The organism is Rhodococcus cercidiphylli (assembly GCF_033042225.1).
Taxonomy (GTDB): Bacteria; Actinomycetota; Actinomycetes; order Mycobacteriales; family Mycobacteriaceae; genus Rhodococcoides.
Map to the genome: position 1 here is coordinate 1 of NZ_JAWLKE010000014.1, position 56,409 is coordinate 56,409.

Below are 56,409 nucleotides of genomic sequence, written 5' to 3' on the forward strand. Positions count from 1 at the left end.
CCCAGCTTGGTCTCGGACACAAGGCCCGACTCTTGGGGGATAAAACCTGCCAAGCCACACGTCCAACCTCGTTCACCTAGTCCGTGAAGACCGGGTCGGTGTCCGTCGCTCTGACTCGACAAAAGTTACGCCACCAACCACACCAACGCAAATCGGCAGGTCGACCCATGCTCGCGGGGTATTCGCGCAGCTCGGCCCCGGGGCGCCGGGTCATCGCGCCCACTACACGCTGCAGGGTGCGCGTGTGATGCCAGCCACAGCCCGAACCTTCACTGCGGCAACATCGTTCACCCCCGAGTCGCGTTCCGGCGCACACCGTCCACGTGCTCCGGCACCGCAATGTCCCCCGCGAGATCAGCGGCAGGTTCGGCGTCGCCGAGCGCCTCCCACACCGGAACAACTCCGGCCCATACGTCTCCCCGCTCGATGTCGAGGTCGTCGTCGACCGGTCCACCTGACCGCGACTTCACCGATGCCTCGTACATCGAAAGCGCCAGAACCGCGGTGGCTGCAAGCTCTTTCCGAGTATGTGAACGCAGGTGAATGCTTCTTCCGGGGACCACCTGCTCGACGATCGCGTCCAATGCTCGAATCCGTTCGTCGGCGTCCTCCACTCGGCGAGGTCGTCCGACCACAACGGCGCTTCGATAGTTCATCGAATGATGAAATGCCGATCGAGCCAGGACGAGCCCGTCGACGACAGTCGCAGTGACGCAGATGTCCTGATCCGGAGCGTCGATCATGCTGCGTGACGCCACTGATCCATGCAGATACAGCGTGCCTTCCCTGTCCGGACCGGCGGGATCCACGCCGAACACGGTAGGTACGACGCGAGGCACTTCATCCACGATCACGCCGATGTGGCATATGCGCGCCGAGCGCAGTACGTCGAGCAACGCTGCGCGTTCGAGGCCGGCGCGATGCCTCCCCCGCATCACTACCGTTCGCGCCGTCGGGGAAAGAGGCACGTCGTCGACTGTCATGGTTTCCAGGATGCGGGACGAGTGGCCTTTCGTCATAGTCCAATAGAGCTGCTTTTGTTCAGGCCACTTCGACGCGGATACCGAAAGAGACCACAACCCCATGCTCCCGATCTCCCTGTCGATCACCCTCGATCGCGCCGACGCTCGGACGTTGCCCGTCCAACTGGCGGATCGCATCCGGTCCGCAATCGACGACGGAGACCTGCAGCCCGATTCTCGATTACCCAGCACCCGAGCACTTTCCGTCGATCTGGGCATCGCGCGTGCAGTCGTGGAGAAGGCTTACGAACAGCTTGTCGCAGAAGGTTGGCTCGATGCCCGACGCGGTTCGGGTAACTATGTCCGACACATCCCCCGCGCACCTCGATCGATTGCGATGGCGTCGAGCGCACACACCACACCACGAACACCCCCGCGGATATCGCTCCGTCCGGGAATCCCGTGGACTCCGCCCTCGGCATCCGATGCCTGGAAGCGCGCGTGGCGCGACGTCGGCGGCACACCACCTCCCGGCGACTATCCCGATTCCGCCGGCACGCTCGAACTGAGGACTCGCGTCGCCGATCTACTCCGCCGCGCCCGCGGGCTGCACACCACACCGGCGTCGATCGTGATCACGACGGGCAGCATTCACGGCCTCGACCTGGCCCTGGGTGCGCTTTCCGCTGCCGAATCGGTCGAACACGTTCTGGCACTGGAGAATCCAGGCTACAAATCCGCCGCTGCGCTCGCGACACATCGCGGGTGGTCCTTGCACGACGTCCCCGTCGACCGCGATGGCCTGATCGTCGAACAACTCGACTCGACTCCCCCACGAACACCGGCCGTGTACGTCACGCCGTCGCATCAATATCCGACCGGCGCATTCATGCCCATCGGCCGTCGACGTGCGCTGGCGGACTGGGCTCACAGCAACGATTCCATGATCATCGAGGACGACTACGACTCCGAATTCCGTTACGGCGTAGCACCTTTGCCCACCGTGGTCGAACTCGCACCCGACCGGACCGTGTACCTCGGCACCGTATCCAAGACCCTCGGTGCCGGGATCCGTCTCGGCTGGATGGTGGCACCTCGGTCGATGGTCGACCGCATCTCGGCAACGCGCCGCGTGATCGGCGATCATCCCTCGGTTCCCGTCCAGCATGCGATGACGTCCATCTTGCGCGACGGCGAATGGGACAGAGCCGTCCGAACGGCCCGGCGGCTCTATCGAGCCCGCGACCGCCTGGTCGCGGCCGCGCTGGCCAGGTTCGGCGAACTTCGCGGAGTCGGAGCCGGCCTGCATACCGTGTTGATACTCGACAGTGCCGCAGCGCGCGACGTCGCTACCTCATGCGCCGCGAGGGGCGTGGACGTACCGACGCTCGAACACTCGACCCGCTCCCACACAGCCCGGGGTGGAATCGTCGTCGGATACGGATCCGTCTCCGACGACGAATTGGACTATGCGATAAGCATATTGGTCGAGGCGCTGGAAGCTACGCTGCTCAGCTGACCCGCTCGATACTGCCACCGAGTGCACTCAGGTTCTCGACGAATCGCGGATAGCCGCGATCGATGTGAAACACGTCGTGCACCTCCGTCGTACCGTCGGCCACCAGTCCCGCGAGAACCAAGCCGGCCCCGGCCCGAATATCGGAGGACCACACCGGTGCGCTGGACAGCTGTGGCACACCGCGAACCACGGCGTGGTGGCCGTCGGTGCGCGCGTCGGCCCCGAGCCTGATCATCTCCTCGACGAACCGGAATCGTGCCTCGAAGACGTTTTCGGTGATCATCGACGTACCGTCCGCGACTGTCGCAAGTCCGATTGCCATCGGCTGCAGGTCGGTCGGGAACCCCGGATACGGAAGCGTCGCAAAATTGACCGCTCGCGGTCGCTCGTGTTGCACGACGCGGAAGCCGTCGGGCTCGCTGGTGACCTCGGCGCCTGCGGACCTCAATTTGTCCAGCACCAACGACAGGTGCTTTGGGTTCACACCGCGGACTCGCACGTCCCCACGAGTCATGGCAGCGGCGATTCCCCACGTGGCGGCGACGATGCGATCGCCGATCACCCGATGGGTCGTCGGCTTCAGCGCGCTCACACCACGAATGGTCAAAGTCGAGGTGCCTGCACCTCGGACGTCGGCACCCATCTCGTTCAGCATGTTGCATACGTCGACGATGTCCGGCTCACGCGCGGCGTTGTCGATCACCGTCTCCCCGGTGGCCAGGACTGCGGCCATCAAGATGTTCTCGGTGGCACCGACGGACGGAAACGCCAGTCTGATGTTCGCGCCGCGCAATTCGTCTGCTTCCGCAACGACACATCCGTGTTGGATCTCGCTGCGTGCCCCGAGCAATTGAAGACCGGACTGATGCATGTCGAGGGGACGCGACCCGATCGCGTCTCCGCCCGGCAGTGCGACGACAGCTCTCTTGCACCGCGCAACCAGCGGCCCCAGCACGCACACCGAAGCTCGGAACTGGCGAACCGCCGCGAAATCGGCGTGATACTTCGGCATGGCCGGAGTGGTGATGTGAACGACCGATCCCTCCAACTCGACCTCACAGCCGAGCCCGCGCAACACCTCTGCCATCAGTGGCACGTCCAGGATGTCGGGGCAGTTGGTGATCGTGCTGGTGCCCTCTGCCAGCAGCGCTGCCGCCATCAATTTGAGGACGCTGTTCTTCGCACCACCGACCGCCACCTCACCGACGAGGCGATTTCCACCGTTGACCAAAAAGCGTTCACTCACCTCGACAGCGTAGCCAGCGGGACCGGCCGACACCCGCGCGGTACCGTAGCGCGCATGGCCGTCCACCTCACCCGCATCTATACGAGAACCGGCGACGACGGGACCACCGGGCTGAGTGATTTCTCGAGGGTGTCCAAGAACGACGAACGACTCATTGCCTACGCGGACTGCGACGAGACCAACGCGAGTCTCGGTGTGGTTCTCGCCCTCGGCAACCCGCCCGAATCGGTTCATTCGGTGATCCGCACCATCCAGAGCGATCTCTTCGACGCGGGGGCCGATCTGTCGACTCCGGTCGTCGAGAATCCGCAGTACCCGCCTCTGCGCATCGATCAGAGCTACGTCGACCGGCTCGAAGGCTGGTGCGACGAGTTCAACGAGGATCTCCCCGCACTGACGTCGTTCATTCTGCCGGGCGGAACGCCGCTGGGAGCGTTGCTACACGTGTCGCGAACGGTGGCCCGACGGGCGGAGCGGTCGGCATGGGCTGCGGTGCACGCGAGCCCGGAAACAACGAGTGCATTGCCGGCGAAATACCTCAACCGGCTCTCGGATCTGCTGTTCATTCTGAGCCGATACGCCAACCCCGAGGGCGACGTCCAGTGGGTTCCCGGGTCGAGCCGCGCTTCGAGCGACCCGACTACCGGCGACAGCTGATCAGGCCGCCGGTCGGCGGCGACGCGATCGGCCGGAGGGACGAGATTCGACCCAGGACAGGAAAGCGGTCAACGCACTTCTGTCGAGGGCGATCTCGAAATACTTACCATTGTCGGACAGTTCCAACACGGCGATGTCCGGTGTCATGATGTCGAACTCGGTGTCTCGTGGGGCTCGTCGATCACCCACGTGAATGTCCTGCCTACCCAGCCGATGATCGGGGCCGGGGCGAAGACTGGACAGCTTGAAGAAAACGAGAGTGTTGTCTCCGTACCGAATGATGCCGTGACGCCAACCGGCACCACCGTCCGTCGGCAACACCCGCATGATCGCGGCGGTTCCCCCGCGCCGTAGAACCATCAGACGGTACGCAAAAGCCGCGACGAGCCCTGCGAGCAGCACAACCAGAATGATCAGAACAATCAATCCGTAGTGCATCGCAGGTCTCGTCGCGGCTTCTCGTGAACCTAGGACCGCTCGACAGCGCGGACACGACCCTTGGCCACAGCAATGGCCTCGAGGTCGTCGCCGTTCTCTGCCACTACAGCCCGTGCCGCCTCGACATCGATGTCGTCGGCGAAATCGGCCGATTCTGCCAGCACGGTGACCGTCTTGCCGGTCACCGACAGGAATCCACCGTGGACGGCTGCGATGAGCTTTTCGCCGTCCGTGGTCGTGATCGACACCGTGCCGCCCTCGATCAACTGCCCGAGGACAGGCTCGTGGCCCAGCATGATGCCGATCTCACCTTCGGTGGTCTGAGCGCTGACGATGGTCGCGGTACCGGACCACAGCTTTTGCTCCACAGCGACCAGGGAGACCTCCATGCCGCTCTTCTCGGAAGAAGTCACGTCGGTCTACTTTCCGGCCATCTTCTTCGCGGCTGCCTCGACATCGTCGAGACCACCACAGCTGTTGAAGGCCTGCTCGGGAAGGTGGTCGTACTCACCCTTGGTGACCTTGTCGAATGCCTCGATGGTGTCGGAGAGCGACACGACCGAACCGGCCTCGCCGGTGAACTTCTCGGCAACGATGAAGTTCTGGCCGAGGAACTTCTGGAGGCGGCGTGCACGGCCGACCAGAACCTTGTCCTCTTCCTGAAGCTCGTCCATACCGAGGATGGCGATGATGTCCTGCAGCTCCTTGTACTTCTGCAGGATCCGCTTGACCTCGTTGGCGACGCGGAAGTGCTCCGCACCGACGATGCCGGGCTCGAGGATGCGCGAGGTGGAGCTCAGCGGGTCCACAGCGGGGTAGATACCCATCTGCGAAATCGGACGCGAGAGCTCGGTCGTCGCATCGAGGTGCGCGAACGTCGTGGCCGGAGCCGGGTCGGTGTAGTCGTCGGCGGGAACGTAGATCGCCTGCAGCGAGGTGATCGAGCGTCCACGGGTCGAGGTGATTCGCTCCTGGAGCTCACCCATCTCGTCCGCCAGCGTGGGCTGGTAACCGACGGCCGACGGCATACGACCGAGAAGGGTCGACACCTCCGAACCTGCCTGCGTGAAGCGGAAGATGTTGTCGATGAACAGAAGAACGTCCTGTCCCTGAACATCGCGGAAGTACTCCGCCATGGTCAGTGCCGACAACGCCACGCGCATACGCGTGCCGGGCGGCTCGTCCATCTGGCCGAAGACGAGGGCGGTGTCCTGGAGGACGCCCATCTCTTCCATCTCGAGGTGAAGGTCGGTGCCTTCACGGGTGCGCTCTCCGACTCCTGCGAACACCGAGGTGCCCGAGAACTCGCGTGCGATACGGGTGATCATTTCCTGGATCAGAACGGTCTTGCCGACACCGGCACCACCGAACAGACCGATCTTTCCGCCCTTGACGTACGGGGTCAGGAGGTCGATGACCTTGATGCCGGTCTCGAGGATCTCGGTCTTGCCCTCGAGCTGATCGAAGGCTGGTGGCTTGCGGTGGATGCCCCACTGCTCGCCGTCGCGGCCGAGTCCGGGGGTGTCCAGGCAGTCGCCGAGGGCGTTGAACACGTGGCCCTTGACGACGTCACCGACGGGAACCGAGATCGGCTTGCCCGAGTCGATGACTGCAGTGCCGCGGACGAGTCCGTCGGTGGGCTGCATCGAGATGGTGCGAACCAAGTTGTCACCGAGGTGCTGTGCAACCTCGAGCGTCAGGGTCTTGGCCACGGTCGGCAGAGTGATCTCTGCGTTGAGGGCGTTGAACAGTGCGGGAATCGAGCCGCGCGGGAACTCGACGTCCACAACGGGGCCGATGACCCGAACGACACGGCCGGACTGAGTGTCCGCTCCGCTCGCGTTCTCTTGGGCTACTGCTGCGGTCATTGCTTAGTCACTTCCTGCGCTGTCGGCCAACGCGTTGGCGCCACCGACGATTTCGCTGATTTCCTGGGTGATCTGGGCCTGCCGAGCCTGGTTGGCCTGACGGCTCAAGGTCTCGACCAATTCGTTCGCGTTGTCCGTCGCTGCCTTCATGGCGGTACGACGCGCCGCGGACTCCGACGCTGCTGCATCGAGCAACGACGCATAGATCCTGGTGCTGATGTACTTGGGCAGCAGCGCCGAGAGCAGAGTTCCCGCTTCCGGCTCGAACTCGTACTGTGCCTGCACATCTGCGGTCGGTGAGTCGCTCAGCGCATCCGCACCCATCTCGAATTCCTCGTCTGTGTACGAGATTTCGAGCGGTGCCATACGGCGAACTTCGGGCTTCTGCGTGAGCATCGACACGAAGCGGGTGTAGACGATGTGCAACTCGTCCACGCCCTCGACGGTGCCTTCACCGTTGGGAGCCTCGACCTTGGTGCCCGAGCCGGCCATGAACAGTTCGACCAGGTGCCTACTGGCCTTGGCCGCGTCGGCGTATCCGGGCTCCTGAGAGAAGCCCGTCCAGGCACCCTTCACGTCCCGCTCACGGAATGTGTAGTAGCCCAGGCCTTTTGCGCCGAGGACATAGATGACCGGATCCTTGCCCTCGGAGCGGAGCAGCTGGAACAGCTCCTCCGTCTCCTTGAGCACGTTGGAGTTGTAGCCGCCGCACATACCGCGGTCGCTGGTCACGACCAGAACCGCGGCACGCTTGGGCTCGGGTCGCTCGTTGAGCAACGGGTGATCGAGCGAGCTCGATGCACTCGCCAACGCGGAGAGCACCTTGGTGATCTCTTCCGCATACGGCTTCGATGCGGCAACGCGGGCCTGAGCCTTGGTGATTCGCGATGTCGCGATCAACTCTTGTGCCTTGGTGATCTTCTTGGTCGAGTTGACCGACTTGATGCGGGAGCGAAGCTCGAGAATGCTTGCCATCTAGCTGTTCACGCTCCCTTCTGTGCTCGTCTTGGCATCTGTCATCGCAGGCCTACTTGCTGACTGTCTTGCGAGTGACGTTGACCTGCTCCTGGCTGACCTCGTCGGCGTTCAGTTTGTCTGCCTCGGCCTCGTTGACGACGCGGTTGCCGTCCGAGTCGACGAATCCGGCCTTGAACTTCTCGGTCGCCTCGGTCAGTGCCTTCTGGTTGTCCTCGTCGAGAGCCTTGCCACCGGCAATGCTGTCGTAGACGCCGCTGGCGTTGCGGTGCAGGTCCTCGAGCAGCTCGGTCTCGAAGCGACGCACGTCGCCGACGGGAACCGAGTCGTACGTTCCCTGCCCTGCGAGCCAGATCGAGACGATCTGATCTTCGACGGCGACCGGGGCGTACTGATCCTGCTTGAGCAGCTCGACCAGACGTGCGCCGCGCTCGAGCTGAGCCTTGGAGGCCGCGTCGAGGTCGGACGCGAACGCAGAGAAGGCTTCCAGCTCGCGGAACTGAGCGAGCTCGAGGCGAAGAGATCCGGAGACCTTCTTCATGCCCTTGGTCTGTGCCGCGCCGCCGACTCGGGACACCGAGATACCGACGTTGATCGCGGGACGGACGCCCTTGTTGAACAGGTCCGACTCCAGGAAGACCTGGCCGTCGGTGATGGAGATGACGTTGGTCGGGATGTACGCCGAGACGTCGTTGGCCTTGGTCTCGATGATCGGCAAAGCCGTCAACGATCCGCCACCGAGCTCGTCGGACAGCTTCGCCGAACGCTCCAGCAGACGGGAGTGCAAGTAGAAGACGTCACCGGGGTATGCCTCGCGGCCCGGCGGACGACGCAGCAGCAGCGAGATGGCGCGGTACGCCTCGGCCTGCTTGGTCAGGTCGTCGAACACGATGAGGACGTGCTTGCCCTGGTACATCCAGTGCTGGCCGATGGCCGAGCCGGTGTACGGGGCGAGCCACTTGAAGCCGGCCGAATCGGACGCGGGAGCCGCGACGATGGTCGTGTATTCGAGTGCGCCCTGCTCTTCGAGTGCAGCCTTGACGCCTGCGATCGTCGAGCCCTTCTGGCCGATGGCGACGTAGATGCAGCGAACCTGCTTCTTCTCGTCGCCGCTCTCCCAGTTGGCCTTCTGGTTCAGGATCGCGTCGATGCAGACCGCGGTCTTGCCGGTCTTGCGGTCGCCGATGATGAGCTGACGCTGGCCGCGGCCGATCGGGGTCATGGCGTCGATCGCCTTGATACCGGTCTGCAGCGGCTCCTCGACGGGCTGACGCTCGAGCACCGAGGCAGCCTGCAGTTCGAGGGCGCGGGTCTCGGAGGACTCGATGTCGCCGAGGCCGTCGATGGGCTTGCCCAGGGGGTCCACGACGCGGCCGAGGTAGCCGTCGCCCACGGGGACCGACAGCACGTCTCCGGTGCGCTTGACTTCCTGGCCTTCTTCGATGTGCTCGTAGTCACCGAGGATGACGGCACCGATTTCGGTGGCATCCAGGTTCAGCGCGACACCGAGGACTCCGCCGGGGAATTCCAGGAGTTCGTTGGACATCGCCGACGGCAATCCGGACACGTGAGCGATTCCGTCGCTCGTGTCCGTAACCGTGCCGACCTCCTCGCGGGAAGACTCCGGTGAGTAGCTCGCGGTGAAGTTATCGATCGCGCTACGGATCTCGTCGGAGGAGATCGTCAGCTCCGCCATAGTGTTTCCTGCTCTTCCTTCAAATGATCGCGGGGTGAAATGTCTCGAAAGTCGAGACGCTTCTTCTCGTTACTGTGTCCGTGTCGGACTATTTGAGCGTCTTTCGCAATGCAGCGAGGCGGCCTGCCCCGCTACCGTCGATGACCTCGTCGCCGATACGAACGACAAGTCCGCTGAGCAGTTCGGTATCGACCTCTACATGCACCGTGACCTGCTTGCCGTACGTGCGGGTCAAGGTGGCCGTCAGCTTCTCGAGCTGACTGTCGCTCAGTGGTGCTGCGCTGCGGACGTGGGCAACCGCGCGGTCGCGCTGCTCGGCGGCCAGATCGGCCAGTCCGTTCAGTACGTCGGCGGGAGCAGCCTTTCGCGGACGCGTCACAGCCTGAACTGCAAGCGCCTCGGTGACCGCGGTGACCTTGCCGTAGAGCAGGCGACCGAGCAGTTCACGCTTGGCCTGTGCGGGCTTCGAGCGATCCGAGAGGGCCTGCTCGAGCTGCGGGTTTCCTGCCACGATCCGCCCGAGGCGGAACAGCTCGTCCTCGACCGTGTCCAACTGATCCTGATCGGCCGCGGCGCGAAGCAGAGCTTCACGTCCCAGCTCGACCAGCGAGTTCAGCAGGTCGCGAGCGGTGGACCAGCTTTCGCCGGCAGCGGCCTTGACGATCGTCGCCGTTGCACTCGACACCTGGCCGGAGAAGACCTCTCCGGCCAGATCGCTTCGCCGAACGCCCTCGACCGACGAGTCGGCGAGAGCGGTACGCAACGTGCGCTGCGCGTCGAGGGTCTCGACGACGGCGAACAACTCGGCACCGGTCTGAGCAGCGACGGCTGTTGCCTCGCCTGCCGACGCGGACCCCAGAGCTTCGTGGGCAACCGACCGCGTGCGGGCGAGTGCCTCACGAGAAGTTGCGTACATGGTTCGACTCACTTTCCGGATGCGGAGTCCGCGGTGACGGAATCCAACTCGTTGAGGAAGCGATCGATCGAACTGGAACGCTTCGCGTCGTCGGACAACTGCTCTCCGATGACCTTCTCAGCGAGTTCGACGGCCGTGCGTCCCAGATCTCCCCGAAGTTCGGTGACGATCTGCTGACGCTGAGCAACGAGCTGATTGTGACCTGCGGCCACGATCCGGTCGCTTTCTTCCTGCGCCTTTTCCTTCATCTCGGCGAGAATCGCCTGCCCCTGGGTACGCGCTTCCTCACGGATCTGCGCGGCCTCGGAACGGGCGTCGGCCAGCTGAGCGTGGTACTGCTCGAGAGCAGCCTTGGCCTCTGCCTGTGCCTCTTCGGCCTTCTTGATTCCGCCTTCGATGAGCTCGGAACGCTCAGCGAGAACCTTGGTGAAGCGCGGCACCACGTACTTCCAGAAGAGGAAGCCGATTGCCGCGACACAGACGATCGACCAAACGATGTCGTAGGTTGCGGGCAGAAGAGGGTTGTACTCCTCCCCCTCCGCCGCCAGCAACGTAATCGCGTTTGTCATCGCGCTCTCAGAGAATGAAGCCGGCGACGAGGCCGATCAGGGCGAGGGACTCGGTGAATGCGATGCCGAGGAACATGGTGGTGCGGAGCTGACCGGCCAGCTCGGGCTGACGAGCGGTTGCTTCCATGTTCTTGGCGACGACGAGGCCGAGGCCGATGCCGCCGCCGATGGCTGCGAGGCCGTAGCCGATGGCGCCGTATCCGCTTGCGGTGATTTCCTGCGCCTGGGCCAGAACTTCAAGGCTCATTGGGTTTTCCGTTCCCTTTCTTCGGTCCACATCCGGGTGTCGGAGGTGGCGGTGTAGCTGGTTCGGTCAGTTGGTCGGTCAGTGCGAGTCGGCGTGCAGCGACAGATCGATGTAGATCGCCGTGAGCAGCGCGAAAATGTAGGCCTGGAGGAAGATCACCAGCATCTCGAACATCGTGAACAGGAAGCCCATGATGAGCGAGGGTGCTGCGAAGATCTTCAGCCCGGCCGACGCCTCGAAGAGGAAGAACTGGGTCGCGCTGAAGAACAGCACGAGCATGATGTGGCCGGCCAGCATGTTGGCGAGCAGACGCACCGTCAGTGTGAACGGACGGAGTACGAAGTTCGAGACGAACTCCAGCGGGATCAGCAGCACGTGCATCGCCGGCGGAATGCCCGGGATGACGATGGTGCCCTTGACGAACTTCCCGACACCGAACTTCTTGACACCTGCGTAGATGAACGCGACGTACGCGACCGCAGCGAGCACGATCGGTAGACCGATGCGGGCATTCGACGAGATGTTCAGAAACGGAATGACAGCGCTCGCGTTCACCGCGAACACCGTGAAGAAGATGGTCATGATGACGGGCAGGAATCGACGACCCTGTTCTTTACCGAGCACATCTTCTGCGACGTGGATCCGAACGAAATCGAGAGCGATCTCGCCGACGTTCTGAAGACCACGCGGAACGATCTTCGGGCTGCGGAGGGCAACCACCATGAAGATGATCAGAATCGCCGACATCAGGATGCGGATGAGCATCAGCCTGTCGAGCTCGAACGGGGTCCCCTCGAACAGCACCGCGGGAGGAAAGAAATCGGATAGTGACGGCGGACTGTATTCCGCAGCCAGGGTGGTGACGCTCAGCGGTCTCTCCCGTGTTCGGGCCGCAGCCGGGTAACGACTGCGGTTCGATCGGACAATGACGATCTATCAAGTCGACGAAAATCGGCTCGCAATCGTCAGAGGCTGAGGCCCGGTCTTCATCGGCCAAGCGTCTGTCGGGTGTCGGCGACTCACGTCGACTCGGCAACTCTCAGGGCGGAACCTTACGTTGCCGAAGTCGATGACTCCGGGCCTACTGTAAGGAAGCTCACGCTGACTGCTACCTGCGGGGGTCCAGTCCAGGGAAAAAGTCTCTTTCGTCCCAGTCTTGCCCACCGCTTGATGCAAACTTTATCAACAGAACTACGACGTTGTGTAGGCGGCCCTCAGCTTAACCGATTACGACAGGCTGTCGTACTACCGATCGTCGGTCTTGTCCTCGGTGGGAACGCTGTCCACGTAGGCGACTTTCGTCTTGACGACCCCGAAGACCTCCGCACCGAGCACGACCACGAGCGCTCCCAGAATCGTCAGCCCCAAGGAATACCGGTTGTAGAAGTCGGCGTCCTTGAGTGCGACCAACACGATCAGCGCGATCACCATCTTCACCAACCAACCGCCGAGAAGCAGTGCTCCGACTGCCGAGGCCGGAAAACGCGTGGTGAGCGCCACCGACAACGCCGTCGTGATGACGAAGCCTCCGCCGATGGCAACACCGATGAGGGATCCCCACAGACCAGGTGTTCCGGCCGCCGCGACGGCGATTCCGACGCTCACCACCGTGAGCACCACCAGTCCGATGAGTCCGTATCGAACCGCGGCGCGAAGCGGGGCGAATTGGTCGGGCATGGACTGCGGAGTGAAGGTCACAGTTGTCGAGGGTACCCAGCACGCGTCCGCGAACAGCCGACGGGATCAGCCGCCCCGTCGAACGCTTCGCGGTTCCGAGCCCTGCGATCGGTCCACCCGCAGCGTCGGCACAGCAGTGACGACCAGCGCGAACACCAGACCTGCGGCAACCAGAAGCACCACTATTCGGCGGTCCAGCAGAGACGACCCGACCGCCCCGAAGGCGAGGACACCGACCCACAGGTAGATCACCAGCACCACCCGGCGATGCGAATGTCCGATCTGCAGCAACCGATGATGCAGGTGCATCTTGTCGGGGCTGAAAGGACTCCGTCCGGCCCGGGTCCGGCGAATGACAGCCAGCAGCAGGTCGAGGATCGGAATGAGCATCACGGCTCCGACCAGCAGAAGCGGCGACAGCAGACCCAGCAGATCGCGTGGGCCGTACGCCGTCAACGGGATCCGCCCGGAGGCACTGGTCGAGATGGTGGCAAGCGTCAGACCGATGAGCATCGATCCCGAATCGCCCATGAAGATGCGAGCGGGCTGAAAGTTGTGCGGCAGAAACCCCAGGCACGCGCCTGCCAATGCCGCCGCGATCAGCGCCGGTGGGTAGACACCGACGTCGCCGCCCTGCTCCTGCAGCAACCCCACCGAGAAGATGCAGATCGCCACCGAGGAGATGAGCCCCAGACCGGCCGCCAGCCCGTCGAGTCCGTCGACGAAGTTCATCGCATTGACGATCACGACGGTGATCAGAACGGTCACCAGTCCGGCTTGCAGTTGGTCGAGCACCAGGGTGCTGCCGGGTTGACCGGGCTCGCCTCCCCACGGCTGGTACAGCACGACCCAGCTCACGCCCATGATGACGAGGACCCCGGCCGCCGTCACCTGGCCGACGAACTTGGTCAGGGCATCCAGACCCCATCGGTCGTCGATGACGCCGACCAGCACGATCACGAAGCCGGCAACCAGTGCGGCCGGAATGTCGCGGTTGTAGGCGACGTCGAATCCGCGAGCCAGTGCAGGCAGCTGTGACGCGAAGAGCAACGCAGCCAGCATCCCCACGTAGATGCCCACTCCCCCGAGCCTCGGGGTGGCCTGCACGTGGACGTCACGATCACGAGGAACCGCGACGGCACCGAACTTGACGGCCGCCACACGAACACCGCCGGTGGCGAAGAACGTGACCACCGCTGCGGTGAGGAACACCAGGAGCAGTTCGCGAATCGGTACGCCTGCACCCAGATTCGACTGAGCGAGCACGTCGACACTTTCGTTAAGGATGCCTCCCCGAGTGACGCTCATGCGCGGAGGCGTGCGGGATGGACAGCCATGTCAGGACGCTCCCGGGACCAGGCTTTCGGCGGTGACACCGAGAACCTCGGCAATCTTCTCGGTGGGAATGGCACCGACCCGCAGAATTCGTGCTCGATCGCTTGTCAGATCGATGATGGTCGACGCCACCGCGTGGTCGGCCGGTCCCCCGTCCAGGTACACCGCGGCCGAGCCGCCGAGCTGATCTCGTGCCTCCATCACGGTGGTGGCGGGTGGACTGCCGGAGATGTTGGCGCTGGACACTGCGAGCGGGCCGACCTCACGCAGCAGCTCGAGCGCGACAGGGTGCAGCGGCATCCGCAACATGACGGTGCCCTGGGCGTCGCCCAGATCCCAGGCCAAGGACGGAGCCTGCTGCACGACGATGCTCAGCGCACCGGGCCAGAAGGCACGAATCAAATCTCGGGTGCGTGGCCGGACACTCTGAACCAAGCCGTCGATGGTGTTCCAGGAGCCGACGAGCACGGGAACCGGCATATCGCGGCCCCTGCCCTTGGCGCGCAGCAGATCCGTGACAGCGCTGCCGTCGAATGCATCGGCTGCGATTCCGTACAGGGTGTCGGTAGGCATGACGACCAGTCGGCCGGATTTGAGGGCACCGCGGGCAGCGGTCAATCCAGCAGTGCGCGCGTCGGCTTCACGGCAGTCGTAGACGGTACTCACGGCACCTATCCTTCCACTTTCGATAACGAAGTGATGTCAGGTGTCGCCCGCCTGCCGTTCCCGTCGTCAGGCCTGGGCCGGGTGCGCCCGTGCGGCGACGACGAACCGGGGCCTACCCGACAGATCCGGATGTGCGGTGACCTCGGTGAACACTCGTCGCCGAGACAGCAGCGCCACCACCTCGCCGCCATTGGAGTCGTCGTGTTCGATAGCGACGCCGCCGCCGATCCGAAGCCAGCGGGCGATGTTGCCGATCATCGGTTCGATGACGGACAGTCCGTCCGAACCGCCGAACAGCGCCATGTGCGGATCGTGATCGATCACTTCGGGATCGAGGTCTGCCCCCTCCGGGATATAGGGCGGGTTTGCGACGATCATGTCGACAGCGCCGTCGAGTTCGGTCAACAGATCTCGTGCCGTGACGTCGCCGTGGTGCAGCGTGATCGGGGTATCGCCGTGGCCGCTGCACAGGTCGGCATTGCGCCGGGCCCATGCCAACGCCGACGGGTCGAGCTCGACGGCGTGGACGACGGCATCGGGCCGGGCGTTGGCGATCGCCAGTGCCAGTGCCCCCGAGCCCGTGCACAGATCGAGAATCACCGGCGGATGGTGGTCGACGTTTTCGAGGAACGCGAGTGCCCAGGCCAACAACAGTTCGGTTTCCGGCCGGGGTACGAACACGCCCGGCCCTACTTCGACGTCGATGTTGCCCAGCGAGGTCGTTCCCGTGATGTATTGCAGTGGAATACGTTTCGCGCGCTGCTCGACGGTTCGGAAGTACGCCTCGACGACCTCGGGTTCGACGAGAGGAACCAGACCGAGACGGCCGCGGTCCACGCCGACGAGGTGTGCGGCGAGCAGTTCCGCATCGACCCGTGGGCTCGGCACACCGGCAGCGTCGAGCATCGACGTTGCTTCGAGGATGGCCAGGCGTAACGGCTTGCGGCTCATTCGAACAGCCTGCCACGAGGCACCGACAACCCGGTCACACGCGTCCCAGCAACTCCGACTTCTTGGCGTGGAACTCGTCGTCGGTGAGGAAGCCCTTCGCGTGCAGACCCGCGAGAGCCTCGATCGCAGCCGTGATGTCGGAGATGTCCACACCTGACGGGTTGCCCTGAGGCGAATGGTTCGAGGACTGCGAAGACTGGTGCGACGAGGACGGTTGCGCGTAGGTCTGCGGAGCGGGTTGCGGCGTCGACTGGTTCTGCGAGTTCGTCCCGCCCGACTGCTGATCGACTCGAGGCAGGCTGCCAGCAGTGAACGTGCCGTACTGGCTGGTGAACTCCAGCGAGCCCGGTCCACCGCCCTGCTGTTGCTGGACTCCGCCGATGGAGTGATCGAGAGTGTCGTACACGGCCAGTTCGCCGCCGACCAACACCGCGAGGCGTCGAGATCCCGGGAACACTGCGTACTGCGAGCCGTTCTGGCCACCGCTCGAGCTCGGCGCACCGAGGTCCGACGGCCACCACGAGCCGCCGCCGAACGAGTTGCCACCGAACGAGCTGCTGCCGGTCTCCCTGGGCGGGTACACCTGATGCTGCGACAGCACCGCCGACAGGTCTCGGCAGAGACCGTCGACCCGGCTCTTGAGTCCGTGGTCGAACATGTTGCCCACCATGGTCATTCCGCCCCGCATCCACTGCCCACTGCCGCCGAGCTCGGGGATGTTGAACTGAGCCATGCTGCCGCGGCCGTTGTTGACGGCGTCGAGCATCGTGCGGACGGCATCGGTCGAGATGCCGTAGCGCGAGGACAGCTCGGACACGGCGTTCTCGCCTGCGGGGGTCAGGGCCTGGTTCATGTCTGGTGTGCCTCTCGGGCGCTGTTGCGGGGTCGAACCTGGCCGCCAGGGTATCGCACCTATCGGTGCAGCAGCCCGGCGAAATCTGTAAAGCTATGTGCCGCAGCTACTCTGCTTGCATGCGCGCGTCGCGGTCCGCCTTGGCCAGCGCGTCGAGCAACGCATCCATCTCGCCGTCCAGAAGTGAGTCGAGGTTGTGTGCCTTGAAGCCGATCCGGTGGTCCGTGATGCGGTTCTCGGGGAAGTTGTAGGTTCTGATCCGCTCCGAGCGGTCGACGGTGCGCACCTGGCTGGCCCTGCCTGCCGATGCCTCTTCGTCGGCCGCTTCTTCTGCTGCTGCCTGCAGGCGAGCTGCAAGCACCTGCATCGCGCGCGCCTTGTTCTGCAGCTGAGACCGCTCGTTCTGACAGGTCACCACGATGCCGGTCGGCAGGTGCGTGATTCGGACTGCGGAGTCGGTGGTGTTGACGCCCTGGCCACCTTTGCCGGACGAGCGGTAGACGTCGATGCGCAGATCGGTTTCGTCGATCTGAACCTCTTCCACCTCGTCGGGTTCGGGGTACACCAGGATGCCGGCCGCGGACGTGTGCACGCGCCCCTGCGATTCGGTCACCGGTACCCGTTGCACGCGGTGGACGCCGCCCTCGAACTTCAGCCGGGCCCAGACGCCGTCGAGGGGATCCCTGGTCTTGATCGACAGCGTCGCGTCCTTGTATCCGCCCAGGTCCGAGACGTTCGCGTCGAGCACCTCGACCCGCCACCCGCGGCGTTCGGCGTAGCGCACGTACATCCGCGCGAGATCGGCCGCGAAGAGCGCCGATTCCTCGCCGCCCTCCCCCGACTTGACCTCCATCACGATGTCGTCGCCGTCGTGCGGGTCGCGTGGTGCGAGCAGGTCGGTGAGGGTCTGCTCGAGGTGCAACACGGTCGCCTCTAGCTCGGGAATCTCGGACGCGAACGAGGAATCGTCGGCGGCGAGCTCACGCGCGGCTTCGAGGTCGTCCTGCGCGGAGGTCAGCTTGGTGTGCGCGGACATGATGGGGGCCAGTTCGGCGAACCTCTTGCCTGCTCTGCGGGCCGCGGACGGGTCGTTGTGCAGAGCTGGGTCGGCGAGTTGCTGCTCGAGTCCGGAGTGTTCGGCGAGGATGTCGTCGATGGCCGAAGGCTTGTCTGTTCTCGCCATGTTGATGACTCACTCTCGAACGCCGGTGCAACTGAATGTGGACACAAAAAAGCCGACGCCCGTCCTGTGATGCACAGGACGGGCGTCGGCGAAACAGCTAGCTGTCTGCGTCGGCCTTCTTGCCGGCGCGCTTGCCGTAGCGAGCCTCGAAGCGAGCGACGCGGCCGCCGGTGTCGAGAATCTTCTGCTTGCCGGTGTAGAAGGGGTGGCACTGCGAGCAGACCTCGACGCTGATGCGCTCTTTGTCGGTGGTGCTTCGGGTCTCGAAAGTATTGCCGCAACCACAGACGACTGTCGTCAGTGTGTAGTCGGGGTGAATTCCTGCCTTCATGGTGTCCTTACCGTTCTCTCTAGTGGTCGCCGGGTCGTCTTCGCCGATCGAAGACGTGAACCGGAACCGGACTCGGCCGTTGATTATGCCAGAGCGTGCATCTGACCTGCTAATCGCCGGTACTTCTGTGCCGACAGATGCTTACAACGCGCGCACCTGTCGGCTTGTTCCCCGGACGAAAGATCCGGGAAACAATTGTCAGTCGTTCGTCCCGCCCGGCGCAGTCTTGGAGACTTCCATCAGGAACTCGAGGTTGTTCTTGCTCTTCTTCAGACGGTCGACCAGCAGGTCGATGGCCTGATGCGAGTCCAGTCCGGACAGCACGCGCCGCAGCTTGTGTACGACGGCGGCCTCGTCGGGAGCAAGGAGCAACTCGTCGTGGCGGGTGCTCGACGGGTTGATGTCCACTGCCGGGAACACGCGGCGTTCGGCGATCTTGCGATCGAGCTTGAGCTCGGCGTTGCCGGTGCCCTTGAACTCCTCGAAGATCACGGTGTCACCGGTGGATCCGGTCTCGACCATGGCCGTGGCGATGATCGTCAACGAACCACCGTGTTCGATGTTGCGAGCCGCGCCGAGGAACCGCTTCGGCGGGTACAGAGCGGTCGAGTCGACACCACCGGACAGGATTCGGCCCGATGCAGGCGAGCTGTTGTTGTACGCACGTCCCAAACGGGTGATCGAGTCGAGCAGAACCACCACGTCCTGGCCGGCTTCGACCAGACGCTTGGCCCGTTCGATCGCCAGCTCGGCCACCGCGGTGTGGTCGCCCGGCGGCCGGTCGAACGTCGACGCGATGACCTCGCCCTTGACGGAGCGCTGCATGTCCGTCACTTCCTCGGGACGCTCGTCGACGAGGATGACCATGAGGTAGCACTCGGGATTGTTGATGGCGATCGCGTTGGCGATGGCCTGCAGGACGCTCGTCTTGCCTGCCTTGGGCGGGCTGACGATGAGTGCGCGCTGACCCTTGCCGATCGGCATCACCAGGTCGATGATGCGCGTGGTCAGGATGTTCTGCTGAGTCTCGAGACGCAACCGCTGGTTGGGGTAGAGCGGGGTGAGCTTGCCGAACTCCGGACGCTTGCGCGCGGCCTCGACCTCTCCCCCGTTGACGGTGTCCAGACGCACTAGCGGGTTGAACTTCTGCCGCTGGCTGGACTGCTCGCCTTCGCGTGCCACCCGAACCGCACCGGTCACCGCGTCGCCGCGGCGAAGGCCGTTCTTGCGAACCAGGTTCATCGACACGTAGACGTCATTGGGTCCGGCGAGGTAGCCGGAAGTACGGACGAACGCGTAGTTGTCGAGAACATCGAGGATGCCGGCTACCGGCTGAAGAACATCGTCCTCGCGAATCTCGGTATCGCGCTCGCGGCCACCGCCACCGTCGTTGCCTTCGCCACGGTCGCGTCCGCGACGGCGCTCACGGAACCGACGTCCCCGACGTCCGCGGCCTTCGCCGTCGTCGTCCTGGTTGTTGTCGCGGTTGTCGCGCGGACCGTTGTTGCGATCCTCGTTGCGGTTGTCGTTGCGACCGTCGCCCTGGTTGCGATTGCGTCCGTTCTGGTTACGACCGCCACCGTCGCGGTTGTCGCGGTCACCCTGATTGCGGTTTCCGTTGTCACGGTTGCCGTTCTCGCGGTTGGAGCCGTCCCGGTCGCCTTGATTGCGGCTTCCGGAGTCGCGGTTCGCGTTGTCGCGGTTGCCGTCGGCGTCACGGGGTTCGCGTTCCGACCCGTCCTGGCGGTTGCGGTCGCCGCGACTACGGCGTGGGCGCTCGGTGGCGGCGCTGTCGCCGGTCTCGTCCGGCTTCTCCGCCTGCGGCGCGACTGCGGGCGAATCGGTCGCCGCAGGAGCGGATCCGGCCGAATCGTTGCTGTCGTCGAGCGGGAGTTGTTCGGGAGCACCGGCTCGCCGACCTGCGGCGCGACGTCCGCGTGTTCGGCGGCCCGTCTCGGGCGCGGCATCGGCAGAATCGCCCGATTGCGCCGCCGGCGCGTCCGAGGACGGCGCTTCTGGAGCCGACTGCTTCGGTGCCGCCTCGGCTGCGGGCCGATCTTCGACGACCGGCGCGGATGCAGCGGCGCGACGCGACTTGGGTGCGTCGGATTTCGGTGCGTCCGTCTTGGCCGGTGCGCTACCCGATTGACGCTCGGAAATCGCAGCGATCAGATCGCCCTTGCGCATCCCGGAAACGCTCTTGATACCGAGTTCACCAGCGAGGCTGCGGAGCTCGGTGAGAACCATTCCGGACAGGCCAGCACGTCGGCGTGACGTTTCGGGCGCAGAGATAAGTTCCGTATCGGTCACGGAGGTCCTTTCCTTCCCTCGCTCGCTCGATGCGCAGCCGAGGGTTCGTTCCGCAGTTCGGCGTTCTGCCGAGCTCGGATATTGCCGTTCATGTTCGACGCACCCCGTCGACGACACCATCGATCCGGACCGCAGAGAACCACGGGAAGGATCGAGTCAGGAGCGTCACATCACTCGGACGTTTGAATCCCCCGAATACAGCGACCTGAATGCCCTGACGAAACCGGCGTCTGAAGCGCACGATGTACGGACAGGGTTCACCATAGCGCCGTTGTCCCCACTCGGCAAGAACCCTACTGCCGCGTTTGTCACGCGACGGTGACTCCGTCGGCCACGTCCAGGTCGAGCACCCGCCACCCCTCGGCCGATGCGGCCTCGCGCAGATCGGCCGGAAACTCCTCGGTGCACAGCGCCATGACCGTCGGTCCCGCACCGGACACCACGGCCGCGATGGACCGCGCGCGCAAGGTGGTGATCCAGCGAGTCGTGTCGGGTAACGCCTGGGCGCGCTGACCTTGATGCAGCAGGTCCTCCGTCGCGGACATCAACAGATCCGGGCGCTCGGTCAGCGCCACGACCGCGAGTGCACTGCGGCTGACGTTGAACGCCGCATCACGGTGGGGCACCAACTCGGGCAACAGTCCCCGCGTGTGCGACGTCGACGAGCGTTCGGACGGTACGAGCACGACGACCTTGATGCTCGGGTGCACCTCCAGCCGCACGGCTGCGTACTTCCGCGCCGTGACACTGGCATTGAGCGGTTCGCTCCACGACACCACCGCACCGCCGAGGCAACTCGCCGACGCATTGTCGGGATGACCCTCGAATTCCGATGACAGCTGGACCAGCTGACCCTCCGACAGCGCGAGCGACCGATCCACTTTCGCGGCCAGTGCGTTGGCGGCAGCAAGGCCCCCGACCACAGCCGACGCCGAGGAACCGAGTCCCCTGGAGTGAGGAATCACGTTGCGGCAGTGGACATCCAGGCCGTCGGCCCACACTCCGACAGCTTCGAGTCCCCGCTCGATGGCGCGTACGACCAGATGCGTCGGTCCCCACGGCACGTCCGCCGAACCCTCACCGTCGACGTGAATCCGCAGTCCCGACGCGGTGGTCGTGACCTCGATCTCGTCGTACAGCCCCAAAGCGATTCCGAGACTGTCGAATCCGGGTCCGATGTTGGCACTGGACGCCGGGACGCGCGCGGTGACCGTGAGCCCGATGGGGAGTGTCGTCGTCATGGCCGGAGATTCCGTCAACTCAGGCCAGCTCGAGCGCAGCCGCGACAGCGACGGGATCGACCGAAATGGGTTCTACGACAGGCATTCCCGACAGCGCCGTATCGGGGTCCTTGAGGCCGTTTCCGGTGACCGTGCACACGACGGTCAGGCCTGGTTCGAGCCAGCCTTCCTTTCGAGCTGCGAGGAGCCCGGCGACGCTGGCGGCGGAGGCCGGCTCCACGAACACGCCCTCGGTCTTGGCGATCAATCGGTACGCCTCGAGGATCTCCTCGTCGGTCGCGGCGCGGAATGCTCCGTTCGATTCTTCCTTGGCGTTGACGGCGCCGTTCCAGGATGCGGGCGAGCCGATCCGGATCGCGGTGGCGATGGTTTCCGGATCCTTCACCGGCGCACCGTGAACCAGCGGAGCAGCGCCCGCGGCCTGGACTCCGAGCATCCGCGGCTTGCGCGTGGTGAGACCGTCACGGAAGTACTCCGAGTAACCGCGCCAGTACGCGGTGATGTTGCCTGCGTTGCCGACCGGCAGTACGTGGATGTCCGGTGCGTCGCCGAGGGCGTCGCAGATCTCGAAGGCCGCGGTCTTCTGGCCTTCGATGCGGACGGGATTGACGGAGTTGACCAGACCGATGGTCGGGAACTCGGCCGTGGTCTTGCGGGCCAGTTCGAGGCAATCGTCGAAGTTGCCCTGCACCTGAATGATCTTGGCTCCGTGCATCACTGCCTGAGCGAGCTTGCCCATGGCGATCTTGCCCTGCGGAACCAAGACGGCACAGCTCATTCCGGCCTTGGCCGCGTAGGCAGCTGCGGAGGCCGAGGTGTTGCCGGTCGAGGCGCAGAGGACGGCCTCCTGACCTCGGGCGAGCGCGTCGGTGACGGCCATGGTCATCCCGCGGTCCTTGAAGGAGCCGGTGGGGTTGAGTCCCTCGACCTTGAGATGCACTGTGCACCCGGTCAGTTCGGACAGGTGCCCGGCCGGCAACAGCGGGGTCCCGCCCTCGCGCAGCGTGACGGTCTTCCAATCCGGGCCGATCGCCAGACGCGAACGGTATGCCTCGATCAGACCGGGCCAGGGGGTGTGGACGCTCATACGGTGGTGCCTTCCAATCGGAGAACGCTGGCGACGTGAACGACGACGTCGAGCTGCTCGAGGGATGCAACGGTGTCGGACAGTGCGGAGTCGGCCGCGAGGTGCGTGACGACGACGAGCCTGGCTCCGTCACCCGAGCCCTGCTGACGCACCGTGGAGATGCTGACGTCACGCTTGGAGAACTCGGCCGCTACGGTGGCGAGAACGCCGGGCTTGTCGGCTACCTGCATGCTGACGTAGTAGCGAGTGAGGATGTCACCCATGGGGGCCACCTTGAGCTTGGCGTACTTGGATTCGAGTGGGCCCCGTCCGCCGTAGAACTTGTTGCGAGCGGCCATCACCAGGTCGCCGAGTACTGCGGACGCGGTCGGCGCTCCGCCTGCACCCTGGCCGTAGAACATCAGGCGGCCGGCGGCCTCTGCTTCGACGACCACGGCGTTGAACGCACCGTTCACCGACGCCAACGGGTGGTTCAGCGGAACGAGCGCGGGGTAGACCCGTGCGGAGATTCGCTCCTTGCCCTTGGGCGTGACGATCCGCTCGCAGATGGCCAGCAGCTTGATGGTGCAGTCCAGGGATTTCGCGGTTTCGAGATCGTCCGAGGTGATCTTGCTGATGCCCTCGCGGTAGACGTCACCGGCAGTGACCCGCGTGTGGAATGCGATGGACGCCAGGATGGCGGCCTTCGACGCAGCGTCGTAGCCTTCGACGTCGGCGGTCGGGTCGGCCTCGGCGTAGCCCAGACGCCCTGCCTCGGCGAGGGTTTCGGCGTAGTCCGCTCCCGTCTCGTCCATGGCCGAGAGGATGAAGTTCGTGGTGCCGTTGACGATGCCGGCAACCTTGTTCACACGGTCACCCGCGAGAGACTGCATCAGCGGGCGGACCACGGGAATGGCTCCGGCCACGGCAGCCTCGAAATACAGGTCGGCACGCGACTTCTCGGCCGCGTCGGCCAGTTCCCCGGTGTACTCGGCCAGCAGAGCCTTGTTCGCCGTGATGACGGACTTGCCCTTCTCCAGGGCAGAGAGCACCAGCTTGCGGGGAATGTCGATGCCGCCGAGAACCTCGACGACGATGTCGACGTCGTCGCGGCCCACGAGCTCGGCCGGATCGTCGGTGAGCAGCTCGGCCGGAACTCCACGATCGCCGTCGACCCGACGCACAGCGATGCCACGAATCTCCAGTGGCGCACCGACTCTCGCCTCGAAGTCGTCAGCGTTCTCGGTGAGGATCCGAACGACCTCGCTGCCGACGTTTCCGAGTCCGAGTACGGCGACGCCTATCGGCTTCGATGTCATGGCTGAACCTCCAAGCTGAGCAGATCTTCGATGGTTTCCCGCCGCAGGATCAGGCGCGAGTGCCCGTCCTTGACCGCAACCACAGCGGGCCGCGTCAGCAGGTTGTAGCGACTGGACATGGAGTAGCAGTAGGCCCCGGTGGCCGCTACCGCGAGCAGGTCACCCGGCCCGACGTCTGCCGGCATCCATGTGTTCTTGATGACGATGTCGCCGCTCTCGCAATGCTTTCCGACGACCCGAGCCACGACGGCCTCGGCATCGCTCGTGCGCGAGACCAGCCGACAGTCGTATTCGGCCTGGTACAGCGAGGTTCGGATGTTGTCGCTCATGCCGCCGTCGACGCTGATGTAGCGCCTACGCGTCGACTTGTCGACGGTGACGTCCTTGATCGTGCCGACCTCGTAGAGCGTGACGGTGCCCGGTCCGGCGATGGCGCGGCCCGGCTCGACGGCGATCGTCGGGACCGGTAGACCCACTGCAGCGGACTCGGTCTCCACGATGGTGGTCAACTTCGCCGCGAGCTGCTCCACCGGCGGCGGATCGTCACTCGGCACGTACGAAATACCCATGCCGCCACCGAGATCCAGTGTCGAGATCTGCGCGGTCTTGTCGACGCCGAACTCCGAGACGATGTCTCGCAGCAGACCGATGACCTTGTGCGCTGCCAACTCGAAGCCGTCGACCTCGAATATCTGCGAACCGATGTGACTGTGCAGTCCGACGAGGCGAAGGTTGTCGGCAGCGAACACGCGCCGGACGGCGTCGAGCGCAGAGCCGTCGGCGAGCGAGAATCCGAACTTCTGATCCTCGTGCGCGGTGGCGATGAACTCGTGGGTATGCGCTTCGACACCGACGGTGATGCGAATGAGCACGTCCTGCACCACACCGGCCGCACCGGCGACGCCGTCGAGACGGTCGATCTCGATGTTGGAGTCGAGCACCACATGTTCGACGCCTGCGCGCACGCCCGCCTCGAGCTCGGCTACCGATTTGTTGTTGCCGTGCATGGCAATTCGGTCGGCCGGGAATCCGGCAGCCAACGCGATGGCCAGCTCGCCGCCGGAGCAGATGTCGAGTGAGAGCCCTTCGTCAGCCACCCAGCGTGCGATCTCGCCGCACAGGAAAGCCTTGGAGGCGTAGTGAACTCGTTCGGGTGCCCCGAATGCGGCGGCCATCTCACGGCAGCGCGAACGGAAGTCGTCCTCGTCGATGACGAACAACGGTGTGCCGTACTGCTCCGCGAGATCGGTGACCGATACTCCGGCGAGGCGGACGGTTCCGTCCTCACCACGCTCGGCGTTGCGGGGCCACACCTGCTCGGGCAGCGTCGTCATCTCCGACGCGTCGGCCGGGCGATGGGACATCGACTGCTTCGCGGGGGCGTCGGCATGCTTGGGTCCTGCCGGATGTGCGCTCACATGCGCTCCGGTGCGCTGACCCCGAGCAGTTCGAGGCCGTTGGCCAGGACCTGCCGGGTCGCGTTACCCAACGCCAGTCGTGCGGTGTTCACAGGTCCGGGCTCCTCGTCTCCTTGTGGAAGTACTCGACACGCGCCGTAGAAGCGGTGGTAGGCACCCGCCAGCTCTTCGAGGTAGCGGGCGATCCGGTGTGGTTCGCGCAGTTCGGCAGCGCTGGCCACCACGCGCGGGTACTCGCCGATCGTCCTGATCAGCTCGCCTTCTTGCTCGTGGGTGAGCAGGCTCAGATCCGGTTCATCAGCAACGATTCCCAGTTCGGCGGCATTGCGCGCGAGTGAGGCCAGGCGGGCGTGGGCGTACTGGACGTAGTACACCGGGTTCTCGTTGCTTGCGCTCGCCCACAGGGCGAGGTCGATGTCGATGCTGGAGTCGACGGACGAACGGATCATGACGTACCGGGAGGCGTCGACGCCGATGGCTTCGACCAGGCCGTCGAGGGTGATGACGGTTCCGGCACGCTTGCTCATCTTCACGGCCACGCCGTCGCGCACCAGGTTGACCATCTGGCCGATCAGCACCTCGACGGTCGCGGGGTCGTCTCCGAACGCAGCTGCGGCCGCCTTGAGCCGTCCGATGTATCCGTGGTGGTCCGCTCCGAGCATGTAGATGCACAGATCGAAGCCGCGCTGCCGCTTGTTCTGGAAGTAGGCGATGTCGCCGGCGATGTAGGCGGCGTTGCCGTCGCTCTTGATGACGACACGATCCTTGTCGTCGCCGTACTCGGTGGACCGTAGCCACCAGGCACCGTCCTCCTCGTAGAGGCTCCCCGAGCTCTTGAGGTACTCGACCGACTTCTCTACCTCACCCGAGTCGAACAGCGAATTCTCGTGGAAGTAGACATCGAAGTCGACGCCGAACTCGTGCAGATTGGCCTTGATCCGATCGAACATCAGCTGGGTGCCGATGGCTCGGAACGTCTCTTCCTGAGGTTCGGGGGCCAGCGCGAGCGCTTTCGGCTCCTGCACCAGCACCTGCTCGGCGATCTCGGCGATGTACTCGCCTGCGTAGCCGTTCTCCGGCGCGGGTTCACCCTTGGCCGCGGCGATCAGGGATCGGCTGAAGCGGGCGATCTGTGCGCCGTGATCGTTGAAGTAGTACTCGCGAGTGACCTCCGCACCATGGGCGGTCAGGATGCGACCGAGCGCATCGCCGACGGCTGCCCACCGGGTACCGCCGAGGTGCACCGGACCGGTCGGGTTGGCCGAGACGAACTCGAGATTGACCTTCTTGCCCGTCATCGAGGAACCGCTGCCGAAGGCCGCGCCTTCGGCGAGCACGCGGGCAACGATTTCGCCCTGCGCTGCAGCGGCCAGCCTGATGTTCAGGAATCCGGGGCCTGCGACGTCGGCGTCGGCGATGGCTGCGTCGGCGGCGAGAGCCTCCGCGAGCCAGCCGGCGAAGTCGCGGGGGTTGGCTCCGGCCTTCTTCGCGACCTGGAGTGCCACGTTGGTCGCGTAGTCGCCGTGCTCGGGATTTCGGGGACGCTCGACGGTCAGCTTCGCAGGGAGGACTGATGCATCCAGGCCGCGGTCGGCAAGCACCTTCGCGGCGGTCGCGTGAAGCAGTTCGGCAAGATCGGCGGGAGTCACAGGTAGCTATCCTATTGGCTGGTGCGCGGCGTCCTCGCATCCACTGCCCGTCTGCCGGCGAGCAACCTCGGACTGCGCGGTCCGCGCAGGCTCTGAGCACGCTCTCAGGCAGAGAACGTACAGTGAGGGCGCTCTGCGCTGATGGTCATCGGACGATGCTGTCACCAGCAGATACGCATCACCAGCGCAACCGAACACCACCTTTCCTCGACTGAGAGAGCAACTACAGCGATGCCAACGGGTCCCGACAAAGGCAGTCAGAACAAGTCGGCTGCGAAGGCAGACAAAGCCATCAATGCAGCCAACAAGAAGTCAGCTCGCAAGAAGAAGGGCGGCGTGCCCACCGCGACGGGCAGGCAGATTCCCTGGCTGACAGTTGCCGGTGTCGTTGTCGTCGTCGGTCTCGTTGCGGGCCTCGGGATCAATCTGTATCCGAAGTACCAGGACCGCGCCGAGGCGCAGAAGTTCGCGCCGAGCGAGGCCAATCAGGATCCGTCGACCGGCATCGAGGGTGTCGCGATCCAGGAGTACCCCGCGGCTCTGCACGTCGGGCGCACGCAGCGGGTCGCCTACGACCAGTCGCCGCCGTTCGGTGGACCGCACGATGCCGTGTGGGCCACCTGCACGGGAATCGTGTACCCCGAGGCCATTCGTACCGAGAATGCCGTGCACTCGCTCGAGCACGGTGCCGTCTGGGTCACCTACAACCCCGACGATCTGAACGAGGACCAGGTCCAGTCGCTGGCCGATCGCGTCGACGGTGAAACGCAGATGATGATGTCGCCGTACCCCGGCCTCGATTCCCCGGTCTCGCTGCAGTCCTGGGGCCACCAGCTCAAGTTGGACAGTGTGGACGACGAACGCATCGGCCAGTTCATCTCCGCCCTGCGCCTCAACCGTTTCGCCTACCCCGAGGTCGGGGCCAGCTGCGCATCGGTGCCGGGAACCGGTGACAACGCCTTCGACCCGGACAACCCGCCCCTGTTCGACGCCTCTGCACCCGGCGCGGACGCGGTACCGATGGACGGTGCCGGCATCACCCCCGATGCAAGCGAGACCGGCGGGACCGGCGGAGTTCAGCTGCCGAGCGATCTTCAGGTCCCCACCAACTGATGACCGAGCCGACGACAACCGACAGCGCGGACGCCACCGCGTCCGCCACCAAGCCGAGCCAGCGCACCGCGCTGGTTGCGCTGGCGCTGATCGCCGTCCTGGCGATCGGTTTCGCGCTGGGCTTTCTGGTGCAGAGTCCGTTCCGGGACGACGACACCGCACCCGCTGCGGATTCGGTGGACGTCGGCTTCGCGCAGGACATGACCGTGCACCACAACCAGGCGATCGAGATGGCGGCGGTGGCGTTGACCAACGCGCCGGATCAGGCCGTCAAGAGCCTGGCGTTCGACATGCTCACCTCGCAGCAGAACCAGGTGGGACAGATGCAGGGCTGGTTGGCCCTGTGGGACCGAGCGCCGATCTCGACCGACGGCTACATGACCTGGATGGCCGAGGACGACTCTCACGCTCACTCGATGGGCGGGATGTCCATGGATCCCGGATCCTCGGATCCCACCAGGGCCATGCCCGGCATGGCCAGTTCCGCTGAACTCGCCGCGCTTCGCCAGGCCACCGGCTCGGACGTCGACGTGATGTTCCTGCAACTCATGCTGCGCCACCACGAGGGCGGCCTGGCGATGATGGAGTACGCGCAGACTCACGCGCAGTCGCCGGCGGTGATCAATCTGGCGAACTCCATGGTCGCCACCCAGACCAGCGAGTCGACGCTGATGAAGCAGATGCTCGCCGAGAAGGGTGCGCAGCCGCTGCCCGAGGGGTGATTTCGGCTCGGGTCGCGGATGCGCTAGTCTTTCGTACAGCCCAACAGGCACACCGGTTAGTCCGGTGCGCCCCCGTAGCTCAGGGGATAGAGCGTTCGCCTCCGGAGCGAAAGGCCGCAGGTTCGAATCCTGCCGGGGGCACACATCTTTCACGCACGTCATCGTCGTACGGTGGCTGCTCGAACGAGACGGTGGACTTCGATGTCCGAGAATCTCCCCCGAGTCGAGACCGTCGTCGACGACCTGTACTCACTCCCTCCCGCTGATTTCGTCTCGCATCGTGCGGCATACGTAACCCGGTTCAAGAAGGCCGGCGACAAGGTCGGTGCCACCCGAATCGGCACCCTGCGCAAGCCCACGGTCGTGGCGTGGTTGGTGAACACCCTGGCTCGCCGAGACGAATCGGCTCTGGCGGAACTGTTCGATCTGGGTGAGCAACTCGAACGAGCCCAGCAGCGTGGCGACGGCCCCCGACTGCGTGAATTGTCCACTGCCCGAAGCACTTCGATACGCGCCCTGACCGATCGAGCAGTTTCGCTTGGACGTGACCTCGGGGCGACCGTCGGCGACAACGCTGCCCGCGAGGTCTCCAACACCCTGAACGCGGCGATGGCCGATGCCGAGATACGCGACCGCGTCCGCACGGGCAGAACCGTGGTGGCCGAAACGTACAGCGGCTTCGGGCCTGCGCTGCTCTCGATCGTTCCGGACTCTCCCGACGATGACGATGACGGCGATGACGACCCGGTTTCTCCCGAGGTCGAGGACGAACAGCAGAAAACCGACGAAGTCGAACGGAACCGACTGCTCGCCGAACTCGAGTCGGCCGAATCCGATCTCGATACCGCGCGAACCGAAGTCGACGAAGCCCAAGCGGACACCGAACGAAAAGCGTCCGAACTGCGCAGCGCTGCAGAAGAAGTCGAGCGAATCGAGGCGGAGCTGGAGGCCGCCGGAGCCCGAGCGCAGGCTGCGCGAGAAGCACACGAGGCCGGTGTCGTAAAGGCGGAGTCGACGGCGGCGGCACTCGAGGCAGCCCGCGCCCGGGTCGTCGAAGCCCGGTCGGCTCTCGACTCCCTGACCTGACCTACCCTGGCGGGGTGACCACACGCTGGCAAGCCGAGAACTCCGCAGACGATTCCGCGCGCTACATCGAGCGATTCGACCGCCTGGCCGAACGCGGCGTGGATCTGCACGGCGAAGCCCGCATGGTCGACGCGGTGGTCTCGCCCGCGTCGAGCATTCTCGATGCCGGATGTGGGACCGGCCGACTCGGTGTCGAGTTGGCCCGCCGCGGACACCGTGTGACCGCAGTGGATCTCGATCCCGTTCTGGCCGAGGCCGCTCGAGCACACCCCGAACTCGACGTCCATGTCGCCGATCTGACGACGCTCGATCTGGGCCGGACGTTCGACGCGGCCGTGGCAGCGGGCAACGTACTCGTCTTCATGAAGCCCGGGACCGAACGCACTGCGCTCCAACGCATCTGGGCACACCTGACCGACGGCGGAGTGTTCGTTACCGGATTCGCCACCGATCGGGAGTACACCGTGGACATGCTCGACGAGGATCTGGCGGCAGTCGGCTTCGTCCTCGAGCACCGATTCTCGACGTGGGATCTGCGGCCGTGGCGCACCGACGCGGACTGGGCGGTCACCGTGGCACGAAAGCCGACCCTGCTGGTCTGAATCGAGCGACGGGATTCGATACCGAGGGTTGATTCGGACGCCTACGGGAAGACTGTGCGTCATGAAGGAACACATGGCGAAGCTGCGGGAGTCGTTCTGGTTCATTCCCGCTGTCCTCGGGGTTGTCGCACTCGTGCTCGCGCAGGCCTTGGTGAGTCTCGATCGCTATCTGCTCGATACCCGGGTGGATCTGACGGGCTCGCTGCTCTATCACGTGGGTGCCAGTGGCAGCCGAGACATCCTCGGTGCCATCGGCGGGTCCATGCTCGGCGTGGCCGCGACGTCGTTCTCCATCACCATCTCGGTCCTCGCCACCGCCAGTTCGTCGTACGGCCCCCGCCTGGTGCGCAATTTCATGGCCGATCGCGGCAACCAGGTGGTACTCGGCATCTTCGGCGCCACTTTCCTGTATTCGCTGATGGTGCTGCGGTCGATTCGCTCGATCGAATCCGACGGATCGGTCTTCGTACCGGACATCGCCGTCAACGTTGCCGTCGCACTCGCGGTGGTCGACGTGGGTGTGCTCGTCTACTTCATCCATCACATCGCGCAGTCGATCCAGGTGGCGACGCTGTCCGCCCGCGTCCGAGACGAACTCTCGGAGTCCGTCGACGCGCTGTACCCGCCCGAGCAACCCGCCGATGCGACGTCGGCGGAGGGCATAGTCAAGCCGCCCGTCTACACCACGGTGCTGGCCGAGGAGTCCGGGGTGATCATCGACATCGACGAGAGCGCCGTACTGAACATCGCGACCGACACCGACAGCGTGATCGACATTCATCGGGTACCCGGTGAACACGTCGTTGCCGGCGAACCGCTCGCCGACATTCTGGCCGACCGATCGGCGGACATCTCCGCGGACGCGATCGAACGAGTTCGAGGGGCGTTCGACATCGGCACCAGTCGAACACCCCGACACGACATCGCCTTCGCCGTCGAACAGATGACCGAGATGGCAGTACGGGCCCTGTCGACAGGCGTCAACGACCCCTATACGGCACGCAACGCCATCGACGATCTCACGGTCGGACTCGTCGCGGTCGTCCAGCGTCCCAAGCCCTCTCGCGCTCGGTGCGGCTCCGACGGCACCGTACGGGTGATCACCCGTCGCGTCGGCGTTCCGTCACTGATCGACCATGCCCTCGATGCGGTGCGGATCTACGGCACCGGCAGCCCCATGGTGGTGCAGGCCGGAATTCGCCTCGCCGAGCGAGTGGGTCGTGCGGCACACGATTCCGAGAACGTCGACGCCGTACTGACTCAACTGGATTTGCTGGACCGCGCGTTGGCCTCCGGCGACACCGATACCGCCCGCACAGCCGAAGCCCGCGAGCAGATCTCGCTTGCCCGCGCCGCGATCACGGATCGGGTTCCGCTCGCAGTACCTCGCGTCGTCATTCGGTAGACGCCGCAACCGGACACCGTGGGAGGATGGTCGGTATGCCAGCACCGTCTCCGCTTCCCCTCGATCCCATTGCAGAGGCACACCGCCAGTGGACCAAACACGGATGGTCCGACGCCGCCGACGGTATGGCCGCAGTGACCTCGTTGATGCGCGCGCAGCAGATCATGCTCGCCCGAGTCGAGGAAGCGTTGAAGCCGACGGGACTGACCTTTTCGCGCTACGAGCTGCTGACGTTGTTGACCTTCACCAAGAACGGGGCTCTGCCGATGGCGAAGGCGAGCGCACGTCTGCAGGTGCATCCCACGAGCGTGACCAACGCTGTCGATCGTCTCGAGTCCGTGGGATACGTTCGACGCATCCCACATCCGAGCGATCGGCGCACCACACTGGTCGAAATCACCGAGCAGGGACGCACATTGGCAGTCGAGGCCACCGAGCGGTTGAACTCACTGGTATTCGCACGCCCCGGTCTGGCACGGGACAAATTACTGGCGCTCGTTCGGATCTTGGCGGAACTCCGTTCGGATGCAGGCGATTTCGACAGTGACGAGATCACTACATCGTTCTGAGTTCGATCGTGACTCGTCACAAGACAATGGCACACCCGTACCGTTCGTGGTGCAATTGCTCCAGGAACAGGTCGGAGCCGATCTGCTGAAGGGCGGGGCGGGGTGCTGGTTTTGGGGGTCGGGGCGGGTGCGCACGGCGCACGCGCAATTCTGACGTATCTGGACAGCCCCCACCGCACACCCATCGTGTCCAGGACGGTGCGCCGAGCCCCGGGTCAGTCGCTGTCCACCACGATCGCCACCGGCGTCGACGCCATCCACTCCATCGCCGCGACGATGTCGCTCCCGGTTCAGTTCTCCGCCATCGCCTATCGGGTTGCCACCGATCCCGGTTCGGTCGCCACCAGCGGTACGGCCCGCACGGCCTCGCTCGTTCCGGAAACCGCTGCGCAGGTGCGCTATCTGCGTTTCATCGGGCTGGTGCCCAATCACGGCGTCACCGTGTTGTGCGATATCGGAAGCACCGGAACCACTGTCACCGTCATCGACCTGGCGTCCACTCGCACGCTCATGACGCGGCGAACGGCCACGTTCTGCGGCGACGATCTCGATCACTCGGTTCGGCGGCTGCTCTCGTCCAACGGTGTTCGTATCGGAATCGACGCCAGCCGGTCCATCAAGGAGCAGCTGAGCGTCGACTCCGTCGTCAGCACCACCGATCCATCCGGTGCCGCGCGGCATGTGCTGACCCGACGCGACTTCGACGATCTGATCGCCGGACCGGTGCGGTACGCGGGCATGTTGGTGGAGCAGACCATCGAATTGTCCGGTGCCAGACCGCAGTCCATCGTCGTGGTGGGCGGCGGCGCGAACATCACCTCGATCGCGCGGTCTCTCGAGCTGCGAACCGGCCTGACGACGCTGGTGCCGTCGATGCCGGAGTTGGTCTCGGCACGCGGGGCCGCCCTCCTGTCCCCCGACAGGTAGGGTCGCCGGCCCTACCGGTGCTGGAAGTTCGGCGTTCTCTTCTCGATGAAGGCCGACATGCCTTCCTTCTGGTCCTCGGTGGCGAAGGTCGAGTGAAACACGCGGCGCTCGAACAGAACACCCTCGCGAAGGCTCGACTCGAACGATCGGTTCACTGCTTCCTTGGCCATCATGGCGACCGGGAGAGACATCTCGGCGATGGTGGTGGCGGTCGCGATGGCGTCGTCGAGTAGATCCGCGACCGGCACGATGCGCGAGACCAGCCCTGCTCGCTCGGCTTCCTCGACCTTCATGTTGCGACCGGTCAAGCACATCTCCATGGCCTTGGCCTTGCCCACTGCACGCGTCAGGCGCTGCGACCCGCCGATGCCCGGAATGACGCCCAGCTTGATCTCGGGTTGCCCGAATACCGCGGTGTCCGAGGCGATCAGAACGTCGCACAGCATGGCGAGTTCGCATCCACCGCCGAGTGCGTAACCGGACACCGCCGCGATCAACGGCGTTCGAGCCGATGCCAGTCGGTCCCAGGCGGCGAAGAAGTCGTCGAGATACACGTTCATGTAGGACTTGGGCTGCATCTCCTTGATGTCGGCCCCGGCCGCGAAGGCCCGTTCGGAACCGGTGATGAGAATTGCACCGATGTCGGAGTCCGCGTCGAGTTCCTCGACCACCGAGACGACCTCGCGCATCAACTGGGAATTGAGCGCGTTCAACGCCTTGGGACGGTTGAGCGTGATGATGCCGACGCGTCCCCGACGTTCGAGCAGAATGGTCTCGTAGTCACTCACAGGTCTGCTCCGTTCGAGCGCTCGCGGATGTCGTTGATGATGCCGGAGAAGTCGACATCGGTGCCGCCCCCGGTTGTTTCCTTGAAGCGAGCGTACAACTCGGCCGCCCGTAGGCCCAGAACACCCTCGACACCGTTGTCGCGCAGTGCATTGGCGGCCAGGCCCAGATCCTTGTCCATGAGCGCCGCGGCGAAGCCGGGCTTGTACTCGTTGTTGGCGGGGCTCGTCGGTACGGGACCGGGCACCGGGCAATTGGTCGTCAGTGCCCAGCATTGACCGGACGCAGTCGAGGCCACGTCGAACAACGCCTGGTTGCTCAGGCCGAGTTTCTCCCCCAATACGAACGCCTCGCTGATGGCGATCATCGACACTCCGAGAATCATGTTGTTGCAGATCTTGGCTGCCTGGCCGTTGCCCGCTGCGCCGCAGTGCACCACCTTGCGACCCATGACGTCGAGAACTGCTGCAGCAGAGGCGAAATCCTCTTCGGATCCGCCCACCATGAATGTCAACGTTCCCGCCGCCGCTCCCCCGACACCACCGGAGACCGGTGCGTCCAGACTGCGGTGGCCCGCCTCGTGCACCAGCTTGTGCGCGGTGTGCGCGTCGGCGACGTCGATGGTCGAGGAGTCGATGAACAACGTGCCCGGCGCGGCAGCAGGCAGCAGGTCCGCGTACAACCCGAGTACCAGTTTGCCGTTGGGCAGCATCGTGATGACGATGTCGGCATCGGCGACGGCGGCCACGGCCGATTCGACCACGGTGACGCCGTCCTTCGTGGCCTGCTCGAGCGCGGCGGGCACCAGATCGAAGCCCTGCACCGTGTAGCCGGCCGCAGCCAGATTGGCGGCCATCGGTCCACCCATGTGGCCGAGGCCGATGAAGCCGATCGTCTTCTCGCTCATGACTGCTCACCTTCTGTGTGTGCGTTCGACAGGCCCAGTTCCGCGTCCCCGAGAGGTGCGAAGTACCGGTCGACGTCCTCGGGCGTGACGTCTGCCGACGTACGCGGTTGCCATTGCGGGTTGCGGTCCTTCTCGACCACCTGTGCTCGAATTCCTTCGACGAGGTCGTGACTGCTCAGGGATGCGACCGACACGCGGTACTCCTCGTCGAGCACTGACTCCAGCGTCGGCAGCGTGGCCGCCCGGCGCAGCGACCTCAGCGTCACGGCCAGCGACACAGGCGATTTGGACGCGATGTCCTCTGCGGACTTCTGCGCCTCCGGCACCGTGCTGGCTGCCAGAGCGTCGACGATGCCCTGGACGTCGTCGCCTGCGTAGCACTCGTCGATCCATCCCTGCTGACCGGCAATCGTGGACTCCGGTGCCGGCTCGCTGAACGTCGCGACGGCCTCTCCGACGCTGACCGTCTCGAGTGCCGAGTAGAAGTCTTCCAGCTTGTCGGACGGGATGTAGTGATCGGCGAAACCGACTGCGATGGCGTCGCCGGCATTCATCCGCGCCGTGGTGAGCGCGAAGTGGGTGCCGATCTCGCCCGGGGCACGCGAAAGTAGGTACGTACCACCCACATCCGGAACGAAACCGATTCCGACCTCGGGCATCGCGATCTTCGATCGCTCGGTGACGATGCGAGTGTTGGCATGTGCCGAGAGCCCGACGCCTCCGCCCATGACGATGCCGTCCATGATGGCGACGAACGGCTTGGGGAATCGAGCGATCGCGGCGTTGAGGATGTACTCTTCGCGCCAGAAATCCTTGCTGCCGCTGCCACCGTCCTTGGCGTCGTGGTAGATGGAGACGATGTCTCCGCCTGCGCACAGTCCTCGCTCACCGGCTCCGGTCAGAAGGACGACATCGACAGCGTCGTCGGTTGCCCACTGCGCCAACGCCGGCGCGATCTCACGCACCATCGCATGATCGAGCGCATTGATCGCTTTGGGGCGGTTCAGGGTGATCCGACCGATTCCGCCGGAGACCTCGAGGATGACGTCGCTCATGCGGCACCCACGATCGAACGCGCCACAACCACTCGCATGATCTCGTTGGTCCCTTCCAGAATCTGGTGCACTCGGAGGTCACGAACGATCTTCTCGACGCCGTACTCGCTGAGGTAGCCGTACCCACCCAGCAGCTGCAACGCGCCGTTGGCGACCTCGAAACCGGTGTCGGTTCCGAAACGCTTCGCCATCGCGCACATCTCGACCTTGTCCGCAGCGTCGTTCTGCAACGCGTCCGCGGCCCGCCACAGCAGCGTGCGGGCGGCTTCGAGTTCGGTCTTGAAATCGGCCAGTCGGAACTGGAGCGCCTGTGCATCGAGCAACCGTGCCCCGAACGCCTTGCGCTCGGCGAGGTACGCAACGGCCTTGTCGAGGGCGGACTGCGCTCCGCCGATCGAGCACGCGGCGATATTGATGCGTCCGCCGTTGAGTCCGTTCATGGCGATACGGAACCCGTCGCCCTCGTTGCCGAGCAGATTCTCGGCCGGAATGCGGACTCCTTCGAGAACGACCTGCCGGGTGGGTTGAGCGTTCCACCCCATCTTCTTCTCGTTGGCTCCGAAGGACAGTCCCGCCGAGTCCTTCGGCACGATGAACGCGGAGATGCCACGAGGGCCCGGTGCACCGGTGCGCGCCATGACGACGTACACCTCGGAAGTGCCTGCGCCGGAGATGAATTGCTTGACGCCGTCCAACACGTATTCGTCACCGTCGCGCACCGCCTTGGTGCCGAGCATCGCGGCATCCGATCCCGCGCCTGGCTCGGTGAGGCAGTAGCTGCCCAGCTGATCCATCGTGCACAGGCCCGGCAGCCAACGCTGCCTCTGCTCGTCGGTTCCGTAGGTGTCGATCATCCAGGCGACCATGTTGTGAATGGAGATGTATGCCGCGATGGACGGGTCACCGGTGGCCAGCTGCTCGAAGATCCGCACCGAATCGACTCTGGTCAGACCCGATCCGCCCACGTCCTCGCGAATGTAGATGCCGCCCATTCCCAGTCCCGCTGCCTTGCGCAGCACGTCCACGGGGAAATGCTTGCTCTGGTCCCATTCGATCGCGTTCGGGGCCAGAAACTCGTCGGCGAATTCACGAGCGGTGTCGTTGATCGCCCGCTCGTCCTCGTTCAATGTGAACATCGCCGAATCAGTCCATGTTCGGAATGACGAAGTGATTCTGTGCCGCAGCCTCTTTGGTGCCCGACGGCCAGCGCTGCGTGACGGTCTTGGTCTTGGTGTAGAAGCGGATCGAATCGGGTCCGTGCTGGTTCAGATCACCGAATCCCGAACGCTTCCAACCACCGAACGTGTGGTACGCGATCGGTACCGGAATCGGCACGTTGACCCCGACCATGCCCACCTGGACGCGGGAGCAGAAATCGCGTGCAGTGTCGCCGTCACGGGTGAAAATGGACACGCCGTTGCCGTATTCGTGCTCGGTGGGCAGGCGCAGCGCGTCCTCGTAGTCCTTCGCACGAACGACGATCAGGACGGGCCCGAAGATCTCTTCCTTGTAGATCCGCATGTCGGTCGTCACTCTGTCGAACAGTGTGGCGCCCGCGAAGAATCCACCCTCGTGGCCTTCGAGGCTGAAACCGCGCCCGTCGACGACCAACTCGGCACCCTCGTCGACACCGATCTGGGTGTAGTCGTTGACGCGCTTCAACGCATCGCTACCCACAAGCGGGCCGAAATCCGCGTCCTCGTCGTCGGAGCGACCGATCTTCAGCTTCGCCACCCGCTCGGTGAGCTTGGCGACGAGCGCATCCGCGGTCTCTTCACCCACCGGAACCGCGACGGAAATGGCCATGCAACGCTCGCCCGCGGAACCGTAGGCGGCACCGAGAAGGGCGTCGGCGACCTCGTCGAGATCGGCGTCGGGCATCACCAGGGCGTGGTTCTTGGCTCCACCGAAGCACTGTGCGCGCTTGCCGTGTTTCGCTGCGGTCTCGTAGATGTACTGCGCGATGGGAGTCGAGCCGACGAACCCGATCGCCTTGACGCGGTCGTCGGTGAGCAGTACGTCGACGGCGGTCTTGTCACCGTTGACGACGTTGAACACACCCGGCGGCAGTCCTGCTTCGAGGAAGAGCTCGGCGAGCTTGAGCGGGACGGACGGGTCGCGCTCGGAGGGCTTCAGGATGAACGCGTTTCCGCAGGCGATGGCCGGGCCGGCCTTCCACAGGGGAATCATCGCGGGGAAGTTGAAGGGGGTGATTCCGGCTACGACGCCGAGCGGCTGACGCATCGAGTAGACGTCGATTCCGCCGCCTGCACCCTCGGTGTACTCACCCTTGAGCAGATGCGGGACGCCGACGGCGAACTCCACGACCTCGACGCCGCGCTGGATGTCGCCCTTGGCGTCGGCGATCGTCTTGCCGTGCTCGGAGGACAGCAGGCGGGCAAGTTCCTCGGTGTCGCGAGTGACGAGCGCCAGGAACTTCATCAGGACTCGCGCTCGGCGCTGCGGGTTCCACTTGGCCCATTCACGTTGGGCCTGTTCGGCATCGGCGATGACGGCCTCGACCTCGGATACGTCGGCCAGGGGAACACGGGCCTGAACCTCGCCGGTGTTGGGGTCGAACACGTCCCCGAAGTTTCCGGAGGTGCCGGCGACATGCTTGCCGCCGATGAAGTGCGTGAGTTCGCGAGCCATGGAGTTTGTCCGTCCTCGAGCGTGGAAGTGAAGTACGCCCATCCTATAGTCGGATGTCCACGTAAGTCCAGAAGTCGTCACATTCGGTCGTAGAACTGCCTCAGATCGGCACCGGCGCGACTGACCTCGGCCTCGGAGGAGCCGTCGGCGCGGAAGATTCGACGCAGGATCAACGGATCGAGATCGTCCATCGCCGGAGCGAACGACACCTGGGGAAGTTCGGGGAACGACGCGCGATCGCCGAACCAGTCATCGGGGTCGAACTCGTCGTCCCCGTCGCCGACGCCCTCGATCAGTTGATCGAGATCGACTCCACGCATCGTCAGGATGGTGGCAGCGGATGCGTCGATGTGCTCGGCGGCGATGTACATCAGCGCCGCCGCGTGTTTGCAGGGCCACCCGTCGTCGGGGCACGTGCAGTCGAAATCGAGCTGCCCCTTGTCGTGCGGCAGCAACACCGACGCCAGCGCCTGCGGAATGGCGTTGGAGGCCAGCTCGGCCAGCATGCCGGGGTTCGAACGCACCCGGCCGACCAGTGCGGCAACCTCACCCTGCGTGAGCGGGTCGACGGTGACCGAGGCCGAGAACGGCTCGAGCTGACTGCCCTGCACCTCGCCGTATATCTGCCCGCGCTCGACCCCGAGAGTGAGCACCTGCCCTTGGCGCGCATACGTTCTACCCCGAGCGATCCGGCCCGGATCCGCGAGGTCTTCCATGGCTGCCACGAAATGCCTGCCCCACCACGTCTGCCCGAAGGCGCCGCGCTTGTTTCTGGACTCGATGCCGCCCTTGGCTTTTCGACGCTTGGCGTACTGCGAGAAGTCGACCATCACTCCCCCACCGCATCCTCACTGAGGCGGAACAGTTCCTGCAGCTCCGCGGTGTCCATCTCGGTCACCCAGTTCTCGCCGGTGCCCACCGCCAGATTCGCCAGGTCCTGCTTGGAGACGAGCATCGAGTCGATCCGTTCCTCCACGGTGCCCACGCACAGCAGTTTGCGCACCTCGACGTTCTTGCGCTGCCCGATGCGGACGGCCCGGTCCGTCGCTTGATTCTCCACCGCCGGATTCCACCAACGATCGAGATGAACGACATGGTTGGCGGCCGTGAGGTTCAACCCGGTGCCGCCGGCCTTGAGCGAGAGCATCATGATCGGTGGACCGTCGTCGCTCTGGAACTTCTCCACCATCTCGTCGCGCTTGGCCTTGCTCACCCCGCCGTGGAGGAACGGCACCTCGGTGCCGAACCGTTCGGCGAAGTAGGGTGCCACGAGCTCACCGAACTCCCGAAACTGCGTGAACAACAACGCTTTCTCATTGTCGCCGAGAATCGAGTCGAGCATGTCCTCCACCAAGCCGATCTTGCCGGAACGATGCTGCCCCCTCTTGAGCACCGGCGAGCCGTCGGACAGGAAATGGGCAGGGTGATTGCACACCTGTTTGAGACGAGTCAGCGCGGACAGCACCGCGCCCTTGCGCTTCATGCCCTTCGCGTCGGCGATCTGCGCCATCATCTCGTCGACGACCGCCTTGTACAGCGCAGCCTGCTCGGCCGTGAGGTTGGTGCGCACGGTCATCTCGTTCTTCTCGGGCAGATCCGAGATGACCGTCGGATCGGTCTTGACGCGGCGCAGAATGAACGGCGACGTGATGGCGCGCAGACGGGAAACCGCGTTCTCGTCGTTCTCGCGCTCGATCGGAACCGAGAATCGCTTTCGGAAATCCGACGGCCTACCGAGCATGCCCGGATTGGCGAAGTCGAGAATGGACCTCAGCTCGTCGAGACGATTCTCGACCGGCGTTCCGGTGAGCGCCAGCTTGTGATCCGCGGGGATCGCGAGCGCCGCCTTGGCCTGCACGGTGCCCGAGTTCTTGATGTGTTGCGCCTCGTCGAGGACCACACGACGCCACGTCTGCTCCGCCAGCTGCGCGCGATCCTTGGCCATCAGCGCGTACGTGGTGACGATCAGATCGTGCTCGGCGATCGCCCGGTCGAGCTCCTCGTCGCGTAGTCGCGTCGGACCGTGGTGTACCAGAACCCGCAGTGCCGGAGTGAATTTCGCCGCCTCACGCTGCCAGTTTCCGACCACCGACATCGGTGCCACCAGCAGCGTCGGCGTCGCACTCTTCTCGTGCGCGAGCAGTGTCAGCACCTGCAGCGTCTTGCCCAGCCCCATGTCGTCGGCGAGTACCGCCCCGAGACCGAGCCGGCTCATGAACGCGAGCCAGTCGAGTCCGCGTTGCTGGTAGGGCCGCAGAGTCGCGTTCACACCGTCGGGCACCGGGATGGTTTCCGGAACCGCCCCGGGTTCGAGCAACGTTGCCGCCCAGCCGGTGGCGCGGATGTCCTGGACCGGAGCAGGTGGCGGATCGGCCAACGTCATCTCACGCATCAGCGTGCTGAGCGCAGTCCCGTCACCGTGATGCTCGGCGACGTACTTGGCGGCTCGCGCGAGCTGACCGCCGTCCGCGAGCACCCACTGACCGCGGAGCCGCACGAGATCGCCCTTCGAGACGGCGAGCCTGTTCATCTCCGCCTCGGTGAGCACCATGTCGCCGAGTTGGAGTTGCCAGTCGTAGGACACCAGTTCGTCCATGCCGACCGCCCGGTCGGCTGCCGCTTTCGTCACCGCCGGTGAATCGACGCGCAATCTCATCGACGGATCGAGCCTCGTCCAGGCCCGGGGAAGCAGAACCGTGGTTCCGGTGGCCTGCAGTGCCGTCGCACCGTGTTCGACGAGGTCGATGACCACCGACGTCGGAAGCAACAGATCCAGGGTGCCTTCCTGAGACGGCAGATCGCGCAGTCTCGGGTACGCCGCCACGGCCTCACCGAGCTTGCGGACAGCGATGGAGAGCAGCGTGGCATCGACCTTGCGGCTCATCGGAACCGGTCGCGGCGCTTCGCCGTCCGCGCGCAGACACACCTGCAGCGTCCAGTACGACTCCACCGCTTCCTCGGAGGAACTGTCGACGGCGTCGTCGTCATCGGGTTCGAGCAGCCGGAGCACCAGTGAGGGTTCGTCGACGGTGAGGCTTCCGCGCCACTTCTCGAGCAACGCCGACATCTGTTGGGTGCCATCGGCATACGGGTCGTCGCGAACCAGAGCCGACAACAGTGGATGCTCCGAGTCGGGTCTACCCAGAACCGATCTGACGATCGGATCGGTGAGCTCCTCCACCATGTCGTCGAGAATCTTCTTGGGCCGCTCACCTGCGCGCTGCACCGACGGCATCGCGACGGCGAGTTCGCTGAGCCAGGCACGTTGACGCTCGCCCCCGACCAGACGCCACCGTGGCCACCACTGCCCGTCCATCAACTTCAGGGCCGGAACGACGCGACCGCCGCGGACCCAGCGTTCGATTCCGCGGGCGACATGCGCCAGGTAACGGAGGTCACCGGAGATCGCCGCGTGGTCCGGCGGCGTCCGCAACAGCAGATCGGCTCCGTCGTGCGGGGCGAGTGCGATGGCCGGAACCTGCACCGGGGCCTGCGCGGTGGCGGCGCGTCCGGGTGCCGGAAACGACACCGCAGCACGGTGCCGAAACGTTCTGGTGAGCACGTGCGCGTGGGTCGGCGGCAAGTCGGGCTCATCCCCGGTGGTGATCTCGTCGTCCCACAGCATCAGCCCGGCACCGGGAGACCAGAGACCGTGCAGCATCGGTCCATCCAATCAGCAAGCACCGACAGACTTCAGGTGAGGCGCTTCGAGCGAGTCGCTGGGTGAGGCACAGTATGTACATGATCGCGTACGGCTTCAGTGAATACGGCGGACCCGACACCGAATACCTTCTGGACCTACCCGTCGCCGAGCCGGGACCTGGCCAGATTCTCGTCGCGGTCCAATCCGCCGGCGTCAATCCCGCGGATTGGAAGGTGCGGGCGGGCAATCGCAAGGACACCGTGCCGATCACCCTGCCTGCGGTTCTCGGCCGGGAAGTATCGGGCACGGTCGTGTCGGCCGGTGCCGGTGTGGCCGACTTCTCGGTGGGCGACCACGTGTTCGGAGCCACCGCGTCGGGATACGGAGGCTATGCGCAGTACACCGTGCTCAACGCGTCGAGCACAGCCCACAAGCCCGAATCCGTGTCCTGGGCGGCCGCAGCCACTCTGCCGGTGGCCGCCGGGACCGCATACGACGCGCTGGCGCGGCTCGCCGTGGGCACGGGTAATTCCATCCTGGTGCTCGGCGCGGGCGGCGGCGTGGGTTCGACCGTTCTGCAACTCGCGCGAGCCGACGGTATCGACGTTCTCGCAGTCGCGAGTACGGGCAAGCAGGAGTGGATCGAGAGCCTCGGAGCCGAATTTCTCGCGTCCGGCGCCGATTTCGTCGACTCGCTGTCACGACCGGTGAACGGCATCATCGATCTCGTCGGGGGCGAGAGCTTGCGCGCCGCCGCGACCGCTGTGACGGCGGGGATACCGATCGTCAGCGTTGCCGACCCGGTGCTCGCGGCGCAGTGGGGTGGTTCCGGTGTCGATCGCGACCGCACCACCGCGGCATTCGCCCGGCTGGCCGACCTGACTGCGTCGGGCATCATTCGTCCGCGTATCGACCATGTGTTCCCGCTCGAGCGTGCGGGTGAGGCTCTCGCCCTGGTCGAGGACGGGCACGTGCTCGGCAAGGTCGTGGTCGAGGTTCGCTGATGCCGGGTTGGCGTGAGCGGAGAACTGTCGGTGCGTTCCGGCACACTGCTGTCACAAGGAACGACGACCGAGTACGAAGATCGACGATGGGGCGTGCGTGAGAAAGCTGTGGGTGGCGGTACTGCTGGTGATCGCTGCGGCCGTGATGGCTGTGTTCGGCTCGTGCGACCGGCCCGCCATCCCCGGTTTCTCCCCCGCCGAACCCGCTCCGGGTAGTCCCACTCGCACTCAGGTCGAGCAGTTGCTCGCGCAGGTTCGCGTGGTCGCCGCCAGGCCCGACGCCCTCGGCTACGAGCGCGGATGCAAGAGCGGCGAAGGGTGTGTGTTCGGCCCGGCGTGGACGGACGACTACGACGGGCCGGGTGGTCACGACGGCTGCGGTACCCGCGACAACGTCCTGGCGCTGTCGATGACGGAAGTCGAGTTCCGGGCCGGCACTCGCGACTGCGTCGTGCTGTCGGGTTCGCTCGCAGATCCGTACTCCGGTGAGCCGATGCAGTTCACCAAGGCCGATGCCGGAAAGATTCAGATCGATCACGTCTACCCCCTGTCCGCCGCGTGGGACATGGGCGCGAACACGTGGTTGCCCGACAAGCGAATTCGGTTCGCCAACGACGTGGCGTTCAATCTGCTCGCGGTCAACGGAGCCGACAATCAGAGCAAGAGCGACAAGACACCCTCGCAATGGTTACCGCCGAACGAGGCGTACCACTGCTTCTACGCGGGAAAATACCTGTCGGTCGCCGCCCAGTACGAGTTGCCGATCACCCAGGCCGATCAGGGTGTTCTCGCTTCGGTCGCCTCGACGTGCGCGGCGTAAAGTCTCAGCGATGGCACCAGCACACGCGCGCAGCTTCCTCGACCGTGAGACACAGCTCTGCATGTCCCTGTCCGGCCGACCGAGCAACATCGGAACACGCTTTCACAACTATCTCTACGACGAGTTGGACCTGAACTTCGTCTACAAGGCGTTCACCACCACCGACCTCGCCGCTGCGGTGGGAGGCGTTCGCGCGCTGGGCATTCGAGGCTGCGCCGTCTCCATGCCGTTCAAGGAAGATGTCATCGAATTGGTCGACGTGATGCACGAGTCCGCCAGCGCGATCGCATCCGTCAATACGATCGTCAACGAGAACGGCGTCCTGCACGCATACAACACCGACTACCAGGCCGTCGCGAACCTACTCGGCGCGAGTGATTTCTCGACCGACTACTCGGTGGCCGTCACCGGCAGCGGCGGTATGGCCAAAGCTGTCGTTGCCGCGCTGCGGGATTCGGGTTACACCCGGGGTACCGTCGTCGCCCGCAACTCGAACACCGGCCCTGCCCTCGCCGAGACCTACGGCTACGACTGGTCCGCCGAAGCGGTGGGCGCAGACCTGTTGGTGAACGTGACCCCGGTGGGAATGGCCGGCGGACCGGACGCTGATTCGGCACCGTTCACCGACGAGCAGATCGACGCGGCGAAAGCCGTGTTCGACGTCGTCGCCATGCCGTCGGAGACGCCGCTGATCGTCGCCGCTCGGGCCGCCGACAAACCCGTGATCACCGGCGCTCAGGTCATCGCCCTGCAGGCGGCAGAACAGTTCGTCCTCTACACCGGAGTCCGGCCGTCGGACGAACAGATCGCGCACGCATCGGAGTTCTCGCGCAGGTGACTCACAGGTGCTGCCACCGGGGCTTGTTGGCGTAGGCGTACCGGTAGTACTCCGCGAGTGCGAGCGACGACGCCGCGGACTCGTCCAACAGCACCGTTGCGTGCGGGTGCCATTGAATGGCCGACGCCGGACAGTACGCCGACAGCGGTCCCTCGACGGCCGCCGCCACCGCGTCCGCTTTCGACTCCCCCGTTGCGATCAACACGAGGTGGCGCGCCTCGTCGATGGTGCCCAGCCCCTGCGTCAGCACGTGATGCGGTACGTCCTCGGGAGAATCGAAGAACCGGGCATTGTCGACGCGCGTCTGTTCGGTGAGCGTCTTCACCCGCGTCCGCGACTTCAGTGAAGATCCGGGCTCGTTGAAGCCGATGTGCCCGTCGGTGCCGATTCCGAGGATCTGGACGTCGACGCCACCTGCGGCCGCGATCGCGGCGTCGTACCGCTGCGCCTCTGCCGCTATGTCGTCCGCTTCGCCGTCGGGCGAGAACACTGCGGCGTCGTCCAGGTCGACGTGGTCGACGAAGTTGTCTCGAATGAACGAGAAGTACGACTGCTCAGCGGTTTTCGGCAGTCCGATGTACTCATCGAGGAGGAAGGCACGACAGTGCGCGAACGACAGGCCGTCCTCTCGATGCCGCCGCGCCAATTCGCGATACGTGCCCACCGGGGTCGACCCGGTTGCGAGGCCCAGTACAGGAGTGGAGCCGGCGGAACGACTCAGGTTGCCGGTGGAGCCGGCTCGTACTATTCGTTCGACGATGTCGGCGGCCGTTCGATCCACTGCGTCGACCCCCTCTAGGATCACTACCTCCATCTAGCTGCCCTCTCCGATTACAGTTCCGCCTCTGATCACCTGCAGTGGCTCGAACGCCGCGTCGACCACCAGGACGTCGGCTCTCATGCCCTGTTCGAGGCAACCGATCTCGGAGTCGAGGCCGATCGAGGCCGCCGGAGTCGACGATGCAGCCCGCACGGCCTCGACCAGGGGCACGCCGGCGTCCAGCACGGCTCGGCGCACCAGGTCCAGCACGGTAGCGGTTCCGCCCGCGATCGGAGCGGTCTCGTTGTCTGCGTCGCGGGACAACCGTGCAACCGCGTGGCGGACGGTCACATCCAATGGTCCGAGTCGATAGCGACCGTCCGGCATCCCGGCTGCGGCCATCGCGTCGGACACCAGCGCGATCCGTGCGCCGCCGACGAGATCGAACACCGCACGCACGGTCTCGTCGGCGAGATGCACTCCGTCACCGATCAATTCGACCACCATCACGCTGCGCGCCGCGGCCGCCAGGCACTCGCTCACCGGGCCCGGCGACCGATGATGCCAGGTCGGCATTCCGTTGAACAGGTGCGTTGCTGTCATGGGGCCGTTCCCCAACGACTCGATACCGCGTCGGGTGGTGAGCGCGTCGGCGTCCGTGTGCCCGATGCTCGGCAGTATTCCGTTCTCCCGCAACATCTCTGCGATGACCGCGAACCCGTCGATCTCGGGTGCCAGGGTCATCGACCGCACCGCGCCGCGGCCCGCGCTCAGTATGTCGCGGAGCAGTCCGGGATCTCCGCTGCGCAGCGAGGCCGGATCCTGTGCGCCGCAGCGTGCGACGGCGAGAAACGGCCCCTCGAGGTGGACGCCTGCGATGTCACCGGATTCGTACAGACCGGCCAACAGCGACGTCTGCGCGATCAGCCGATCCGGCGGTGCCGACACCAGTGAGGCGAGCATCGTCGTGGTCCCGCGAGAGCGGTGATGCCGTACCGCCGTCATGAGATCGACGGCCGGTGAATCGGGAAACGACGCCCCAGCTCCACCGTGGCAGTGCAGATCGACCAACCCCGGGAGGATCGTCGAATTCGTTTGCGGGACGGCCGCACCGGGCCACGCCGATGTCGGCCCGACCCACGAGATCCGGTCTCCCGTCGACGCGACGACGCCGTCCTCGATCACCCCATCGCGCGTGACGACCCGTCCGCGGTGCGTCGTCGCAGTGGATGCGGTCATGCTCGATCGGGTTCGAGCACGGCGTCGTCCTCACGTCCGGGGGTGCGCAGGTTCCACTTCTTGATGACGAAGCTGAACAGGAAGTAGTAGATCACCGCGTACACCAGGCCGATCGGAATGAGCAGCCATGCCTTGGTGGCGATTCCGTAGTTCAGCAGGTAGTCGATGCCACCGGCGGAGAAGAAGAAGCCGTCGTGGATTCCGAGGGCATTGGTCAACGCCATCGAGGTTCCGGTCAACACTGCGTGGATGATGTAGAGCGGCCAGGCCACGAACATGAACGAGTACTCGAGCGGCTCGGTGATTCCGGTGACGAAGGCAGTCAGGCCGGTGGACAACATGATTCCGCCGACGATCTTCTTCTGCGACGGCTTGGCGTTGCGGTAGATCGCGAATGCCGCAGCGGGAAGGGCGAACATCATGATCGGGAAGAATCCGGTCATGAACACTCCGGCGGACGGGTCGCCGGCGAAGAACCGGTTCAGATCGCCGCGGACCAATTGACCGCTTGCATCCTGGTAGTCCCCCACCAGGAACCAGACGACGGAGTTCAGAATGTGGTGCAGCCCGGTGGGAATGAGCATGCGGTTGGCGAAGCCGTAGATTCCGCTACCCACCACACTGTGGTCGGCGACGGTGTTGCCCACCCATTGGAGAGCGCTGTAGAAGAGTGGGTACACGAACGACATGATCACGGCGACGACGAGACCGGTGATCGCCGTCATGATCGGCACCAGACGACGGCCGCTGAAGAAGCCGAGATAGTCCGGCAGCTTCTGGCGATAGAAACGCTGCCAGAGAATTGCCGAGAGCAGTCCGATGACGATGCCTGCCAACACGCCGTAGTCGATCACGGCCGGGTCACCGTTGGCATCGACCTCTCCGTCGAGCACGACCGGCGACATTGCCGTGAAGACGCCGTTCATCACCATGTAGCCGACCACCGCTGCGAGCGCGGTCGAACCATCGGACTTCTTGGCCCAGCCGATGGCGATACCGACCGCGAAGATGAGGGGAAGCCAGGTGAAAACCGACTGACCGGCGGCGGAGATGACCGCAGCAGTGGTCTCCAGTGCGCTGAATCTCCCCAGCAGGTCGTCCTGACCGAGCCGCAGGAGAATTCCGGCGGCAGGCAGAACAGCGATCGGCAGCATGAGGCTGCGACCGAACCGCTGCAGCCCGGCCAATGATCGTGATTCCTTCTTCGGCTCGGTATCGATCGAGTCCGTCTTCTTCGGGGTCATGGCGACCTTCTCTTCGAGGCTGGTCCTTCGAGGGCGATTTCGCTGTTGTGACCGGATGCCATCAGGGGTACTGTCCGGTCATTACCAGTTGTAGTTTGGCCAGGTGGCAGGCTCGTGTCAACCCGGCCGTGTGATCCACCCGACAGATACAAGCCGACAGAAAGCGAGAATCCACATGTCCAAAGCGGACGCGATCGTCGAAGGCCTCGGCGGTGCCGACAACATCGTCGAGATCGAAGCGTGCATCACTCGGCTGCGCACCGAGGTGAAGGACGGGTCGTTGGTGAACGAGGCGGCGCTCAAGGCGGCAGGTGCCCACGGCGTATTTCACAAGGGAACCGCCGTTCAGGTCATCGTCGGCCCCGAAGCGGACACGCTCGCAGAAGACATCGGCGACATCCTGTGAGCGCACGGGCGATCCTCAGCCCGGTTGCCGGGCAGGTCATCTCGCTCGCCGATGTGCCGGACCCGGTGTTCTCGGCGCAGATGGTCGGCTCCGGTGTCGCGCTGCGCCCGGCTCCGAGCGACGGGGCCGTCGAGGTTCGGTCACCGGTCGCGGGCACGATCCTCAAAATCCATCCGCACGCGTTCGTCGTCTTCACCGAGGACAAGGCGGGCGTGTTGGTGCACATCGGCATCGACACCGTGAAGATGAAGGGCGCGGGCTTCGAACTCGTTGCCGCAGAGGGTGATCGAATCCAGGCCGGCGACCTCGTCGTCACCTACGATCCCGCAGCGATCGCGGCGGCAGGCTACTCGGATGTCGTTCCGGTGGTTCTGATGGACTCGAAGCCGGATTCGGTCACGAGTGCGAGCATCGACAACACCGTGGCAGTGGGCGATCTTCTGTTCGAGCTGCCCTGATCTCACCGACGCTGCGGGGTGCGTCGCCCGCCTTCGACTTCCATCGACAGTTGATACCGATCGCAGCGGTACCAGCTCTCGGTGTGTTCGAGCGGCTCGTCGCCGCTGAAGGAGACGCGGTCGAAATACAGCACGGGGGCGCCGCGCTTGGTGCCGAGCAGAGTGGCGGTATCGCTGTCGGCCGCAGTGGCTTTGACGGTCTGCTCGGCCCGGTCGATGGTCAATCCGTAATGGATCTGCACGGCCTCGTACACCGATTTGCTCAGGTCGTGCTCGATGAGGCCGGGGAGCAGGGAAGCCCGGTACCACGCGTCGTCGACGCTGACCGGTTCGGCGTCGGCCAGTCGTAGACGCTTGACGTGGTAGGTCTGTTCTCCGTCGGCCAGGCCGAGTGCACGAGTCGTTGCCGCCGAAGGGCTTTCGAGCCGTGCGAACAGCACCACCGTGGTAGGCGTCAATCCCTGCGCGCGCATCTCCTCCGAGAACGACGCCAGGTGCAAACGAGACTGCACGGTGCGACTGGCCACGAACGTGCCTTTGCCACGCACCCGAACCAGGTGTCCGTCGTTGACGAGCTGGCCGATGGCCTCGCGGACGGTGATGCGGCTGACGCCGTAGTCCTCCATCAGTTTTCGCTCGCTGGGCATCAGATCGCCGGGTTGCAACTCCTTGGTGCAGCGGTGCAACAGAATCGCGCGAAGCTGTTCGTGCTTCGGAACCTGACTGTCCCTCAGATGTACGGGCATCACCACTGCGCCGGCCTTTCCGTCACTCGCCGACCCAGCGGTACGGACTGGTCCGGTCCAACCCAAAGACTACGTCACGTCGACCGTGCCCCGACAGCGTTCGGCCACCGACGCCGAGCGCCGACCCGGCGCGACGGGAAACGACGCGACAGGCGACGGCCCACAGTGCATCATCGTCAGTCGTGACCACTGCCGACGCCGCCGACAGACCGACGCCGCTCTCGACCCCCGTCAGCGCGGGAATCGTGGCATCACTGGTCGGCTTCACCAGCTCGTTCGCCGTCGTGCTGACGGGCCTGCGGGCGGTAGGGGCCAGCCCGACCGAGGCGGCCTCCGGATTGCTGGCGCTGTGTGTCACCCAGGCCGTGGGCATGATGTGGCTCGCGCGCAGATACAGACAGCCCATCACGCTGGCGTGGTCGACGCCGGGCGCTGCGCTGCTCGCCGGAACCGGCATGGTGGTCGGAGGGTGGCCCGCCGCAGTGGGTTCGTTCGTCACTGTTGGGGTGCTGATCGTCCTGACCGGCCTGTGGCCACGACTCGGCGCCGCGGTCTCGAAGATCCCGATACCACTCGCTCAGGCGATGTTGGCCGGAGTGCTGCTACCGCTGTGCGCGGCACCGGTCGTTGCATTTGCCGACTCACCCGCCCGGATAGCTCCGGTGGTACTCGTCTGGCTCCTGGTACTTCGATTCAACGCGCGATGGGCGGTTCCCGCTGCGTTCCTCGCGGCGGCTGCAGTCATCGCAGCGGACTTGATCGGCGGCGGCACACCCATCGCGGCATCCGATCTGATTCCTCGGATCGACTGGACGATTCCGCACTGGACGTGGCAGGCGACCGTCGGTATCGCGGTGCCGCTGTACATCGTCACCATGGCGTCGCAGAACATCCCGGGCACCACCGTCATGGCGTCGTTTGGCTACCGAATTCCTTGGCGTGCGTCGATGACCGTCACCGGAACCGGAACCGTCCTCGGGGCTTTCGCGGGTGGGCACACGATCAACCTCGCCGCGATCAGCGCTGCGCTCGCGGCGAATCCCGGTGCCCATCCGGACCCGAAGCGGCGTTGGCTCGCGGCTTTCTCCGCGGGCTCCTCGTATCTGGTGTTGGCGCTGCTGTCCGCGGCACTGGCAACCCTGGTTGCCGCAGCGCCTGCAGGCGTGGTCGAAACCGTTGCCGGACTTGCCTTGTTGGCAACTCTCGCGGCGTCGTTGTTCGGTGCACTCGAACATGCATCGGACAGGGAGGCGACCGTTCTGACGTTCCTCGTCGCCGCTTCCGGCCTGACGTTCGCAGGAATCGGCTCCGCATTCTGGGCACTGGTGGTCGGGCTGGTGGTCCGTGCGATCCTGCGTCGTCGGTCCCCGGCGACGCCCGCTCCCGACGCCACTGGTTAGGGTCACGTTCATGACCGATCAGGTGAACCCAGGGCCGGAGTTGTCGCACGCATCGGACTTTCCGGCTCTGTGGCCCGTGACGACGCGATGGGACGACAACGACCATTACGGCCACGTCAACAACGTCACCTACTACGCGTATTTCGATACCGCCGTCAACGGTTGGTTGATGGAGACGACGGGACTCGATATCCGGACACTGCCGGCGATCGGAGTCGTCGCCGAAACCTCGTGCCGCTACCTGTCCGAGCTGAGCTTTCCGGATCGCCTTCAGGTGGGCTTGGCCGTCGAGAAGCTGGGCACACGAAGCATCGTGTACTCGCTCGGGTTGTTCCGCGAAGCCGGCGACGATGCGTTGGAGTTGGCGGCGAGGGGTCGATTCGTACACGTGTACGTCGATGGGGTCACCCGTAAGCCGGTGGCGATTCCGCCCGAAATCGAGAGCGCAGCGCGCACTTTGGTGATCGGGACCGCGTCGAGCTGACCGACTACAGGCCGATCTCGTCGGCCGTACGCAATGCCCTGGTGACGATGTCGTCGATGAGCGTCGTGGTCGGCCCGCCTGCCACGGCCCGGTTTCGCGAGTCTGCTTCCATCCGGCGCATGACGCCTTCGGCAATGATCGAGAGCTTCCACAGCGCCAACACCTGCCAGAATCCGACGTCGGAGACGTCGCGCCCGGTGTGCTGCGCATACGACTCGACAAGCTCGGCCCTGGTGGGAAAGCCCGGCAGAGTCGACGCCATGAACGGACCGGCGACCCCGTCGTCGGCTTGCGGCCAGTAGGCCAGCAGACCGCCGAGGTCCGCCAACGGATCTCCGAGTGTGCACAGCTCCCAGTCGACGACCGCCGCGACACGGCCGTCTTCGCGGGCCGTGATGACGTTGCTGAGGTGGAAGTCGCCGTGCACCAGGGTCACCTCGTGCTGCGGAGGAATCCCCGCTGCCAATCGAGTTGCCAGCGAATCGATACCGGGTACGTCGCGAGTGCGCGAGGATTGCCACTGCTTCGTCCACCGGGCGAGTTGGCGAGCGGCGTACGGTTTGTGACTGGCCAGATCTGCCAGACCCGCGGAGTCGAGATCGACGCGGTGGATGTCGGACAGCGCCACCGTGAGGCCGAGTCCGATGCGGCGTCGGTGATCGGGGTCGAGTTGTTCGGCTGCCGCCACCGAGTCGACGACGATCCCGTCGACGAAACTCATCAGCACGAGCGGGACCTCGGACACCGAAGGATCCTCGGTGATCGCAATCATCTTCGGAACCGGCACCGCCGTGTTCTGCAGGCCGGACAGAATTCGATGTTCGCGCACGACATCGTGTGCGGAGGCCAGCAGATGCCCCAGTGGTGGACGTCGAAGCACCCAGTTACTGCCACCGGCGTCGCGGACGGCGTAGGTGAGATTGGACTGACCGTTGCCGATCCGCTGGAAGGTGAGGGGCGAGGTTGCGCCTATCCCCAATCCTGCGATCCAGGTCGATACTGCGTCTTCGTCCAGTCCCACTGCGCCCATACAGAACCCTCACTTCGCCGCGCGACACCGTTGTCGACTGCCGTCATCGGAATTCGACCGATAGTAGCGAAGCGGAACCTGCCCTGATGCGAAAGACTCCGGGCCCGGGACGAGTCAGCTGGCGCGCACGAACGCGGGGACCAGATCCGGTGCTGCGGCCGGCACCGCTGCGCCGCGCTTGGCGGCGATTTCGTCCACTTCACCGATCAGCATTGCGACCAGCGTCTCCGGTTGGGCCGCCCACACCGAGGAGATGTTGCGCACCTCGGCCGGAGCGAAGAGGCCGCTGTTGGTCAGCGCATCGATCCACTCGGCGACGGCCTCGGCGGTGGGCTCGGGCACCGTGGATCGGTCGAGAGTGTCCGCCTCGAACTCGTTGCAAAAGAAGGCGCGGACCATGTCGAGCTGTCCCTGAGACATTGCGGTCATGTTCTTCTCCTTCGAGTGTCCGGCGTCCGTAGTTGTCGAATACCCCGTGCCGACGGGTTACGACGGGTAGCACGGTCCGTTTCCAGATCGTTATCGTTTGGGCTGTAACGTTCGAATGCGGGTTTCCGATGCGGCTGAAACTACGCCTTTCCGGTGGGTCTCGCCCAGGGTGAACTGGACTATGTGAGTATCGTCACACAGATTTACCCATCCGATCAACGCTTTGCAACGAAGTCATAGTTCGCTTTACGAACTGCTGTGACGGGGAACAATGCGAGTACAAACGCCCAGCTGAGAGGGCCGAGGCCCGACCCGGGGTGCTGTTCGGCACTCGGACATGAGCACCACCGAATCGAATCCACTCCGCTCCATTGCAGGTCAGAGGATTGTTCGGACGCATGAAAGCATGCTCGTGCACCTGCATTTGACGCTGAAACAAACTTCGAGAATTTGACGAGGCGGACTCTGCCCCTCGACGATTCATGGTTCCGCACACGCGACCCGGTGTGATCGAATCGTTACCAGAGCAGTGATCAGCCGGTTCCCAAGTTCCTCACATCCTCCGTTCAGCAGGTTCTGGCACCGTGGCACCCATGCCACCACCGAGCCTGGACTCCGGACCGATTCGCGCGTCGACCGACGCAAAGACGACTGCGCTGCCGTCCAGCACCTCGAGCCGCAGACGCAGGCGAGCCGTCATCGCGCGCTCGGCCGTGTCAGGCGCCTCTGCGGTCCTGCTGCTGATCTTCCTGATGTGGGCACCGCACCTCGCAACCACGACGTCCTGGGAATCGACCCCGGCCGCGGCACTGGCCGCTCATCTACTCGATGCGATCGATGTGACCGCGGTGTTGATCGCCGTAGCCGCGCTCGCCGTCGTGGCGCTGATACGCAAGCTGCCGTACGGAATCGGGGTGGTGATCGCCTGCACCGTCGGTGCCGTCGTGACCAGTGCGATCGCTCGCGAGATCATGGGAGCGTCGATGCCGTCCGCAGACCTTCCTAGCGGTCAACTCGTCGCCGTGGCCTCGCTGCTCGGAGCTGCATCCATGGTGGCGTCCGCGGCGTGGCGGCCCGTGATCCTCGGTCTGGGAACCGTCGCAACACTCGCGGTGGCGGCGGCCGCCCTGATCGTCGGATCCGCGTCCATTACCGGCATCGTGAGCGCCGCATCGATCGTGTTCGTGTGGTGGCCGGCGTGCTCGATCGTCATGCTCTTCTCGCCCGATGCAGCTGCCCGTGAAGCGCGCAACCCGATCGATACGGCCGCTCTGGCCGTTCGACGCAAGACGGGGCGCTCCCGGTGACGAACAACCGGAGCGCCCCATCGGTACTGCTGACTGCCCGTGACTAGAGAGCCTTGAGCTCCTCGGTCACCTCCGAAACCGATTTCTTCGCGTCGCCGAACAGCATCGAGGTTCCCTCGGCGAAGAACAACGGGTTCTCGATGCCTGCGAATCCGGACGACATCGACCGCTTGAGAACGATGACCGACTTCGACTGATCGACGTTCAGGATCGGCATCCCGTGAATCGGGCTCGACGGATCGTTGCGCGCCGCCGGGTTGGTCACGTCGTTCGCGCCGATGACCAACGTGACGTCGGTACGGGCGAACTCGTCGTTGATGTCGTCCATCTCCTTCATCGCGTCGTATGCGACGTCGGCTTCGGCAAGGAGCACGTTCATGTGCCCGGGCATACGACCGGCGACGGGGTGAATGGCGTATTTGACCTCGACACCCTTCGATTCCAGCAGCTTGGCCATGTCCTTGACCGCGTGCTGCGCCTGCGCAACGGCGAGGCCGTATCCGGGAACGACGATGACCTGGTTGGCGTACGCCATCTGGATGGCAGCGTCGGCTGCAGAGGTGGCCTTCGCCGTTCCGCCGCCTGCGCCCGCAGGACCTGCAGCAGCGTCGCCTCCGCCGAATCCACCGGCGACGATCGCCGGAATGGAACGGTTCATGGCCTTGGCCATCAGGTTGGTCAGGATCGTGCCGGACGCGCCGACGATCATGCCGGCGACGATCATCGCAGTGTTGTTGAGCGCCAGGCCTGCGGCCGCCGCAGACAGACCGGTCAGAGCGTTGAGCAGCGAGATGACGACCGGCATGTCTGCGCCGCCGATGGGCAGCACGACCGTCAGACCGAGAATTCCGGCGAGTACGAGAACCGCAACGATCCACCACTGCGACACCCCGCCGCCCGGAGTGGCGTTGATGCCGATGACCACGGCGGCGGCCACAGCACCGATCAGCAGCAGAGCATTGAGCGGCTGCTGCAACTTGCCGATGGTGATGGGCGAGCCGGGCAGGGTCTCCTGCAGCTTGAGGAACGCGATCAGCGATCCCCAGAACGAGATCGACCCGATGATGGCCGCGAACAGCGACCCGATGACGATGTGGACCGTCGGCGATTCACCGTGCTTGAAGTTCGAGAATCCCGACGTGTCGAGGAATTCCGCCCACGCGATCAGCGCAACCGTTCCACCGCCGACGCCGTTGAACAGGGCCACCAACTGTGGCATCGCGGTCATCTTGACTCGGCGAGCAGGCGGGATACCGAGCGCGACGCCGACGACCAGGCCGACGACGATCAGAATCCAGTTTTCGGTATCGCGAACAGAGATCAACGTCGCCACGACGGCGAGGAACATGCCGACAGCGGCGATCTGGTTGCCACGCACGGCTGTCTTCGGTCCGGTCAGACCCATCAGTCCGTAGATGAACATGCCGAAGGCGACGATGTAGAGAATGTTGACGAGATTGTCCATCAGGAGTCAGCACCCTTCGTGGCCTTGGCAGGAACGGGCTTGGACTTGAACATGCCGAGCATGCGGTCGGTGACCACGAATCCACCGATGACGTTGACCGTTCCGAACACGAGAGCGACGAACAGGATGACCTGCAGGCCGATGGACGGATCCTCGACCTTGCCGAGCACCACCAGGGCGCCGAGCACGACGATGCCGTGGATGGCATTGGTTCCCGACA

General features: G+C 64.8%; 56 protein-coding genes and 1 tRNA gene (1 of these 57 only partly in view). 18 read left to right on the forward strand and 39 right to left on the reverse strand.

What is annotated here, in order from left to right; translation table 11 throughout:
* Positions 1–287: 287 nt before the first annotated feature.
* On the reverse strand, positions 288–983 hold the full coding sequence (locus tag R3P95_RS25210; RefSeq protein WP_317549837.1) for a pyridoxamine 5'-phosphate oxidase family protein: 696 nt from the start codon (positions 981–983) through the stop codon (positions 288–290).
* Positions 984–1,083: 100 nt separating this feature from the next.
* Here R3P95_RS25210 and pdxR point away from each other — a divergent pair, with 100 nt between their 5' ends.
* Positions 1,084–2,481 (forward strand): MocR-like pyridoxine biosynthesis transcription factor PdxR, encoded by a 1,398-nt coding sequence (pdxR, locus tag R3P95_RS25215; protein ID WP_317549838.1) that lies wholly within the window; start codon positions 1,084–1,086, stop codon positions 2,479–2,481.
* Here the strand turns inward: pdxR and murA are convergent.
* A complete protein-coding gene (gene murA, locus R3P95_RS25220; RefSeq protein ID WP_094614651.1) occupies positions 2,474–3,727 on the reverse strand; it encodes a UDP-N-acetylglucosamine 1-carboxyvinyltransferase in 1,254 nt (417 codons plus the stop codon). The two genes, pdxR and murA, sit on opposite strands and share 8 nt — an antisense overlap.
* 54 nt (positions 3,728–3,781) lie before the next feature.
* Here murA and R3P95_RS25225 point away from each other — a divergent pair, with 54 nt between their 5' ends.
* Positions 3,782–4,384, forward strand: a complete 603-nt coding sequence (locus R3P95_RS25225; RefSeq protein ID WP_269595650.1) for a cob(I)yrinic acid a,c-diamide adenosyltransferase — start codon at positions 3,782–3,784, stop codon at positions 4,382–4,384.
* On the opposite strand, the gene R3P95_RS25230 is transcribed toward R3P95_RS25225, so the two are convergent.
* From R3P95_RS25230 to argS, 22 genes are all read right to left on the reverse strand, one after another.
* A complete protein-coding gene (locus R3P95_RS25230) occupies positions 4,385–4,822 on the reverse strand; it encodes a DUF2550 domain-containing protein (protein ID WP_068048245.1) in 438 nt (145 codons plus the stop codon).
* A gap of 29 nt (positions 4,823–4,851) precedes the next feature.
* Positions 4,852–5,211, reverse strand: a complete 360-nt coding sequence (locus R3P95_RS25235) for a F0F1 ATP synthase subunit epsilon (protein WP_037193376.1) — start codon at positions 5,209–5,211, stop codon at positions 4,852–4,854.
* Between the two features lie 30 nt (positions 5,212–5,241).
* The gene (gene atpD, locus R3P95_RS25240; RefSeq protein ID WP_094638681.1) at positions 5,242–6,690 is read right to left on the reverse strand and encodes a F0F1 ATP synthase subunit beta; all 1,449 of its coding nucleotides are present in this window, start codon (positions 6,688–6,690) and stop codon (positions 5,242–5,244) included.
* A gap of 3 nt (positions 6,691–6,693) precedes the next feature.
* On the reverse strand, positions 6,694–7,665 hold the full coding sequence (locus tag R3P95_RS25245) for a F0F1 ATP synthase subunit gamma (protein ID WP_317534212.1): 972 nt from the start codon (positions 7,663–7,665) through the stop codon (positions 6,694–6,696).
* Between the two features lie 52 nt (positions 7,666–7,717).
* Complete coding sequence (gene atpA / locus R3P95_RS25250) at positions 7,718–9,361, reverse strand: F0F1 ATP synthase subunit alpha (protein WP_283347896.1); 1,644 nt, start codon at positions 9,359–9,361, stop codon at positions 7,718–7,720.
* Between the two features lie 88 nt (positions 9,362–9,449).
* Positions 9,450–10,277, reverse strand: coding sequence for a F0F1 ATP synthase subunit delta (locus tag R3P95_RS25255; RefSeq protein ID WP_149408026.1), 828 nt, complete (start codon positions 10,275–10,277; stop codon positions 9,450–9,452).
* An 8-nt stretch (positions 10,278–10,285) separates the two neighbouring features.
* On the reverse strand, positions 10,286–10,846 hold the full coding sequence (locus R3P95_RS25260; protein WP_032393521.1) for a F0F1 ATP synthase subunit B: 561 nt from the start codon (positions 10,844–10,846) through the stop codon (positions 10,286–10,288).
* 7 nt (positions 10,847–10,853) lie between these two features.
* Positions 10,854–11,093: an ATP synthase F0 subunit C gene (locus R3P95_RS25265; protein WP_008715092.1), complete on the reverse strand. Its 240-nt coding sequence runs from the start codon at positions 11,091–11,093 to the stop codon at positions 10,854–10,856.
* 78 nt (positions 11,094–11,171) lie between these two features.
* Complete coding sequence (gene atpB, locus R3P95_RS25270) at positions 11,172–11,897, reverse strand: F0F1 ATP synthase subunit A (RefSeq protein WP_032393520.1); 726 nt, start codon at positions 11,895–11,897, stop codon at positions 11,172–11,174.
* A gap of 441 nt (positions 11,898–12,338) precedes the next feature.
* Positions 12,339–12,770 (reverse strand): hypothetical protein, encoded by a 432-nt coding sequence (locus R3P95_RS25275; RefSeq protein ID WP_188078865.1) that lies wholly within the window; start codon positions 12,768–12,770, stop codon positions 12,339–12,341.
* Positions 12,771–12,836: 66 nt separating this feature from the next.
* Positions 12,837–14,078, reverse strand: a complete 1,242-nt coding sequence (locus R3P95_RS25280) for a glycosyltransferase family 4 protein (RefSeq protein ID WP_317549840.1) — start codon at positions 14,076–14,078, stop codon at positions 12,837–12,839.
* 30 nt (positions 14,079–14,108) lie between these two features.
* Entirely contained in the window at positions 14,109–14,771 is a 663-nt protein-coding gene (locus R3P95_RS25285; RefSeq protein WP_149408029.1) for an L-threonylcarbamoyladenylate synthase, read from the reverse strand.
* A 66-nt stretch (positions 14,772–14,837) separates the two neighbouring features.
* A complete protein-coding gene (prmC, locus tag R3P95_RS25290) occupies positions 14,838–15,722 on the reverse strand; it encodes a peptide chain release factor N(5)-glutamine methyltransferase (protein ID WP_149408030.1) in 885 nt (294 codons plus the stop codon).
* A 34-nt stretch (positions 15,723–15,756) separates the two neighbouring features.
* Positions 15,757–16,575, reverse strand: a complete 819-nt coding sequence (locus tag R3P95_RS25295) for an SHOCT domain-containing protein (RefSeq protein WP_317534210.1) — start codon at positions 16,573–16,575, stop codon at positions 15,757–15,759.
* 106 nt (positions 16,576–16,681) lie between these two features.
* Positions 16,682–17,758 (reverse strand): peptide chain release factor 1, encoded by a 1,077-nt coding sequence (gene prfA / locus R3P95_RS25300; protein WP_068048269.1) that lies wholly within the window; start codon positions 17,756–17,758, stop codon positions 16,682–16,684.
* Between the two features lie 97 nt (positions 17,759–17,855).
* A complete protein-coding gene (gene rpmE / locus R3P95_RS25305; protein WP_008715081.1) occupies positions 17,856–18,089 on the reverse strand; it encodes a 50S ribosomal protein L31 in 234 nt (77 codons plus the stop codon).
* Positions 18,090–18,287: 198 nt separating this feature from the next.
* On the reverse strand, positions 18,288–20,519 hold the full coding sequence (gene rho / locus R3P95_RS25310; RefSeq protein WP_394855473.1) for a transcription termination factor Rho: 2,232 nt from the start codon (positions 20,517–20,519) through the stop codon (positions 18,288–18,290).
* A gap of 188 nt (positions 20,520–20,707) precedes the next feature.
* Positions 20,708–21,640, reverse strand: a complete 933-nt coding sequence (gene thrB / locus R3P95_RS25315; RefSeq protein ID WP_317549842.1) for a homoserine kinase — start codon at positions 21,638–21,640, stop codon at positions 20,708–20,710.
* Positions 21,641–21,659: 19 nt separating this feature from the next.
* Positions 21,660–22,727: a threonine synthase gene (thrC, locus tag R3P95_RS25320; protein ID WP_317534207.1), complete on the reverse strand. Its 1,068-nt coding sequence runs from the start codon at positions 22,725–22,727 to the stop codon at positions 21,660–21,662.
* The gene (locus R3P95_RS25325; protein ID WP_094669089.1) at positions 22,724–24,025 is read right to left on the reverse strand and encodes a homoserine dehydrogenase; all 1,302 of its coding nucleotides are present in this window, start codon (positions 24,023–24,025) and stop codon (positions 22,724–22,726) included. The genes thrC and R3P95_RS25325 overlap by 4 nt, the downstream gene beginning before the upstream one ends.
* Positions 24,022–25,443, reverse strand: a complete 1,422-nt coding sequence (gene lysA / locus R3P95_RS25330; RefSeq protein ID WP_269595643.1) for a diaminopimelate decarboxylase — start codon at positions 25,441–25,443, stop codon at positions 24,022–24,024. Before lysA ends, R3P95_RS25325 begins: the two co-directional genes overlap by 4 nt.
* Positions 25,440–27,092, reverse strand: a complete 1,653-nt coding sequence (argS, locus tag R3P95_RS25335) for an arginine--tRNA ligase (RefSeq protein WP_317549843.1) — start codon at positions 27,090–27,092, stop codon at positions 25,440–25,442. Before argS ends, lysA begins: the two co-directional genes overlap by 4 nt.
* 231 nt (positions 27,093–27,323) lie before the next feature.
* Between argS and R3P95_RS25340 the strand changes: the two genes are divergently transcribed.
* The 8 genes from R3P95_RS25340 (at position 27,324) to R3P95_RS25375 (ending at position 33,516) form a co-directional block, all read left to right on the forward strand.
* Positions 27,324–28,205, forward strand: a complete 882-nt coding sequence (locus R3P95_RS25340; protein ID WP_068048298.1) for a DUF3105 domain-containing protein — start codon at positions 27,324–27,326, stop codon at positions 28,203–28,205.
* Positions 28,205–28,927: a DUF305 domain-containing protein gene (locus R3P95_RS25345; protein ID WP_269595641.1), complete on the forward strand. Its 723-nt coding sequence runs from the start codon at positions 28,205–28,207 to the stop codon at positions 28,925–28,927. The genes R3P95_RS25340 and R3P95_RS25345 overlap by 1 nt, the downstream gene beginning before the upstream one ends.
* A 68-nt stretch (positions 28,928–28,995) precedes the next feature.
* Positions 28,996–29,068, forward strand: a tRNA-Arg gene (locus tag R3P95_RS25350).
* A 60-nt stretch (positions 29,069–29,128) separates the two neighbouring features.
* A complete protein-coding gene (locus tag R3P95_RS25355) occupies positions 29,129–30,013 on the forward strand; it encodes a hypothetical protein (RefSeq protein WP_317549844.1) in 885 nt (294 codons plus the stop codon).
* Between the two features lie 14 nt (positions 30,014–30,027).
* Positions 30,028–30,615, forward strand: a complete 588-nt coding sequence (locus R3P95_RS25360; protein WP_317549845.1) for a class I SAM-dependent DNA methyltransferase — start codon at positions 30,028–30,030, stop codon at positions 30,613–30,615.
* Between the two features lie 61 nt (positions 30,616–30,676).
* Positions 30,677–32,020 (forward strand): DUF2254 domain-containing protein, encoded by a 1,344-nt coding sequence (locus R3P95_RS25365; RefSeq protein ID WP_317549846.1) that lies wholly within the window; start codon positions 30,677–30,679, stop codon positions 32,018–32,020.
* 35 nt (positions 32,021–32,055) lie between these two features.
* A complete protein-coding gene (locus R3P95_RS25370; RefSeq protein WP_269595637.1) occupies positions 32,056–32,589 on the forward strand; it encodes a MarR family winged helix-turn-helix transcriptional regulator in 534 nt (177 codons plus the stop codon).
* A gap of 102 nt (positions 32,590–32,691) precedes the next feature.
* The gene (locus R3P95_RS25375) at positions 32,692–33,516 is read left to right on the forward strand and encodes an Hsp70 family protein (protein WP_068048313.1); all 825 of its coding nucleotides are present in this window, start codon (positions 32,692–32,694) and stop codon (positions 33,514–33,516) included.
* Positions 33,517–33,527: 11 nt separating this feature from the next.
* Here R3P95_RS25375 and R3P95_RS25380 read toward each other — a convergent pair whose 3' ends face one another.
* From R3P95_RS25380 to R3P95_RS25410, 7 genes are all read right to left on the reverse strand, one after another.
* Complete coding sequence (locus tag R3P95_RS25380; RefSeq protein WP_317549847.1) at positions 33,528–34,304, reverse strand: enoyl-CoA hydratase; 777 nt, start codon at positions 34,302–34,304, stop codon at positions 33,528–33,530.
* Positions 34,301–35,209, reverse strand: coding sequence for a 3-hydroxyisobutyrate dehydrogenase (gene mmsB, locus R3P95_RS25385; protein WP_317534202.1), 909 nt, complete (start codon positions 35,207–35,209; stop codon positions 34,301–34,303). The genes R3P95_RS25380 and mmsB overlap by 4 nt, the downstream gene beginning before the upstream one ends.
* Entirely contained in the window at positions 35,206–36,264 is a 1,059-nt protein-coding gene (locus R3P95_RS25390) for an enoyl-CoA hydratase/isomerase family protein (RefSeq protein ID WP_317549848.1), read from the reverse strand. The genes mmsB and R3P95_RS25390 overlap by 4 nt, the downstream gene beginning before the upstream one ends.
* Positions 36,261–37,400, reverse strand: a complete 1,140-nt coding sequence (locus tag R3P95_RS25395; RefSeq protein WP_269595634.1) for an isobutyryl-CoA dehydrogenase — start codon at positions 37,398–37,400, stop codon at positions 36,261–36,263. Before R3P95_RS25395 ends, R3P95_RS25390 begins: the two co-directional genes overlap by 4 nt.
* A 7-nt stretch (positions 37,401–37,407) precedes the next feature.
* Complete coding sequence (locus R3P95_RS25400; protein WP_149408044.1) at positions 37,408–38,916, reverse strand: CoA-acylating methylmalonate-semialdehyde dehydrogenase; 1,509 nt, start codon at positions 38,914–38,916, stop codon at positions 37,408–37,410.
* A gap of 77 nt (positions 38,917–38,993) precedes the next feature.
* Positions 38,994–39,746: an SWIM zinc finger family protein gene (locus tag R3P95_RS25405; protein ID WP_317549849.1), complete on the reverse strand. Its 753-nt coding sequence runs from the start codon at positions 39,744–39,746 to the stop codon at positions 38,994–38,996.
* On the reverse strand, positions 39,746–42,577 hold the full coding sequence (locus tag R3P95_RS25410) for a DEAD/DEAH box helicase (protein WP_317549850.1): 2,832 nt from the start codon (positions 42,575–42,577) through the stop codon (positions 39,746–39,748). Before R3P95_RS25410 ends, R3P95_RS25405 begins: the two co-directional genes overlap by 1 nt.
* Positions 42,578–42,657: 80 nt before the next feature.
* Here R3P95_RS25410 and R3P95_RS25415 point away from each other — a divergent pair, with 80 nt between their 5' ends.
* The 3 genes from R3P95_RS25415 (at position 42,658) to R3P95_RS25425 (ending at position 45,221) form a co-directional block, all read left to right on the forward strand.
* Positions 42,658–43,563 (forward strand): NADP-dependent oxidoreductase, encoded by a 906-nt coding sequence (locus R3P95_RS25415; protein WP_317549851.1) that lies wholly within the window; start codon positions 42,658–42,660, stop codon positions 43,561–43,563.
* 145 nt (positions 43,564–43,708) lie between these two features.
* Positions 43,709–44,383 (forward strand): HNH endonuclease family protein, encoded by a 675-nt coding sequence (locus R3P95_RS25420; RefSeq protein WP_149408077.1) that lies wholly within the window; start codon positions 43,709–43,711, stop codon positions 44,381–44,383.
* Positions 44,384–44,393: 10 nt separating this feature from the next.
* On the forward strand, positions 44,394–45,221 hold the full coding sequence (locus R3P95_RS25425) for a shikimate 5-dehydrogenase (RefSeq protein ID WP_317549852.1): 828 nt from the start codon (positions 44,394–44,396) through the stop codon (positions 45,219–45,221).
* Position 45,222: 1 nt separating this feature from the next.
* Here the strand turns inward: R3P95_RS25425 and nagB are convergent, their stop codons facing one another.
* Genes nagB through R3P95_RS25440 form a run of 3 tightly spaced genes read right to left on the reverse strand, consistent with a single transcriptional unit; the run spans position 45,223 to position 48,464 of the window.
* Positions 45,223–46,035: a glucosamine-6-phosphate deaminase gene (gene nagB / locus R3P95_RS25430; protein WP_317549853.1), complete on the reverse strand. Its 813-nt coding sequence runs from the start codon at positions 46,033–46,035 to the stop codon at positions 45,223–45,225.
* Positions 46,036–47,220 (reverse strand): N-acetylglucosamine-6-phosphate deacetylase, encoded by a 1,185-nt coding sequence (locus tag R3P95_RS25435; RefSeq protein ID WP_317549854.1) that lies wholly within the window; start codon positions 47,218–47,220, stop codon positions 46,036–46,038. It lies immediately after the preceding gene.
* On the reverse strand, positions 47,217–48,464 hold the full coding sequence (locus tag R3P95_RS25440; protein ID WP_068048343.1) for a PTS transporter subunit EIIC: 1,248 nt from the start codon (positions 48,462–48,464) through the stop codon (positions 47,217–47,219). Before R3P95_RS25440 ends, R3P95_RS25435 begins: the two co-directional genes overlap by 4 nt.
* Positions 48,465–48,639: 175 nt before the next feature.
* On the opposite strand from R3P95_RS25440, the gene R3P95_RS25445 reads away from it, so the two are divergent.
* Both R3P95_RS25445 and R3P95_RS25450 read left to right on the forward strand, forming a co-directional pair.
* Positions 48,640–48,870 carry a glucose PTS transporter subunit EIIB gene (locus tag R3P95_RS25445; RefSeq protein WP_032393491.1) on the forward strand — a complete coding sequence of 77 codons (231 nt, stop codon included), beginning with the start codon at positions 48,640–48,642 and terminating at the stop codon, positions 48,868–48,870.
* Positions 48,867–49,328, forward strand: coding sequence for a PTS sugar transporter subunit IIA (locus tag R3P95_RS25450; RefSeq protein ID WP_317549855.1), 462 nt, complete (start codon positions 48,867–48,869; stop codon positions 49,326–49,328). The genes R3P95_RS25445 and R3P95_RS25450 overlap by 4 nt, the downstream gene beginning before the upstream one ends.
* Positions 49,329–49,330: 2 nt before the next feature.
* Here the strand turns inward: R3P95_RS25450 and R3P95_RS25455 are convergent, their stop codons facing one another.
* Entirely contained in the window at positions 49,331–50,074 is a 744-nt protein-coding gene (locus R3P95_RS25455) for a GntR family transcriptional regulator (protein WP_170945949.1), read from the reverse strand.
* Positions 50,075–50,256: 182 nt separating this feature from the next.
* Between R3P95_RS25455 and R3P95_RS25460 the strand changes: the two genes are divergently transcribed.
* On the forward strand, positions 50,257–51,474 hold the full coding sequence (locus tag R3P95_RS25460; RefSeq protein ID WP_317549856.1) for a benzoate/H(+) symporter BenE family transporter: 1,218 nt from the start codon (positions 50,257–50,259) through the stop codon (positions 51,472–51,474).
* Between the two features lie 10 nt (positions 51,475–51,484).
* Positions 51,485–51,958 (forward strand): acyl-CoA thioesterase, encoded by a 474-nt coding sequence (locus R3P95_RS25465; RefSeq protein ID WP_149408053.1) that lies wholly within the window; start codon positions 51,485–51,487, stop codon positions 51,956–51,958.
* 4 nt (positions 51,959–51,962) lie between these two features.
* Here R3P95_RS25465 and R3P95_RS25470 read toward each other — a convergent pair whose 3' ends face one another.
* Together R3P95_RS25470 and R3P95_RS25475 are read right to left on the reverse strand one after the other, a co-directional pair.
* Positions 51,963–52,988: a phosphotransferase family protein gene (locus R3P95_RS25470; RefSeq protein ID WP_094669475.1), complete on the reverse strand. Its 1,026-nt coding sequence runs from the start codon at positions 52,986–52,988 to the stop codon at positions 51,963–51,965.
* A 114-nt stretch (positions 52,989–53,102) separates the two neighbouring features.
* Positions 53,103–53,417 (reverse strand): hypothetical protein, encoded by a 315-nt coding sequence (locus R3P95_RS25475; protein WP_317549857.1) that lies wholly within the window; start codon positions 53,415–53,417, stop codon positions 53,103–53,105.
* 593 nt (positions 53,418–54,010) lie between these two features.
* On the opposite strand from R3P95_RS25475, the gene R3P95_RS25480 reads away from it, so the two are divergent.
* Positions 54,011–54,724 (forward strand): hypothetical protein, encoded by a 714-nt coding sequence (locus tag R3P95_RS25480; RefSeq protein WP_317549858.1) that lies wholly within the window; start codon positions 54,011–54,013, stop codon positions 54,722–54,724.
* Between the two features lie 43 nt (positions 54,725–54,767).
* Here the strand turns inward: R3P95_RS25480 and R3P95_RS25485 are convergent, their stop codons facing one another.
* Entirely contained in the window at positions 54,768–56,189 is a 1,422-nt protein-coding gene (locus R3P95_RS25485; RefSeq protein ID WP_317549859.1) for an NAD(P)(+) transhydrogenase (Re/Si-specific) subunit beta, read from the reverse strand.
* Positions 56,189–56,409 carry the 3' portion of an NAD(P) transhydrogenase subunit alpha gene (locus R3P95_RS25490; protein ID WP_068048360.1) on the reverse strand. 103 nt of this gene lie beyond the right edge of the window, so the window shows 221 of its 324 coding nt (coding positions 104–324); the start codon falls outside the window, past its right edge — the gene reads right to left on this strand; it ends in the stop codon at positions 56,189–56,191. Before R3P95_RS25490 ends, R3P95_RS25485 begins: the two co-directional genes overlap by 1 nt.

What these genes read in the sequence shown, in the direction of transcription:
- R3P95_RS25210 (WP_317549837.1), bottom strand. Translation starts at nt 983, where the DNA reads ATGACAGTCGACGACGTGCCTCTTTCCCCGACGGCGCGAACGGTAGTG.
- pdxR (WP_317549838.1), top strand. Translation starts at nt 1,084, where the DNA reads ATGCTCCCGATCTCCCTGTCGATCACCCTCGATCGCGCCGACGCTCGG.
- R3P95_RS25225 (WP_269595650.1), top strand. Translation starts at nt 3,782, where the DNA reads ATGGCCGTCCACCTCACCCGCATCTATACGAGAACCGGCGACGACGGG.
- R3P95_RS25230 (WP_068048245.1), bottom strand. Translation starts at nt 4,822, where the DNA reads ATGCACTACGGATTGATTGTTCTGATCATTCTGGTTGTGCTGCTCGCA.
- R3P95_RS25235 (WP_037193376.1), bottom strand. Translation starts at nt 5,211, where the DNA reads ATGGAGGTCTCCCTGGTCGCTGTGGAGCAAAAGCTGTGGTCCGGTACC.
- atpD (WP_094638681.1), bottom strand. Translation starts at nt 6,690, where the DNA reads ATGACCGCAGCAGTAGCCCAAGAGAACGCGAGCGGAGCGGACACTCAG.
- R3P95_RS25245 (WP_317534212.1), bottom strand. Translation starts at nt 7,665, where the DNA reads ATGGCAAGCATTCTCGAGCTTCGCTCCCGCATCAAGTCGGTCAACTCG.
- atpA (WP_283347896.1), bottom strand. Translation starts at nt 9,361, where the DNA reads ATGGCGGAGCTGACGATCTCCTCCGACGAGATCCGTAGCGCGATCGAT.
- R3P95_RS25255 (WP_149408026.1), bottom strand. Translation starts at nt 10,277, where the DNA reads ATGTACGCAACTTCTCGTGAGGCACTCGCCCGCACGCGGTCGGTTGCC.
- R3P95_RS25260 (WP_032393521.1), bottom strand. Translation starts at nt 10,846, where the DNA reads ATGACAAACGCGATTACGTTGCTGGCGGCGGAGGGGGAGGAGTACAAC.
- R3P95_RS25265 (WP_008715092.1), bottom strand. Translation starts at nt 11,093, where the DNA reads ATGAGCCTTGAAGTTCTGGCCCAGGCGCAGGAAATCACCGCAAGCGGA.
- R3P95_RS25275 (WP_188078865.1), bottom strand. Translation starts at nt 12,770, where the DNA reads ATGCCCGACCAATTCGCCCCGCTTCGCGCCGCGGTTCGATACGGACTC.
- R3P95_RS25280 (WP_317549840.1), bottom strand. Translation starts at nt 14,078, where the DNA reads ATGAGCGTCACTCGGGGAGGCATCCTTAACGAAAGTGTCGACGTGCTC.
- prmC (WP_149408030.1), bottom strand. Translation starts at nt 15,722, where the DNA reads ATGAGCCGCAAGCCGTTACGCCTGGCCATCCTCGAAGCAACGTCGATG.
- R3P95_RS25295 (WP_317534210.1), bottom strand. Translation starts at nt 16,575, where the DNA reads ATGAACCAGGCCCTGACCCCCGCAGGCGAGAACGCCGTGTCCGAGCTG.
- prfA (WP_068048269.1), bottom strand. Translation starts at nt 17,758, where the DNA reads ATGGCGAGAACAGACAAGCCTTCGGCCATCGACGACATCCTCGCCGAA.
- rpmE (WP_008715081.1), bottom strand. Translation starts at nt 18,089, where the DNA reads ATGAAGGCAGGAATTCACCCCGACTACACACTGACGACAGTCGTCTGT.
- rho (WP_394855473.1), bottom strand. Translation starts at nt 20,519, where the DNA reads ATGGTGTCGTCGACGGGGTGCGTCGAACATGAACGGCAATATCCGAGC.
- thrB (WP_317549842.1), bottom strand. Translation starts at nt 21,640, where the DNA reads ATGACGACGACACTCCCCATCGGGCTCACGGTCACCGCGCGCGTCCCG.
- thrC (WP_317534207.1), bottom strand. Translation starts at nt 22,727, where the DNA reads ATGAGCGTCCACACCCCCTGGCCCGGTCTGATCGAGGCATACCGTTCG.
- R3P95_RS25325 (WP_094669089.1), bottom strand. Translation starts at nt 24,025, where the DNA reads ATGACATCGAAGCCGATAGGCGTCGCCGTACTCGGACTCGGAAACGTC.
- R3P95_RS25340 (WP_068048298.1), top strand. Translation starts at nt 27,324, where the DNA reads ATGCCAACGGGTCCCGACAAAGGCAGTCAGAACAAGTCGGCTGCGAAG.
- R3P95_RS25345 (WP_269595641.1), top strand. Translation starts at nt 28,205, where the DNA reads ATGACCGAGCCGACGACAACCGACAGCGCGGACGCCACCGCGTCCGCC.
- R3P95_RS25355 (WP_317549844.1), top strand. Translation starts at nt 29,129, where the DNA reads ATGTCCGAGAATCTCCCCCGAGTCGAGACCGTCGTCGACGACCTGTAC.
- R3P95_RS25365 (WP_317549846.1), top strand. Translation starts at nt 30,677, where the DNA reads ATGAAGGAACACATGGCGAAGCTGCGGGAGTCGTTCTGGTTCATTCCC.
- R3P95_RS25370 (WP_269595637.1), top strand. Translation starts at nt 32,056, where the DNA reads ATGCCAGCACCGTCTCCGCTTCCCCTCGATCCCATTGCAGAGGCACAC.
- mmsB (WP_317534202.1), bottom strand. Translation starts at nt 35,209, where the DNA reads ATGAGCGAGAAGACGATCGGCTTCATCGGCCTCGGCCACATGGGTGGA.
- R3P95_RS25390 (WP_317549848.1), bottom strand. Translation starts at nt 36,264, where the DNA reads ATGAGCGACGTCATCCTCGAGGTCTCCGGCGGAATCGGTCGGATCACC.
- R3P95_RS25395 (WP_269595634.1), bottom strand. Translation starts at nt 37,400, where the DNA reads ATGTTCACATTGAACGAGGACGAGCGGGCGATCAACGACACCGCTCGT.
- R3P95_RS25400 (WP_149408044.1), bottom strand. Translation starts at nt 38,916, where the DNA reads ATGGCTCGCGAACTCACGCACTTCATCGGCGGCAAGCATGTCGCCGGC.
- R3P95_RS25405 (WP_317549849.1), bottom strand. Translation starts at nt 39,746, where the DNA reads ATGGTCGACTTCTCGCAGTACGCCAAGCGTCGAAAAGCCAAGGGCGGC.
- R3P95_RS25410 (WP_317549850.1), bottom strand. Translation starts at nt 42,577, where the DNA reads ATGCTGCACGGTCTCTGGTCTCCCGGTGCCGGGCTGATGCTGTGGGAC.
- R3P95_RS25415 (WP_317549851.1), top strand. Translation starts at nt 42,658, where the DNA reads ATGATCGCGTACGGCTTCAGTGAATACGGCGGACCCGACACCGAATAC.
- R3P95_RS25420 (WP_149408077.1), top strand. Translation starts at nt 43,709, where the DNA reads ATGGCTGTGTTCGGCTCGTGCGACCGGCCCGCCATCCCCGGTTTCTCC.
- R3P95_RS25425 (WP_317549852.1), top strand. Translation starts at nt 44,394, where the DNA reads ATGGCACCAGCACACGCGCGCAGCTTCCTCGACCGTGAGACACAGCTC.
- nagB (WP_317549853.1), bottom strand. Translation starts at nt 46,035, where the DNA reads ATGGAGGTAGTGATCCTAGAGGGGGTCGACGCAGTGGATCGAACGGCC.
- R3P95_RS25435 (WP_317549854.1), bottom strand. Translation starts at nt 47,220, where the DNA reads ATGACCGCATCCACTGCGACGACGCACCGCGGACGGGTCGTCACGCGC.
- R3P95_RS25440 (WP_068048343.1), bottom strand. Translation starts at nt 48,464, where the DNA reads ATGACCCCGAAGAAGACGGACTCGATCGATACCGAGCCGAAGAAGGAA.
- R3P95_RS25445 (WP_032393491.1), top strand. Translation starts at nt 48,640, where the DNA reads ATGTCCAAAGCGGACGCGATCGTCGAAGGCCTCGGCGGTGCCGACAAC.
- R3P95_RS25455 (WP_170945949.1), bottom strand. Translation starts at nt 50,074, where the DNA reads ATGCCCGTACATCTGAGGGACAGTCAGGTTCCGAAGCACGAACAGCTT.
- R3P95_RS25465 (WP_149408053.1), top strand. Translation starts at nt 51,485, where the DNA reads ATGACCGATCAGGTGAACCCAGGGCCGGAGTTGTCGCACGCATCGGAC.
- R3P95_RS25470 (WP_094669475.1), bottom strand. Translation starts at nt 52,988, where the DNA reads ATGGGCGCAGTGGGACTGGACGAAGACGCAGTATCGACCTGGATCGCA.
- R3P95_RS25475 (WP_317549857.1), bottom strand. Translation starts at nt 53,417, where the DNA reads ATGACCGCAATGTCTCAGGGACAGCTCGACATGGTCCGCGCCTTCTTT.
- R3P95_RS25480 (WP_317549858.1), top strand. Translation starts at nt 54,011, where the DNA reads ATGCCACCACCGAGCCTGGACTCCGGACCGATTCGCGCGTCGACCGAC.
- R3P95_RS25485 (WP_317549859.1), bottom strand. Translation starts at nt 56,189, where the DNA reads ATGGACAATCTCGTCAACATTCTCTACATCGTCGCCTTCGGCATGTTC.